A 57,671-nucleotide genomic window follows, 5' to 3' on the forward strand; every position below is an offset into this window, starting at 1 on the left:
TCTGTTGAGGTCTATTTGAATGCTTGCGGCTTTTGTTTTGACAATGCGCATCAATAAGTAATTTACTACAAAAAGGATATCGCTGCTAGTCGTGTTTAATAAACAAAAGCTTGTACTAAAATGTAAAAATGCGGCTAAAGCCAATAACAAATCTTCCAAAATCCGTCGGTTAAAACCGACGGCAATGAAACACCAGGATAAGACCAACGGCAAATAAAACAGCAATGAAAACTCCGCAGTTGGCTGAAATTATTCGCAATTTTTTGGGCAGCAACTAACCAGCGGCTTCAACTGCTAGGCCTTTTAGGCTATGTCCACAAAATTCATTGCCGTTGGCTTTAGCCAACGGAATAGAGAATAATTCAAAAGCGGCTTTAGCCAAAATTTAGGCTTTTAAGAGCGGGGGTTATTTGCAATTGCTTAAGTTTTCTAAACCCGATTGAACGGATAGCCCGGAACGAGTGCAACGAAGTGAGGACTAGAAGTAAAAGCGGGACTTACTTTAATTGGTTTCTGGAAATTGCTTTTCAAAAACAATAAAAAAACGAGATTAACATCCGTTAACCTCGCTCCCATTTTATTACACAATAAATACTACCAACCTCCGGCGGTATCATCTCCTCGCGGATCTGCGCCTGTTTGATAAGTTCCTTTTTTAGTTACCAAAATGGCATCTACCCTGCCAATTCCGTTACGTTTATAAAAAACATAGCCTTTTGCTTCCAATTTTTGTTGCACTTCTGGTTTTAATGCATCAGGCTCAATATCTACCCTATCTGGCAACCATTGGTGATGAAATTTCTTTGCGTTTACGGCTTCTTGCATATCCATTCCAAAATCTACCACGTTTAATATCGTTTGAAAAACTGATGTCATAATTGTAGAACCACCAGGCGTTCCCACTACCATTGAAAGTTTGCCGTCTTTCTCTAAAATTGTTGGTGTCATTGAACTTAACATACGCTTGTTTGGCGCAATGGCGTTTGCTTCGTAGCCTATTAAACCAAAGTAGTTAGCTACTCCTGGCTTCACCGAGAAATCGTCCATTTCATTATTTAACAAGAAACCAGCGCCTTTTACCACTACATAATTACCATAAGAAGTGTTAATAGTTGTGGTTAATGACACGGCATTGCCCGCGTTATCTACGATAGAAAAATGGGTAGTTTCTTCACTCTCTTTTTTGACAAATTCTCCCGCTTGTATCTCGGTACTTGGCGTAGCTTTGTCCCAATTTAGGTTGGCCATGCGGCTGTGGTTGTAAGCAGGTTCTAGCAATTCTTTCTGCGGTACTTTCCAAAAATCTGGGTCGCCTAAATGTTTCGCTCTATCTGCATATACTCTTCTTTCTGCTTCTACCATTACTTGTACTGTAGAATCTGCATTAAAGCCCCATTTAGATAGCGGGTAGGTTGATACAGATTGTAACATCTGCACCAAAGCAATACCACCGCTAGAGGTAGGCGGCATGGTAATTACTTTATAGCCTTTGTAATTTCCTACTATCGGTTTTCTCCAAGCAGCGTGATAGTTTTTCAAATCTTCTTTTGAAATCAATCCACCACCTCTTTTCATTTCTTCGGCAATGTAATTAGCTACTTCGCCTTCGTAAAAACCAGCACGGCCTTTATCTCTAATTAAGCGCATGGTGTTTGCCAATTCCGTTTGCACCAACAAATCGCCCTCTTCCCACTTACCTTCGGCTTTAATTAATGCGGTACCTAGCGGATTAAACTGCTCGAACTTGCTTTTCAAACGATTAAGCTCATTCACCTGTTGTTTGGTAAGTTTAAAGCCTTTCAATGCCAACTGATAAGCAGGCTCTACCAATTCGGCCCACTTTAATTTCCCGTATTTTTTGTGCAATTCTACCATTCCAGAAACAGTTCCTGGTACACCCGCAGCCAAATGACCTTCTTTGCTTTTTTCAGAAATTGGGTCGCCATTTACATCAAGATACATGTCTTTGCTAGCTAATGCTGGTGCTTTTTCACGGAAATCCATAGAAGCAATATCGCCTTTGGCCGAGCGATAGATTAAGAAACCACCGCCACCAATATTACCAGCATTTGGATAAACCACCGCAAGTGCAAACTTAACAGCCACGGTTGCATCTACCGCATTGCCACCTTTTTTAAGAATTTCAACTCCTACGGCCGTAGCTTCGGGATGTGCAGAAACTACTGCACCATTTTTAAATTCTTGTGCTTTTCTATCAAATCCTTTATTTGCTTTAGATAAAAACTCAAAAGCTTTTACATCTTTTTCCTTTTCTACCTGGGCATTTGCGTAACCAAAATTTAAAATTAGCGCTGCCGCAAACAATGTTTTTACCTTAAACTTGTTACTTAGTTTCTGGCTGATGGTTTTCTGCATCTTTATATATTTTTTCTATAACGTCTTTATTCTTTTCTAAAATTACCTTGCGCTTTAAGCTCAATTTAGGTGTTAATTCGCCCCCATCTATACTCCACTCTTTCGGCAATAACGCAAATTGCTTTATCTGCTCCCAATTGCCAAATTCTTTATTTGCTTCGTCAATTAGCCTACGAAACTTACCCTTAACTTCCTTATTTTCAATTACAGTTTCGTTACTACCGTACTCAATTCCTTTAATTTTACACCAACCTTTAAGTGCCTCAAAATTTGGCACCACCAAAGCTGAAGGGAATTTTCTGTTTTCGCCCACCACCATGATCTGTTCAATGAGCGGTGCTTCCTTAATCTTATTTTCAATCATCTGCGGTGCAACATATTTACCTCCCGCAGTTTTAAACATTTCTTTTTTCCTATCGGTGATTTTCAAGTAGCCATCCGTAAGTTCACCAATATCTCCCGTATGGAAAAAACCTTCGTTGTCTATTGCTTCATCTGTTAATTCGGGCTTGTTATAATAGCCTTTCATCACATTATGTCCTTTTACCAAAATCTCACCATCTTGGGCAATTTTCACCTCTACCCCTTCTATTGGTTTACCTACCGAACCAAATTTAATGGCATCAAAGTAGTTTACCGATATTACTGGTGAGGTTTCCGTTAAGCCGTAACCTTCGAAAACTGGCAACCCAGCAGCCCAAAACACTCTAGCCAAGCGTGGATTTAAAGCTGCACCACCAGAAATAATCACTTCTATATTTCCTCCTAAAGCCTCCTGCCATTTCGTAAATACCAATTTTCTGGCGATACCCAGCTTAAAAGTATACCACCAACCTTTATCGGTATCGTATTTCTCTGCCAAAGCTAACGACCAAAAGAAAATCATCTTTTTAATGCCAGTTAAAGCTTTTCCTTTCTCTACTATTTTATCATAGACTTTTTCTAGCAGCCTAGGGACCGTTGAAAATACAGTTGGTTTTACAGATTGGATATCTGCTACAATGGTATCCATACTTTCTGCGTAGTAAATTGAGATATTCAGATAGGCATAAAGGTAGGAAATCATCCTTTCGAAAATATGCGACAAAGGCAGAAAACTTAGCCCGTGAGCTACTCCTTTTGGCAACAGCACCGCAGATTTTTTAAAGTTCTGCACCAAATTATCGTGGGTAAGCATTACGCCTTTTGGTGTTCCGGTAGTACCCGATGTATATATCAATGTGAGGATATCATCTGGTGTAACTTGACTTCTGTACGTTTCCAAATCAACATCTGTATTTTTGCCAATTTCTACCAATTCTTGCCAATGGCTAGCACCAGAAACTTTATTGAAGGTATATACTTTTATATCGTGCTTAACTTCCGAGATTACTTTCTTTACTTTTTCATATAACTGTTCATCGCCAACAAAAACCACAGAAATTTCGGCATCTTCTATAATGAATTTAATATCGTGCTCTGCTAAAGTTGGATATAATGGAATTTGATAAGCACCCAATTGCATAATGGCGTAGTCGCCAATGTTCCATTCTGGTCTATTGGTAGACATAATTGCCACCCTAGAGCCTTTGCCAATACCTACTGTTGTAAGACCTTTACTTAAATAGTCGGTGTGTTCACAAAACTGTTGTGTACTATATTTTACCCACTCCCCATTTATTTTCCCACTAATAAATTCATCTTTTGAAAATTTCTCCAAATTGTGTTTTAGGAGATCGAAAACTCTGGTTACTGAAGCTGACATACGATTGATTTTATATTGGCTAAACACTGAAAAACAACCATTTCTGATTGTTAAACATCCTAATTTAAGATTTTTAAACGAAGTTTATACTATGCAAGCATAATTATTTTTAAGCTCGCCTATCTCCATTTGAAACAAAAAACCTACTCCATTGTTGTTTTAAATATACAAAAGGCACAAAAGTTGTTATGCCGTGTTCATTATACATAAACAATTTACATTTTATGAAACCATCTCAATTTATCGGGATAGCTTCTTTACCATTTAAAAACAAATTTTTATACTGATGAAAAAATTACTATTTACAATTATCGCAGGTGTAGCACTTTTCACTATGAACTTATCTAGTGCAAATGCTCAAGAGTACAAAAACGCAATTGGTGGTCGTTTTGGTAGCTACAATGGAGTTTCATTTAAAACTGGCTTAAACAAGGGCGCAATGCTAGAGTTAATTGGTAACTTTAGAAGTTCTAGCGGCGTAAACTATGCGCAATTAACTGGACTTTATGAGATCTACAATCCAATTGGTGGTGCGCCAGGATTAAACTGGTACTATGGTGTTGGTGGAAGTATTGGCTCGATGAAATGGAAACATCACAACAATGATAGCGACATTTACTTAGGTGTAAATGGTGTGCTAGGTTTAGATTATAAATTTAACGGTGCGCCTATCAATTTATCTTTAGACTGGATCCCTACATTAAGATTAACTCCTGACACTGATTTTTACAGTGGTGATATTGGTTTAGGTGTGCGTTTCACATTCTAATCAAAACAATAAAGCAAAAAAAGTCCCGAGGTGCGTCGGGACTTTTTTTTTATAATGTGGCTACAATTATTTTCCAGCCATCCATCTTTTTCTAACCGCCAATTGTTGTGGTGTTGCGTTCTCGTTATAGCTTGCTTTGATACGAATATTAGGACTTTCCTTCAAGGTTAACGAAATTTTCTTTTCCAGTCCATCTCTCTTCACGGTGATTTCTACTACATCACCAACTTGTTTTTTGGCAATGCTTGGTAAAGCTTCTAAAGTTAAACCAGGGTTTGGCAATCTTATGCTGCGCATTTCATCAGCTATGCTAGAACCATCTATTGCTAAGATATCATCGTTAACATTTAAGCCTTGTACCCAAGCTGGTGAATTTCTAGAAACGCCGCTGATAGCAACCGTTCTATCTACTTTCAAAGAAGCGCCTGTATATGGTTTATTTGGTGAAGCTGTTTCTCCAACGGCATCGATACCAGCATAAGCGAAATATTTCGTGAATTCGATATCGTCTGTGCCATCTACATATTTCGCCCAGAAGTTTGTGAAGCTCATTCCGCTGATTTTCTCAACCATTGCTTTAAATTCAGCATCGGTGTAACCACGTTTTTTCACCTTACCCTCTTCGTACATTGCCTTCATTACATCATCTAAGCTTTTTGCCCCTTTAGTAGCGTTTGCGATTTCCAAATCCATCAGTAAACCAATAATTTCGCCTTTGCTATAGTATGAAATTGCACTGTTTTTTGAATTCTCGTTAGGGCGGTAACCGATGATCCAAGCGTCGAAACTTGAAGAAGAAGCCGACTGCACTTTCGATCCAGGAGTGTTAATTACAGTACCCAAACCTCCGATGATATCATTTAAGAAGGTTGCTTCGTTGGTATGTCCAGCTCTAATTAGCAGCTTGTTTTCGTAGTACGAGGTAAAACCTTCTGCTGTCCACAAGTTGGTGGTATAGTTTTCGTTATCATAATCGAACGGACCTAAGGCCACCGGACGTAATCTCTTTACGTTCCACAAGTGGAAGTACTCGTGTGCAACTAAAGAAAGGAAACCTTTGTAACCTCTTTCGGTACCGTAGGCATTTCTTGTAGCACCCAAAACAGTAGAGTTTAAGTGCTCTAAACCACCACCACCATTAGCATAGTTATGTACAATAAAAGTATAATGCTTGTTCGGGTTGTCGCCAAAAATCTTGGTTCCTTCCTCTACAATTTTAGCCATATCCACTTTTAGGCGCTCCTTATCATAATTACCGCCGCCGTACATAGCTACAATGTGTTTTACGCCCGCAGCATCAAATTCGAAAACATCTTGGTTACCTACTTCAAGTGGGCTATCGAAAAGCACATCAAAATCTGAAGCGTAGTAAGTAAATTTCTGTCCGGCAACTGGCTCTAAGCCCGTGTTTACCTGATCCCATTTGCCAAAAGGCACAATCTTCACGGTACTTGGATTTTTGATCATCCCCTCTGGGTACATAAAAATACCTGCAGAAGAAAGGAAGGCATGCGACTCATCTATAAACGCCGTACGTACAGAAATTTCGTAGGCATAAACTCTGTAATTCACTTTAACAGCAGCCGCTTTAGCGTTAAAAACTCTCCAAGTGTTTTTGGTAACTTTCTGCACTTTAGCAGGTTTCCCATTCACTGTAGCTGTAAAGTTTTCTACGTTTTTAGCAAATTCGCGAACCAAGTACGAACCTGGTGTCCAAACTGGCATCTTTAAATCTACATAATCCTTTGCCGCAATGCCCGACATGTTCATTTCTACTTCTGCGTAATGTGCTTGAGGTTCTTTAAAAGAAATCTCGAAGCCAATTTTAACTTGCGATTTAGCTGCCATTGTTAACGTTAGCAATAATGCTATCCCTAATAGTTTTTTCATTTATATTGTTTTGTTTTAGACCACCAGAACACTTTGTGCCTTTGTGGTAATCCATAAGCTTTTGCACAAAAATAAAATTTAAAACTACTTTCCTCAATGTTTATGTTAACACAGCTGTAACATAGTTAGTACATCTTCATAACCGCTGTCTTTTTACCACAAAGACGTAAGGAACACCAAGTATTAAAGAAAATTATTTGAACTATATGCTATTAAGGCTAAAGCTTTGTGAACTTAGTGCCTTCGTGGTTAACTTTTGAACGCTTAACCATACGACATGCAAATAGCCAATATCAACCACCAAGACACAAAGAACACCAAGTTTAAAAAAGAATATTTGAACTATTGATTACAAAGCTAAATCTTTGTGAACTTAGTGCCTTCGTGGTTAACTTTTGAACGCTTAACCATACGACATGCAAATAGCCAATATCAACCACCAAGACACAAAGAACACCAAGTTTAAAAAAGAATATTTGAACTATTGATTACAAAGCTAAATCTTTGTGAACTTGGTGCCTTCGTGGTCAATTTATAAAAACCTGCTTCGTAGCTGTAACATAGTTAGTACATCTTTATAATGGCGAAACAAATAGATATTTTTGTTTGTATTGATTCCATTGTTTTTTGAAATCATATTTTAAGAACAAACCAAATTCACAGCTATTTAACTTCGATGAAAAAAAGATATATATTTTATCTGATCTTGGCATTAGGACTTGCCTATCTTGTTTACTATAGAATAACTGAAAATAAAAAAATTGAAGGTGGTGGCGCAGCAGGAGGCCCCGGTAAAGGCGGAAAAGGAAAAGGCGGCCCAGCTTTAAACGTAGATGGGATCGAAGTAAAAACTTCAGAATTTAGCAACAACTTAGAAATTACTGGCAGTATAGAAGCCAATGAAGCTGTGACCTTAAGAAGTGAAGTAGCTGGTTTGGTAACTGGAATTTATTTTAAGGAAGGCGGTAACGTAAGCAAGGGCGCCACTTTGGTGAAAATAAACGATCGAGATATACAAGCGCAACTGCGTGAAGCACTCACAAGACAAAATCTTTCTGCAAGCAACGAAAACAGGGCAAAACAACTTCTGGAAAAAGGAGCTATCAGTCAGGAAGAATATGATACTTCGCAAGCCGAGCTGCAAGCTTTACGATCGCAAGTGCAATTGATCAGGGCACAATTGGCAAAAACAACCATCATTGCTCCTTTTAGCGGTAAAGTCGGTTTACGCAATATTTCAGTTGGCGAGTACCTTACCCCTAACACAGTTATCGCAAATCTGTTAAGTACCAACCCTGTTAAAATAAGTTTTTCTATTCCAGAGAAATATGTTTCGCAGCTCAATACCAACAGTAATATTTCTTTTAATATCGATGGCAGAAACAAAACCTATACAGGCAAAGTGTTCGCCATTGAACCTGGTATAAACGAGCAAACCCGAACCCTACAAATTAAAGCCTTAGCTCCAAACGCCAACAACGAACTTTTGCCTGGTTCTTTTGCCAAAGTGAAATTGGCATTAACTTCTATTAAGGATGCTATACTAATTCCAACAGAAGCGGTAATTCCAGTGTTGAAAGGAAAAGTGGTTTACATATCTAAAAATGGAAAAGCACAACAAGTTCCTATTGAAACGGGCACCAGAACTGCCGATAAAATTTTAGTACTTTCTGGCTTAAATGTAGGCGATACTGTGTTGACTACTGGTGCAATGGCGCTTAAACCAGAGGTAGATGTTAAAGTTAAAATTCAAAAATCTAAATAAATAATCCATCTCCTCCCCTTTGGGGAGGTTGGGAGGGGCTTATGAGCATATCGACCACCAGTATTAAAAGACCAGTTCTTGCCATTGTAATGAACTTGGTAATTATCCTTTTCGGGGTAATTGGCTATAACTTTTTGGGCATACGGGAATACCCATCTATTGATCCTTCGGTTATTTCTGTAAGAACTTCGTACCCAGGTGCCAATTCAGATATTATCGAGTCTCAAATTACCGAACCTTTAGAAAAAGCTATCAATTCTATTGATGGAATTAGAAATATCACTTCCTCAAGTAATCAAGGTACAAGTAACATTACTGTAGAGTTTAATTTAGGGAAGGATATTGATGTTGCCGCAAACGATGTACGCGACAAGGTATCGCAAGCTGCCAGAAACCTACCAAAAGACATAGACGGTTTGCCTATTGTAAGCAAAGCTGATGCTAACTCGGATGCGATTATTTCAATGACCATCCAAAGTGATAAACGTGGTGTAACTGATCTAAGTGATTTTGCCGAAAACGTAATTGCCGACAGGATACAGACCATTCCGGGAGTGAGTAGCATGCAAATTCAGGGGCAGCGTAAATATGCCATGCGTATCCGTATAGACCCAACGAGATTGGCTTCTTACGGTTTAACTTCACAGGATATCGTAACTGCTCTTGATCGAGAAAATGTAGAACTTCCCTCTGGAAAACTGACTGGCGCAGCTACTGAATTAACGGTGAAAACACTTGGCAAACTCACCAATGCAGAGCAGTTTAACAACCTAATTATTAAGAACGACAGTACCAGCGTGGTACGTTTACAAGATGTTGCCGTTGCCGAAATTGGCTCGGAAAACGAAGAAACTGTACTTCGCGAATCTGGCAAACCGATGGTTGCCGTGGGTGTTATTCCGCAACCTGGAGCTAACTACCTAGATATCAGCAAGGAATTTTATGCCAGATTTGACAAGCTACAGGCAGATATGCCAGAAGACATCAAGCTTAAAGTTTCTTTAGATACCACCAGGTTTATCAAAAGTTCGGTAACTGAAGTAGCTGAAACCATTTTAATTGCCTTAGTACTGGTAATCTTGGTAATTTACCTATTCTTCAGAGATTGGGGAATTGCTTTCAGGCCGTTGATTGATATTCCTGTATCCTTAATTGCGACGTTTTTCATCATGTACATTTTTGGTTTCTCCATCAATGTACTTACACTATTGGCCATTGTTTTAGCAACTGGTTTAGTAGTGGATGACGGTATCGTGGTAACGGAAAATATCTTCAAAAAAGTGGAGGAGGGCTACTCTCCTATCGAAGCGGCTATTAAAGGTTCTAATGAAATTTTCTTCGCCGTAATTTCCATTTCAATTACCTTGGCGGCGGTGTTTTTGCCAGTAATTTTCTTACAAGGATTTGTTGGGCGGCTGTTTCGGGAGTTCGGGGTCACTATTGGTGCGGCGGTATTAATCTCCGCATTCGTATCATTGACTTTAACTCCTATGTTGAATGCTTATTTGATGAAGAAAGGTGGTCATAAACCTTCCAAATTTTATCGAATTACCGAACCTTACTTCGTAAAACTGAATGAAGCCTACAAAAGTAATCTTGAAAAATTCTTAAATCGCCGCTGGCTTTCTGCTCCAATCATTTTAGTTTGCGCAGGGCTGATTTTCCTTTTCTGGAAAGTTTTGCCCAAAGAGACTGCACCATACGATGACAGAAGTGCCATTAACATGAACGTAAGCACACCAGAGGGCTCTTCTTTTGCATTTACAGATCGTTTTGTGATGAAGATCAACCAGATGGTACTCGATTCAGTTCCTGAAAAAAATGTGAATATCACCATTACCTCTCCAGGTTTTGGCGGCGCTGGTGCTACCAACTCTGGTTTTGTAAGAATGGGTTTGGTTGATCCTGGCGATCGCGAACGTACGCAGAAAGAAATAGCAGATAACCTGACAAAGATCACCAGAAAATACACAGAAGGGAAAGTTACCGTGACGCAGCAACCTACTATTTCTGTGGGGCGTAGAGGTGGTTTACCCATCAGTTACATTATACAAGCTCAAAATTTCGAGAAGCTAAGAGACAAAGTTCCCGTATTTATGGAGGCTGTTTCGCAAGATCCAACTTTCACTACTTCTGATGTGAACTTGAAATTCAACAAACCAGAAATCAACCTCACTATTGATAGAGAAAAAGCGAAGAGCTTGGGCATTTCTATTGTTGATATTGCACAAACATTACAGCTTGGTTTAAGTGGTCAGCGTTTTTCTTACTTTTTTATGAACGGCAAGCAATACCAGGTGATTGGTCAGTTTGATGTCGCCAATAGAAAAGATCCCTTAGATTTAAGTTCTGTTTACGTACGTAACGATAAAGGTCAGCTTATTCAGTTAGACAACGTGGTTACTGCAAAAGAAGAAAGCAGTCCGCCGCAACTGTACCGCAACAACAGGTTTATTTCTGCTACAGTCTCGGCAGGTTTAGCACCTGGCAAAAGCATTGGTGAGGGCATTGATGCTATGGACAGAATTGCCGCCAAGGTGTTAGATGAAAGTTTCACTACCGATTTAAGTGGCGAGTCGCGAGATTTCAAGGAGAGTTCATCAAACACTATGTTCGCTTTCGGATTAGCCTTGCTATTAGTCTACCTAATTTTAGCGGCGCAGTTCGAAAGTTTTAAAGATCCAGTAATCATTATTTTAACCGTACCAATGGCGGTTGCAGGTGCATTCTTATCTTTATGGTTATGCGGGCAAAGCTGGAATATTTTCAGTCAGATTGGAACCATCATGCTAATTGGTTTGGTAACCAAAAACGGCATTTTGATTGTAGAATTTGCCAACCAACTTAAAGAGCAAGGAAAATCTGTACAAGAAGCCATTAGAGAGGCTGCTGTTTCTAGGTTACGTCCAATTTTGATGACTAGTTTGGCTATTGCGATTGGTGCGTTGCCCATTGCTATGGCATTGGGAGCGGCAGCAAAAAGCAGAATGAGTATGGGAACCGTAATTGTTGGCGGCACAATGTTTTCTCTCATTTTAACACTATTTGTAATCCCTGCCATTTACTCCCTTTGGTCTAAGGAACATAAAGAGAACAAAGACTTAAAACAATCTTTAGCAGCGGCAACAGCCGATGAAGAAACACCTAAAAACCAATAGCATAAGATGAAACAGTACAAATTTAGGATGCTTGGAGTGCTATCGATTTTTTTATCTAGCACCTTGGTTTACGGACAAGAAAAACTGACTTTGCAAGAAGCCATCCGTACCGCTTTGCAAAACAACTACGACATTAAACTCATTAAAAATGAAACGCAGATTGCCAAAAACAACGCAAATTTAGGTAATGCAGGTATGCTGCCCTTAGTTATCGGAGATTTCTCTACTGGCGGCAGCAGGCAAAACACTTTACAAACACAAGCCAGTGGAACTGAACGAAGAATTAATGGTGCGAGAAACAGCAACATGGGCTATGGTGTTGGTTTAGACTGGACGGTTTTTGATGGTTTTAGCATGTTCGCCAATTACGATCGCTTAAAGGCATTAGAGCAACAAGGAGAAAAAAATGCTACACAGCAAATTTTAACCACAATTACCGACGTACTTGCTGCCTATTACAATGTTGCCAAGCAGCAACAATTAGTTATTGCTGCAGACAGCACCATAGATATTTCTTCATTTCGTTTGCGCATAGCGGATAGCAAGCTGAAAATAGGCCGTGGTTCTAAGCTAGATGTACTTGCCGCTCAAGTAGATTATAATACTGACACTTCGAGTTATTTGCAGCAAAAAAATCTGCTAGACAATTACATGGTAACCCTAAACCAGCTTATGGCCCGCAATGTAAATATCAAATTTACGGTAGACAATGCTTTCGATATAGAAGAGAACTTGAATTACACCAATTTAGCAGCTCAGCTAGATCAATTAAACCCAGCTTTGCAGAGTGCTATCCTTAACAAGAAAATTGCCGAATTAAGTTTAAAGCAAGTGCAGGGTAACCGCTATCCTCAAATAAGTGTAAATAGTGGGTATGATTTTAACCGGAGCGAATCGCCTACAGGATTTAACACGCAATTTAGAGCTCGGGGTTTTAGCTATGGACTAACAGCAACAGTAAACATTTTTAACGGCTTTTTACAACGTCAGAACGAACGAAATGCAAAAATCAATATCAATACTGCCGAGTTACAACTTAACCAAACTAAGCAAAATCTTAATGCGCAGCTTACAAGCGCTTATCAGGATTATTCTACCTTCTTAGAGCTGGCGAAATTGGAGCGAGGCAATATAGAGATCGCTACCCAAAATCTAGACATCACTCTAGAAAAATATAGATTGGGCAATATTACCCCTTTAGAATTAAGGGAAGCACAACGAAATTTTATTGATGCGAACAACAGATATTTGGAAATAAAATACCAGGGTAAACTTGCCGAAATTTATTTAAAACAGATTAGCGGCACGTTAAATCTTCAATAACGTACGGGCGAAAAATCTTTCGCCCAACAAATCTTTCGCTCATACTTTTTAAAAAAATTTATTATCTTAGGAGGATGATTTTAGTTGCAGATAGCGGCTCGTCCAAGACAGATTGGATGGCATACAGCCCAGAAAAAATTTACTCTTTTAATACACAAGGTATTAACCCATATTTTGCAAATGCCCAAGATGTGTTTAGGATTCTTTCTAAGCATAAAGAAATGGCGGCAATTGCCGATCGGGTAAAAGAAGTTTATTTTTTTGGTGCCGGTTGCTTAAATCCTGATAAACACGAAATTGTATCTAACGGTTTATCGTCTTTTTTCACAAACGCTTTTATCAGTGTAGATCATGATTTGATGGGTTCTGCTTATGCTACCTGTGGAGATAAGAAAGGCCTAGCGTGTATTTTGGGTACAGGCTCTAACATTGCTTATTACGATGGCGAAACTGTGTATAGCGGAAACCATGGTTTAGGTTATATTCTAGGTGATGAAGGTTCTGGCACCTATTTTGGCAAGAAAATGCTGATTTCGTATCTGCATAAAACAATGCCTGCAGATTTAAGGGAAGCTTTTGACGAAGAATTTAAAATCACCAAAGATATTGTGGTAGAGAACATCTATCAAAAGCCCTTTCCAAACTCATACCTGGCTACTTTTAGCAGGTTTATGATCCACCATAAGCAACATCCTTTTATACAAAAAACATTAAAAGATGGCTTTCAAGAATTTATAGACACCAACGTAAAAGATTACAAGAACTACAAAACCTTAGAATGCAACTTTGTAGGTTCTATCAGCTACTACTATCAAGACGAGCTTCGTGCTGTTTTTTCAGAAAACAATTTGAAAATCGGGAAAACCCTTCAAAAACCAATTGAAGGAATATTCGAATATATCTTAAAAAGAGAAGGAATTTTAGAGAAAGCAGGGTAGCTAATTAAGCTACATCTGCCTCTTTATTTTGCTTTCGCTTATCGTACGCTTTCTTTAGTCCATAAGCTACGCCAGCAGCAATCAATATGCTAGCCCCACCATCAATAGGAACTGGATTATCTACACAATCACCATCGGGTGTAGGCATAGAACCATCTTCACAAGGAGGTAACCCTGGATCAAGTTGCGCAAATGTAAATATGTTACAAGCAAATAAAAAGAAGGCTAATGCGAGCGCCTTATAAAATGTTTTTCTAGTAATGTATCCAGCCATCCAAAAGTATCTTAAACACAAGCCGCTTAGCAGCTTACGAAAATCACTACAATAATAGATGTTTTTTGAATAAAAAAGAATTTTTTATTCAAAAAAAGAGTGTCTTACGTTCTATAAATCAATCAATTATTGCAAAATCAGTAAGCAGCTTCATAGTTTATTTGAATGTCTAATTTTGTTGAATTACCCGATTGTACCGTTATTGGGTTAATTTGTCCACGACCATTTGAAATATTGGCAAATAATTCCCCATTTTTCTCCAGCACGAATACAGAATACACCCCTGGGTCCAAATCACATTGATAGAAACCTTTTGCATTAGATTTTACAGATTTCACTAACTTTCCTTCAATTGCTTTGAATAATGGAGCATTACCTTGAACTTGATTGAAGGTTACTACCTTGTAAATATTAATTTGACGCTCTACCGGCCTACCTTCCATCGCTCTAGGCTCATCTGGAGACGGCATCATGTTTCCAGATAACCAAGTTACATTTCCGTAAACTCCCTGTTTAACACTCTTTCCATCCTGATTTTGTACTGTACATGCCATAAATAGAGGTGTTGCACATAAAATTAATATCTTTTTAATGTAAGTCATCTAATTATCCGTAAAATTGTCCTCAATTTAATCATTTATTTAGATTTATTAAATGCAAAGCTTAAAATACATATTCACGCTTTCTACCATTGTTCTCGTAAGTTTTACAACATCATCAGCTTTATTTGCTCAAGCTGATAAACAAAATAAAACCAATGTAGTTTTTCTACAACAAAATGCCATTGAACTCAACAGAGTAGAAAACGTTAAAAGAGCAAAAGCATTTTCTTTAGCTGCAGAAAAAGGCTGGGAAACTTTTGGTATCACAAAGGAAGGAAAAGTATTTACGCTTCATGGCATTGATGATTTTGGCATGCCGCTTTACAAAATAACTGAGAATAACTCTGTTTCTGCAGCCACTATCAATACTAGTAAATTATACACTGGCGGAGCGTTAGGATTAAATTTAAGCGGAAGTACTTTGCCAGCAGACAAAGTCGCCATTTGGGATGGCGGAGCTGTCTTAACGGGTCACATAGAATTCCAAACCAACAGAGTAGAAGTTAGAGACGGTGTTTCTTCTGTATCAGCCCATGCTACTCACGTTGCAGGAACTATAATGGCAGCAGGCAAATATCCGAACGCAAAAGGTATGGCTTTCGGACTTCCCAAATTATTATCGTTCGATTTTAATAATGACAATTCGGAAATGTCAAATTATGCAGCTTCTCTTCTCCTTTCCAATCACTCTTATGGATCCATTGCCGGATGGTTTGAGAACACCAGTGCTATTCCGAACAGATGGGAGTTTAGAGGACAAGCTGGTGCTAACGAAGATTACAAATTTGGCTACTACGACAGCGATGCCAAAGAGTGGGACAGAATCAGCTATAATGCACCTTATTATCTTGTAGTTAAATCTGGCGGAAATTACCGTAGCAGCAATGGGCCCGCCGTAGGGCAAACCTATTATCGTTTTAATGCTGCTGGAAGCTTAGTTAATGCTGGCCCTCGACCTGCTGGAATTTATAGTAACGATGGCTACGACATTTTGGGCACTTACGCTGTAGCGAAAAACATCATGACAGTTGCTGCCGTAAATCCACTTCCTTACGGCACTGTTACACCAAGTGATATTACCATTTCGTCGTTTAGCGCTTGGGGACCCACTGACGATGGCAGGATAAAGCCCGATATTGCTGCAGACGGAGTAAGCGTAACATCAACTAGTAGCACCAGCACCGAATCATACACCACTTATTCAGGAACCTCTATGGCTGCGCCGAGCGTAACAGGCTCATTAGCATTGTTGCAAGAACTGTACAACCAAAAAACCAACGCATTTATGCGTGCATCTACTTTAAAAGGCTTGGTAATTGGCACCGCTAGTGAAGCTGGCGCAAACCCAGGACCAGATTATATTTTTGGGTGGGGATTAATGAACACGGAAAATGCAGCTTTGGCGATTTTGAACAACGGGGGCAAGAGTATGATTAGCGAGAAAGCTTTAACACAAGGCGGCATCGAAACCTTTAGTGTAGTTGCTTCTGGCGATGGTCCACTAATCGCTACCATAAGCTGGACTGACCCAGAAATTGATGTGATACCGGTAGCAAACGCTTTGAATAACCCCACATTAAGATTGGTTAACGATTTAGATATGAGGGCAAGCAATGGCAGCAATACCTATTTCCCTTGGATTTTAAATCCCGCAAACCCATCTGCTGCTGCCACCAAAGGCGATAACTTTAGAGACAATGTTGAACAAATTTATATTGCTGATGCCGTACCAGGTAAGACTTATACCTTTACTATTTCACATAAGGGAACATTACAAAGAGGATCTCAGGCTTATTCAGTAATTGTAACGGGAGTTGGCGGAAAACCTTATTGCGCATCTGCGCCAAATACGTCTAACGATTCTAAGATCAACAGCTTTAATTTATCAAATGTTAGTTATACAGCTGGCGCTGGATGCACCTCATATAACGACTTCACTACACAAACGATAGAACTGGAAAAGGCAAGAACATACCCGCTAAGCATGTCGATTGGCACTTGCGGTGCTAATTTTGATAAAATTGCAAAGGTTTTTGTAGACTGGAATGCTGACGGAGATTTTGACGATGCCGAAGAATTAATTGCGACTAGTATGGTAATTAATGGTACTGGTTTATTTACAGCAAATGTTACGGTTCCTTCAAGTATCAAAATCAACAATTTTTCTATACTTAGAATTGTATTAACGGAAGCTGGTAATTCAGCCAATGTAACGGCGTGCGGTAGTTATGCCAAAGGCGAAACTATTGATTACAGAGTGAAGTTTATTAACTCCACAACTGATGTAGGCATCACAAAAATTAACGAGCCACTTACTAATTGTGCAAACCCACAGCAAAGTGTAAGTGTGGTTATTCGCAATTTTGGCACACAAAACCTATCAAATATACCAATAACAGTTACCGTTAAAGATGGCGCCAATATTATTGCCACACTGAACAGCGTTTTTACTGGCGAAATTAAACCATCGCAAGAGCGGGAATTTACCGTTGCCGGATTTTACAATGCCTTGGCTGGCAAAACCTACGAGATTGCGGCGAAGACAACATTGAGTACAGATGTTATACCAGCTAACAACGAGATCACAAAAATTGAACAAATTAGCTTACCAGCAGCGCTAGCTGCCCAAACGGCTTTTTATTGCAACGATACCAAGCAATATCAATTAACAGCCAATGGCGATGGAATTGTTTATTGGTATAAAGATGCTGCGGCAACTACACCTTTTGCTTACGGCAACAACATTAGCACGGCCGTTGAGCCAAGCGCCGAAGGCTATTATGCTGGCTTGAATGAATATATTGGCAATCTCGGACCAAAAAACAAGTATGAAGCTAGATTGGGTTCTGGCACTTATTTACAAACTAGCGGCGGAGTTAGCGTACGTACCTTTGCTCCCACCATTTTAGAAAGCGCTCGTTTGTATATTGGAAATTCGGGAACCATTAGGTTTTACGTTAAAAACAGCTTTGGTATCGAGGTTTCTAGCAGTACCGTAAAAGTAACAGCCACTAGAAGTACACCAACTGCCGGCAATGCTTCGGACGATTTAACAGATCAAGGTGCAGTGTATACGCTGAACTTAAAATTTCCAACAGCTGGCAATTATACTATTCATACCGACTATGAAGATGAGGCGACAATTTTTAGGAACAACACAGTTCCTCGTTCTATTTATCCGCTAAGTTCTGAGCTTGATATCTTTAACATTATTGGTAACGACGCCTCACAGCCGCAATCTTTCTACTACTACTTTTATGATATTAAGGTGAAAGCACTTGGATGCTTAGCTAGTGAAAGGGTGAAAGTTCCCTTATCAAACACCCAAATAACAAGAAATGGAGACCAGTTAGTATCAAATATAGCCACTGGCAACCAATGGTATTTAAATGGCGAAAAGATAGAAGGCGCTACGGGGCAACAATATAAACCTATTGCAGCCGGGAAATATCAGGTATGGGCTAACATCAATGGTGGATGCACATCTATATCTAACGAACTTTCTTTCTTGCCTACAAGCGAAAACGACAATGAGATTAAGCTGAAAGTATTCCCAATTCCAGCATCAGATGATTTAACAGTTGCTTTTGAATTGCTCGGGGCAAAAACCGTAAACATTAATATTGTTAATGTAATAGGTCAAAAGGTTTACGAACAAAATAAAGGGTCGCAATTGGGAATTATTATCGAAAACTTAGATGTTTCTAAGCTTGCTAAAGGCACTTATATTTTAAATATTAAAGCGGGAGATAAAACCTACGCAAAGAAAATAGTTGTTTATTAATAAGCGTTTAAATCGGGAAACCACTTCGCCAAGGTTTATTTTACAAAGGCTGTGGTTATTGGGCTTAACACCATCTGCGCATATTGACCCGTAGGACAATGTCGTTAGGTTAAGTGTGTAGCAGACGCCAACGGGGTCTAATATTTATAGAAAAGCATTATTTTATCCGTTCGACCCCGATGGGGTCGCATCATAAACACATTAACCTTATGCTATAGACATTAAAATCCTACGGATTTCCTTAAATAATGACATTGCGTGCTCGCTACAATAAGGTTTGTTTAACGATGCAAGTTGCACTTGGCAAAACAAGCCCAGCCTAAAGCTAAATGTCATTAAGTTAAGTGTGTAGCAGACCCCAACGGGGTCTAATATTTATAGAATAGCATTATTTATTTGTTCGACCCCGATGGGGTCGCATGATAAAACACATTAACCTTATGCTATAAACATTAAAATCCTACGGATTTCCTTAAATAATGACATTGCCCGGTAGGGGTAAACTATTGGTAGCCATAGGCGCTTGGTTTAAATTAAAGCTCCGTAGGAGCGGCCTTATTATTTTATGGATAACATTTTAAAGCTTTTAAAGGTCGCTCCTACGGAGCTTTTGACAGACTAGCTTAGCCCTAGTTACCAAATGGTCGCCCTACGGGGCTTGTAGGCAATGTTATTAACTTAACGTATCCTAAATTTAAGTTCCCATACGTTTCGCCATGTGTTAGGTAGTGGTAAAGCGATCTTTTAATAAATTGGTAGGTTTTTTTTGGAAACCAATTGTTTGGTTTTAGCCCCGACAGCAGCGAGCACGTAGTGGCAAACCTGTGTGTTTGCCTACGAAGTAAAGCGAATGGCGGGACTATCGGGAGTGCTTCGCAGAGGCTTTGCGCTTCTAAAATCAAAACCTGAGCATATTTTGGCACTACTACTCATAAAAAAGGGATACCAATAATGATATCCCTTTTCTGTTGTTTATTTATCCTTATTGTTTGATCAACTTCATTTGGCCCACACGTTGGGTTCCGCCTTCGTAAACCTCTACAATATATACTCCTGACGCAAAACTAGCAATATCGATATCTTGTCCAGACAATAACTGTGCTTTAGAGAAATCTTTAGTTAGCAAAACCTGACCAGTAGCGCTTACAATTTTCAAAGTTTGCTTGTTGGCTTTTAAAACGCCATTGAATTTCACAGTGAATTTTGAAACCACAGGGTTAGGGAATATGCTAACAAGTTCCGTTGCATTAGTTAAGCCACCTGTAAAATTCACCACTTGAGGATCTGTTGTTGTGTTTTTGCTGTCTTTATCGTACTGTACCAATCTGTAGTAGTTGTTACCAATTATTGGATTTCTATCGATATATGAATAAGCTGAGCCACTGCCTTTAGCAATAACAGTTTGCAGTTTTTCGAACACTTTATCGTCACCAGCTCTTTCCACTTCAAATCTATCATTATCAGTTTCGGTTGCAGTGCTCCATTTTACCTGTACCCCCTCATTTACTTTAGCAACAGTAAACGAATTGTAAGTTACCGGTAAGGTATTAGGCGCTTCGAAAGATACGCTGAAACGGCTATCTCCGAAACTTGCTGCTACAGTTCTGTCTACATTGAAGCTGTGTTCTGATCCGGATGAAACAAATTGAGAGGTGTGCAGGTAGTTGTCTGTAAGCTTAACCAAATAGCCCGAAGGAACGTTATTAAAATTAACCTCCAATTTGTAGTTGCCAGAGGCATTCATTGTATCAATATAAAGTTTCACACTTGTATTGGCTACAATTGCTGGCATATAATTTATTACCATTGGCTTATTATCGCTTGTTAAACTAGCCATATACACTTCACGTCCTCTCAAGTAAGGCGCATCTTCGCCTACTACAAAATCGGCCGATTTACCATCTTTAAAGACAACAACCGATTCTACTTTGTAAGGGGTATTTTCTTTCTTTAACCATGTTCTAAGTTCTGTTTTAAGTGTAGAAGCTACCTGATGATTATTTGCAGCTGCAATTTTACCGTTTGCGGTTAAGGCAACTTCTTCGGTACGCACTGGAGTTGTCATCAATAAAACAGGTGCCATGCTATTTGACTTATGGCTTTCTCTAAAAGTGAATGAACCTCCACCAGCTTTTGATCTAACAAAAAATCCTTGACCTGATGAAATAATGCTAGAACCTCCATTTGCCGGCGTATCTCCGTCGTAAGTGGTATATTGTCTTGCCTGAGGGTCCCAAATCTGTATAACATGGTTTTCCAAGTCTGACGTTGCACCTGAACTGATTACGTTATCCCAATTGATACTAGATGCATAAGGATTTCCTAGCAGATTAAAGCCAGATACAGTTGCCGAATATTCTAAAGGCACGGTAACATTTTGCTGGTTTAATGTACCAGAAAAGTCCATCACAACGTTTTCTGGATCAACATAAGGGCTAGCTACTTTAGCTGCCGCATTTGATGTATTACCACGATAAAGCACATAGACTCCCCTACCTGCTAGCACTGGAGTAGTTGCAGAAGGAAATACTTTAAAACCAGTAGATGTAGCATCATAAAACCAAGCACTTGTGCCGCTATTGCCCACTTCGTGGAAGCCATTGACAGATTTGCCTGTAATTAGTATATCATCTGTAAGCTGTGCTAAATTGTAGGTATTTGAACCTGTATGTATTGGCGATGAAAACATTCTATGCGTTCTGAAAGGATCTTTAGCACCCCCCCTTACAAAACGTTGCACCGTTACATTTCCAGAAATTGATGAACCGCTAGGAATTGTAGCTATGGTACCAGAATTTGAAACATCGGACAATACGGTTAAGTTGCCATTGGCATTTAGCGTAGTGCTTGATCCCATTGTTAAAACACCTGTAGTTGCCACAGCAAAACTACCGCTTGTTAGCGTTTTAGTACCACCACTAAAAGTAACATTGCCAAACTCTATAGCTGTCCCAGCGTTGCTTAAGCTTTGAGAATTTCCGTTATAAGTTACATTTACTGTTCCGCTTCCAAGTGCGAAGGTTCCGCCGTTAACAGCAAAATCTCCACCAAATGAGATATTTTGCGTACCACTGGTTTTATTTGCAAGTACATTACCTGCAGTTTGTAAGTAGTTACCTGTAATAACAGTTGTACCACCAACGGAGCCTAGATTAAGCGTGCCTGAGTTTGTTCTAGTTACTGTAAAGTTTCTGGCATTAAAACCACTTAATAGAGATGGTAGTCCTGCTGCAGTTTGTGGCGCATTCCACACAAAGTCAGAAAAATTTTGGTTACTACCTGCTACATCGCCTGCATAAGTAGTGTAGCCAACAATTTCGCAGATAGAGCCTGTAGCCCAATTTGCAGTAGGGATAGTTCCGCTTGTGGTGGTAAAAGCGTGTTGGTAAATACCGCCACTATTAACTTGTATCTGACTACCAGTGTTTCTTGTTATTGTACCAGCACTACGCAATGTACCCGTTACAACTAGGTCTTGAGCTGCAGCGCCATTACTAATAGTTAATGTTCTGCCAGACGCAATTGCTAACTGAGCACCACTTTCTATTAAAGTAACACCAGAACCACCTAAAGTAGCATTGGTACCAGTAATTGTAATTGTATTGCCATTTCCAATCACTATACCCCGCGATGAAGTTGTAGGAAATAATGTAGATGGTTGCCAGTTTGATTCGTTAGAAGAACTCTCCCAACTTGATGAGTTATTCCAATTTCCAGTTGCTACACTTCTAAAGAAATCATTAGTAGCGCTCTGTCCAATTACTACTATTCCCGCTGTAGTATAAGGTGTTACACCTGCAGAAGTAGCTGTAAGTGTGGTTGTAGCAGGATTATAACTAAATGCATTTAAAGTAACAGCAAAATCAGTTTTTATTCCATTAGTTAAACTTGCATTAGTAGTAAAACCTTCATTAGAAGCAAGGGTTACCGACGGACCAACAGTAGTGATGGTATTAAAAGCACTATCTGTTGCTCTTACTATAGCATTAAAAGTTACACCTTGTGCTTGATTTGCAGGAGTACCAGTTTTTCCATTAGGATGACCTGCCACATAAGTTTCGCCTGGTAAAATCACTAACAATTTCTGAAACGTTCCGATGTTAACTGTAAATGCTGGACTTTGTGAAGATCTACTAGCCACATCTTGATCTGTAGCCGTAAGCCTCCTATTTGCTCCCGGCAAACGGTAATTAGTTATCCCGTTTATATCTAATACACCATTTACTAAAGCTGTGTTTGGTGGTAGTTGTGCTTGTATATCATTTGTTGCAGTAAATCGAATAGTGCTATTTACTGGAACAATGTTTCCGTAGGCATCAATAGCTCTTACTTTGATATCAAAAGGTACACCTGCAATACGTGTTGTAGGGGAACCACTTTTTCCTGCTGCAATACCTTGTGTATAGGTCTCACCTGGCATAATTAAAACCAATCTAGCATAGGTTACTGCTACAACGGTGATTGGACCTGCAGTATCATTCTCAGCAGGATCTCCAGCTTTAGTTGCAGTTATGGTAAGGTTGGTACCTGCTGTTCTTAACCTAGCATTGGTAAAGCTTTTAACACCTGCAATTAGTGGCAAATTATTAAATTGAAATGTACCTAAAGCATCGTTTGTGCTAAGTTGAATATCATCAGTTCTGCTAACCACATTAAAATATTCGTCTACAGCCCTTACGGTAATTGTAAAATTTGTATTTACATTTATTGGATTAATAGAACCGGTGTTTCCTGCACCAGCAACAAAAGTTTGCCCTGGAAGCGAGATAAGTAACTTTTTGAAAGGTGCTGCATCGATTATAATGTTGGCACTATTCACTGTTCTTGAATTAAGAGCATCTGTTGCTGTAAAACGTCTGGTACCAGCCGTAACAAGGGCCACATTGCTAAAAGTGGCTACACCATTAGTAATCAAACCGTCTGGTATGGTTACATTTGGATCTGTAGTGGTAAGATTGATGGTTAACCCACTAACATCAACGGTATTACTGAATGCATCAACTGCTCTTACTTCAACATTAAAAGTTGATCCTGCTGCTCTTTGTGTAGGTGATCCGCTTTTTCCTACTGCTACCCCAGGAGTGTAAGTTTCGCCGGGTAAAATAACAAGTAATTTGGTGTAAGTACCGCCAGTTACCGTAAAAGGTAAAGTAGTATCATCTTTTGAAATATCACCAGTAGAAGCAGTTATTGTAGTATTAGTACCTGCCGTTCTTAACCTAGCGTTAGTGAAGCTTCTAAATCCATTGACTAATGGCAAATTGTTATTGGTAAATGTACCATAAGCATCTGTGGTGCTTAGCTGAACAGTTGGCTCGGTTGGCGACACCGTAACCACATTAAAATTTGCATCAACAGACCTTACTTGAATTGTAAAGTTTGTGTTTGAAGCTATCGGGGTCATGCTACCGGTATTGCCCACACCTGCTACGAAAGTTTGCCAAGGCATGGTAATCAGCAATTTACTGAACGCATCTGGGTTTACCGTTACATTTGAGCTAGTATTGGCCTTATTGAAATCGCCAACCAAGTTTACGGTAAAGCTTCTACTTCCTGCTGTTACTAAAGTTATAGTATTTGCCGCAAACGTAGCCACACCATTCGCCATTGTAGCATTTACAGGCATAGTCGCATTAGCGTCTGTACTTGTTAAATTAATGTCTCCTGAAATTCCTGTAACGGGATTCCACGCATCGTCAACTGCTAAAACGGTAATATCTCCAGTAAAATTATTTCCAGCAACTTGCGGCGTTGGGCTACCGCTCTTTCCTGTTGGAGAAGATGGATCATTACTTTCTCCAGGTAATAATACTTGTAACTTGGCAAAAGAACCAAGTACTACGGCTGGCAATATTTGATTGTGGCTAATGGTTGAGTTACCAGGTGTATTATTTACAGCGGTAACATTTGGCGTTTCTCCTAAGACCTTAAATAATAAATTAACAGTACGCGCACCAGCAGCCATATTACCATTTGCAACTGCTGTAAAATTGGTTACTCCAGTTACAGAAATACCAACGTTATTAGTTGAACTAACTCTGTTAAAAGAAACATCTGTACTATATATGCTGACAGGGTAATTAAAACCTGCAACCGGAGCGTCCGGAGTACCAGTCTTCCCCGTAGGTGAGCCTGGCTCTAGTACCTCTCCTGGGTATAATGCCAATAGCTTAGCAAACGCTCCTCTATTAACCCTTAAAGCAGTTGTAATACTAGCAGTAATGCTTCCATTAGTAGCGTTTGTTGCTGTAACCGTTTGAGAAGCAGGGGCCGGACTAATAACCGCTGTGTTTAATGTTACTGGAAAATCGGTACCATTGAGGGTATTCTCTAAATTACCATTAGGCGGTAATGCTGCGTAAGGATCGTTAGAAGTAAAACTAACTTGGTCTGTAGAAAGAACTGGGTAATAAGCATAATCTGTTGCATAAACCTTCACATTAAATGGTATACCCGCCGTAGGAACAGTTGGTGTACCAGATTTACCAGATGCACTACCCGAATTTAAAGTTTGATTAGGCAATAATGCCAAAAGGTGCGCTTTAGCACCTGGTATTTTTGACATTTGAGCAGCTGTGGCCCCCATATCAAAACCGATGATATCACCATTGCTTGTTGTACTTGCTCTTATAATATTAACCGTAGTTCCTAAAGTTCTCGTAGTAGAGCGAACTTTTAGTCCAATTATCCTAAGCGTATTTATATTGTCTGCAGTTGATGTGCCTGCAGTGTATCTAATTATCACTGCAGTTGTAGAAATAGACACTAGATTAGAAGCTGTTATTCTAGCTCCAGAATGCGACACAGTTACCCCGGAAGCTTCAAATTGCCATCCCGTTGGAGCATTTAGCCTTATTCTAACGTTAGTGCCTGTAACGAAATCTGTCGCATTAGTACTTTGCAGAACTATATCGCCAAGCGGAGTATAAGCGGTAGAAGGTCCTAGAGTAGATAAGTCATTAGAAATATTCAACCCACCGTTAGGCAAATTTGAAGTTACCTGTGCCAACACACCGGAACCACCAGCAATGACAAATAACGACAATAAAAGAAACTTAATTCTAGTAAAAATTTTCATAGGCTGCAATTTTAGCGCTCTTTTTCTGTTTATAAAACCCTATTATTCTGTAAATCAAATAATTTGGCTAAAGTCGAAAAAATTAAGTATTTAAACAATACCGGAATACCATTAATTGAAAAATTATTTTTTAACGCAAAAAAAGCCGCTAAAACTTCAAGTAAATCAAAGTTTTAGCGGCTTTTAGTATTTTTCAGCTTAAACTATTTTTTTATCAGCTTTGCTGCACCTATTTGCTTACCATTGTTTACATCTTGCAGGATTACCGCGTAAACACCACTAGCAACCGATGGAAAAACTGATGTATAGCCGTTAAATATTTCAGCTTCGGTAATTTTCTTTTGAAGCACCTCTCTTCCGTTCATATCCGAAATTTTAACCAATACTTCTTTTGCACTTAATGTACCGTTAAATTTCACAGTGAAATTGGTTTCAACAACTGTTGGATAAACAGAAAACTGGCTTGCTACATTTTCGTTCAATTGATTTTTAATTACAACTACTTTATCATGGGCAGCAGATTTCCCATCTTTATCTACCTGATACAATTTGTAGTAGTTATTTCCTGCCAAGGGCGAAACATCTAACAGTTGATATATGCCATTTGAATTAGGAACTACCGTACCGATTGTTGTGAATATTTGCTCTTCTCCAGCCCTTCTAATCTCAAAACGGCTATTATCTTGCTCAGAAGAGGTCTTCCATTTTAACAATACGCCTTGATTGGTTCTATTACCGTTAAATTCTGTAAAAACTACAGGTAAAGTCCTAGGAGGAGAAATCAGGATCTCGAACCTATCTCCCATTGTAGCAGCCTGTGCTCTATCGACAGTTAAGTTATAGATGGTGCCATCTGGGCTTAAATCTGTAAAGGTATTTAAAAATTTATCTCTTAATTTTAATTCATATCCTAAAGGTATATCAGCTAGATCTACCGTCATCTTATAGTTTCCATTGTTTGACATATTTACGTCTAAATTAACTATAGATAAAGTTGAGATATGGGGCATGTAGTTGATGGCCATTTTTTTACCTTCAGACGAAAGACTTGACAAGAATACTGCTTCGCCGCCGGTTCTTTCTACATCATAACCTGAAAATGAAGCCAATTCATTTTTTTGAAGCAACACCAAAGTTTCGTCTTGGTTCTCGAAACCATCTCTTTGTAGTTTCACTCTAATCTGTACTGGTTCTTCTTCAATTAAACTGCTACTGATAGAGAAAGCGCTTCCAATAGTATTATCCCTTACGCTCATCACCTTGTTATATAACGGTACTGATTGAGCTACGTTACTCACTTTGGAATTTTCGGTAAACGTTACATAAGGCGATGAATTATTTGTTGTTTGCACAAAGAAACCTTGACCCGGGCCTATATACCTAGCACCTCCGTTTATTCCATATTGGCCATTGTGGGTAGCATATTGTTTCCTTTCTGGGTTCCAAATTCTGATGGTTGCTTCTACATTACTGCTTTTTTGAACCAAAGTCCAATCTATAGTTGCTGCATAGGGGTTTCCCAAAAAGCTAAACGTTGTACTACCGTGTGTTAAAGGAACGTGTACAGTCTGTTGGTTTAACGTACCTTTAAAATCCATAATAATCGACTCTGGGTCTACATAAGGAACTGATACTTTTGCAACACCATTAGTTCTATCTCCACGATAAAGTATATAGGCTCCACGGCCCACATCTACTGCTGTATTAATGCTAGGAATTGCAACGAAACCATTGTTATAAGTCCAAGCGCCAGTTGCACTATTGTTTATTTGATCGAAACCTGCAGACTTACCTGTAATCAACATATTATCGATAAACTGCGTAAAGCTATAGGTTTTGTTAACACCATCATTATCATATATTGGCGAAGAAAACATTCTATAGCTACGCCACATATCTTTAGCACCTCCTTGTACATAACGTTCAACAGTAACCTTACCTTGCACAGCAGATGAGCTTGGAATTGCAGATACCGAAGCAGAACCTAATGCGCTAGCTTTAAGTGTGAGCTTGTCTGAGGTTTGCAAAATAGTGTTTGTTCCCAAAGTAAGAAAACGACCTACTGCTAATGCAAATTTACCACTGCCCGCCAATGCCTTCGTTCCGCCAGAGATAGAGATGTTTCCGAAAGTAATACCATTACCACTATCACTGCCCGCATCTGTAATAGTTTGGTTAGCGCCATTAAAGCTCACCGTTCCAGATGTTAGGTTAACTTTGCCTCCTGCTGAATTCCAGTTGCCGCTTACGTTCAAAGTTCCCGCACCAGTTTGTTTTGTACCAGCACCAGAAAATGAGATGTTTTTATATGATAATGTTGTATTGATAGTTTGATTTACCGCAGCACCGTAAACCACTGTACTGCCATTATCCAAGGTAATGGTATTGGTACTTGCCGCTAAACTTATTGGTGCCGCTCCGGTTAGAGTTAGTGTAGCACCAGTACCCAACGTGAAAGTAGCAGCATTGGCTCCTGAAGTCTGCAACGCATTTTTCACCAAAATATTAGCTCCTGTAGCGTTAAACGTTACAGCACGGGTTTCAGTGTTAAAAACTAAGTTGGTGGTATTTAAAGTAGCAACCTCTGATGTGGTAGTTTTTGCAGATGCCGTTGGCTTAGCGATGTATGACCCTAAAATATCCAAAACTCCTGCGCCTTTAATTGTTATGCCTTCAAGATTTTCAAACAGATTTTTAACCGTTAGCTTTCCTCCAGATGCAATATCTAAAACTGGAACAACAGAATTAGCTGTGCCCACCAGTACGTTACCTACCTTTCTGTCACCAGAAACCTGTGGCTGATGATTGAATGTTTGTGAAACGCCAATGCGAGCCACATCATTTTCTCCAGGCACACCTTGATTGTTAGGGCTCCAATTTGCCTGCTGATTCCAGTCTGTTGAATTTGTGCCCTTCCAATCGAAAACTTTGCCAGAGTTGGAGTTGCCAGTGGTTGTGTTAGATGTACTACCTGTAGATACATAGTTTATATTTGTATTAGCTCCCTGTATCGTGGTAGTTCCAGTAAATGCAAACGAATTGGTAGTGTTTGGAGTTGCACTCACATTAACCACCACAAAATAATATTTAGCGGCAGCTAAAGAACCATCGGCGTTACCCACTGAGTAGAACCTATCCATTGGGCTCGTATTACTATAACCGCCACCACTAGTTCTTTCCACTTTATCGTTATAGCAGTTTAAGGTAGCAATCTGCGAATCATCGACATTGCCATAATAGCTATCATCAGATTTGTAAAGTCTTGCCGAACTCGCATTTACTATGGATGTAATATTACCACTTAAGCCGACACTAAATTGATAAAAACTAAAAAGCCCCCTTGCCATTGCCCGCAAGCCGTATATAGCAGCATTTTGTTGACCAGCATACAATGGATTGCTGATACCATTTTCTGGATCATTAGCACCAGTAAACATCAGTTCCATGGTGTACATTTTCAATTCATCGAACATGAAACGATCAGCTTGAGTTGCGCAAACTTCCAACCCACTATAGCCATAAACATCAAAATCAGATCTGTTATTATTACCCCTAGCTGTTGAAGCTTCGGTTTGCGATGAATTATATTCATCTACAAACAAGGTAAATTTATTGCTACTTTTAGTCCGTTGTATTCTTACGGCATAAGTTGTATTTAAGGATGGCAGTGTATAAGATGCGATTTCCACATCATACCATTGGTCTTGACGATACATCAACTTTAGTGCTTGTCCCACTTGCGTGATGTAATACCCCTTTCCACTATAAAAATTTGGATTTTCAGCCATTAACCAAAAACGCCAAGCATTTGTACCGTTCGCTATTTGATTTCTTCCTGCATTATCGGCATTTGACGTACTACTTTTGTATAAAAAGGTCCATTCATAACCATAAGTAGACGAAGAAAGCTGAGTAGTTGGGCTTATATTACCGACTATCCTGTAACTTCCGACATTACCGTTAGCGGTTGAAGAGATGCTAAAACCATTTCCCAAAGCCAAATTGGTAGAACTTAGTGTCATTGATGCAGCACCAAAAGAGGTAAATCTAGAACCTATGGTTTCGTCATCAAAATTATTGTAGTAGTAATTGTTAGTAGTAGCATATTCTTGTGCTCTGGCAACCAATGTTACAGAACACAAAAATGTAAGTATAATATATAGAAGCGTGTTTAGTCTTTTCATGATATTTCAGAAAAGTCAAAACACAAGCCATAAAACGTAAATATTAACTTACAACTTTAAAACCACTGTTTGTAAACATTTTAGGAGTAAACACACTAACATCATACTGGAAAATATTCCCTAAAACGGGAATTAATTTCCCCGTAACCTTCCATCACATTCATTGTGAAATGGGTGTGAATTTAGATACATTAGTAGTTAATGCAACTTTAAAACTTTTTCCTCTACAACAGTTTTCCCCGTGCCAAGCTCTATTAATCGAACTACGAACACACCTGAGTTTACTCCTAAAACATTTACTTTTAATCCGCTCAATAATGCCGATTTTGATGCCATAATATTTTTAACTCTTTTACCGAGCGTATCATACAAATTCAGCTCATACACTTCTTCTTCTAAGTCATCAATCTTTATCGTAAAATTGTCGATTACAGGGTTTGGATAAATTACAACAGAACGATGCTCGCCAATCACAAAGTTAACCGTAATTGGTTTTGCTTCGGTTTCAAGGCCATCAAAATCTACCTGAACTAGCTTATAGTAATTACGGCCAGGCAAAGGGGAACGATCTATATATGAATATGTTCCTACATCATTGGATGAAACATTGGTCAAAAATTGATATATCCCATCTTGGGCTGCACGAAACAATTTAAACCTTTTGTTGCCGATCCCTTCAGGCGTTCCCCAAGTAAGCAGCACACCTTCATTTTGCTTTTTACCACTGAAATACAACAAGCCAACTGGCAACACAGTAGGTGGCGTTACAACAATGCTAAACCGTGCAACACCAAATGTTAAGGCATTTGCCCTATCAATGTTAAAGCTATAAACCGAACCAGCAATAATTGGCACAGTACGATTTAAATAATTATCCTTCAATTCTAACGTATGACCTTGATGATATTCACTTAGATTAAAGTTCATCAAATAATTTCCAGTAGCATTTGCAGAAACACTAATAGGTATTTCCATGACGCGAGCAGAAGGAGGCAAAAAATTAATCGCTAGGCGTTGGTTATCGGCAATGCTTGAGATGGTTACCACTTCCCCCTCAAATTGCGCAGCATCCTCTCCTGTAAATGCCAAACTGCTATTTTCATCAAAAACAACGACCATTTCACTCTCGCCAAACGAAGCTACAGGTTTCATTCCTATACGCAACAAGCTACGTGAAGAATAGGCCATCCGATTTTCTATTTTCGAAAAATCTTCTGTTTTTTTACCAGCCATCATTAATAGTGCTGGTGGCTGTTCTGCTGCTGAGGCCTTGATGCTTTCTTTAAATTTAATTGCTGTAGCAGCTAAAGCCTGTACAAAGAAACCTTGCCCAGAAGAGATATACCTGCTTCCATTTAAGGTACCCACACTGTCTATATAAGTGGCATAACTACGTGCCACAGGATTCCATATCCAAATTGCATTGTTCACACTACCTTTATCAGCCCCCCAATTAGCTGAAGACCAATCGATAGTTGCCGCATAAGGATTACCCAAAAGATGAAACCCAGAGGTACTCAGACCTACCGTAATATCCTGCTGGTTTAATATACCTTCAAAATCTAACAGTACATTTTCTACATCTACATAAGGAGAAACGGTTTTACCAGATAAATTATCTCTATTCCCCCTAAAAAGAAAATACATACCTCTACCAGCATTTACAGATGTATTTATATTGGGGATAGGAATATAACCTGCATTATAAGTCCATGCACCTGCGCCATTGTTATGACTGTTGTCGAAACCATTCACAGCTCCGTCTTTGCCAGTAATGATTACATCATCTATTAATTGACTAAAAGCAGCAGTTCTATTTCCTTGCACATCGGTATTCCTAAACTCTGTAGTATTATCATAAACTGGCGAAGAGAGCATACGATAACCTCTATAAGGATTTTTTGGTCCACCTTGCATGTATCGTTCTACAAAAACTTTCCCCCTAACAGAAGCACCAGAAGATATCGGTGCTACCTGGGCAGTTTGAGATGAGCTAGATGCAAGCGTAAGATTTCCATTGGAATTAAATATCCCGCTTGTTGCGGTGAGCACACCAGTTAACCTTAGAGCTCCGTTTAAACTTACGCCAGCGGTGTTATTGATTGTTAAATCTTTAATTAAATTGCCCGCAAATAAGTTAGCTGGAATAGTTTGGGCAGCAGTGCCATTAAAAACCATTCTGCCATTGCTTACAGTAAGTGTTCCATTATTGGATATTACTCCCGCTACCGAGAGTGAGTTAGTTATCGATAAGCTGGTACCGGTCTGTATAGTTAAATTATTTACAGCCTGATCAGTACTTACCGTTGGATAATTGGTACGTCCTGAAGGAATTGTAACATTTATTGAAGCAGTAGGCACCACTCCATTGCACCAATTTGCTGCATTTGCCCAGTTGGTATTGTTACCGCCTACCCAGCTACCCGCCACTGTAGACGATACCACGTTTGTTCTTGCAACATCAGTACAACCTCCAACATTTACAGTTACGCTGTATGTACCCGCAGCATCCAATGAATATGTTAAAGTGGGGTTTTGAAGCGACGAGGTGAAACCGCCCGGCCCTGTCCAACTGTATTGTGCACCTGCAACAGTTGGTGCGGTTAATTGTAGCGCTGTACCCACACAAACCGGCCCGCCATTTTGTACGCCATAGGGCGAACTATATAATGCTCCTATTTCTGTGGAAGACAAAGCTCTATGGAATATAAAAATGTCATCCATAGCTCCAGAAAAATAACCACTTGCTGGAGAATTAGTCCACGCAACAACACGATCGAAACCAATGCGCCATCTTCCAGTATAACTCTCTCCAGTGGTAACAGAATTATCTATAGCCACTTGAACTCCATCTATGTACAACACCATGCCCGATGGAGATAGTGTTGCAGCCGCATGATGCCACTGTCCGTCTATTAAACTAGTAGGCGAAGCTAAAGTTCGTACCGCTCCAGGGAAAACACCGAAATACACCCTGCCATCTGTACCGATATAAAGGTGGCGATCGTGCGAAGTACTTTCTCCAGTGGTTTGTGAACCAAAGCTAATTAGCTTTCCCTGTGCATTAGTTGTTCTAAACCACGTAGCTATAGTGAAAACATTTGGACTGGCATAAGAATTAGCTGTAGAAATATACTGACTAGTTCCATTAAAATTGTAAGCTGCCCCTGCAACGCCAAAGCGGTCAGCGGTTGTTGTTGGACTGCCCTGCAAAGTACCGTTATTAATATTGTAAAAGTCGGATGCGTTCCCATTTAATCGATAATTTGCGACGATGTTGGTGGTGGGAACTTGCAATATGTTAAACGTGTTACAGTTTGACAGCGTTGATTGCGATCCCTGAGCGGCAGCACTCAGGTTTTCCCTAATGGCATGAACTCTATAGAAATACGTAGTGTTTGCAGTGAGATTAGTTACTTGATAAGTTGTAACATCTGGCTCGGTTCTACCTAAATATGTAAATGGACCCGCTGCAGAGGTAGCCCTGTACACAGCAAAACCTAGCTCGTCGGTAGAATTATCTGCCCAATTTAACGTTGTACCAGTAGTACCTACGCTAGCGAAAGTTAGGCCTGTTGGCGCAGTTGTCTCTATCGGATTAAATACATAGGCTTGATTATTTGCTGGCCGTACATTGATACCATTATTAACCACAGAAGAACTTGCAGTAGCAGCTGCGCTAAGATTATTTAAAGATAAATATCGAATATTCGGATTTGCACCATCAGTAGTGATACCTACAGACGCTGATGCGGTACTGCCAACGGCACTGGAAGCAGAAGTATTGTTTTGTCCATAATTGAACATGATATTCCCTGTATTCTCGTAAAGTTTTACTTGAAAAGATAGCACAAAGTTCGATACTACCGGATCCAGAAATCCGCCAGTACCACTAGTAGAAGTTTTATCCCATTTAGCTCGATACCATTGGATGGTTAGTACCCGACCTGTTCCTGCAATATTCTCTAATTTGTATGACATTGATCCATAGCCACCGAGCAGTTCCCCTTCATAAATGGCCAAATCGTCCCAAAGCGGCGCTATAATTGGTGGCCTTGCTGTTGGCGAAGAAGCAAGATTATTAGCAGGCAAACTCGATACCGAGACATTGCCCAATGCCACAAAACCATTAGAACTAACCGTGAAACTGGTATATCGCTGTCCCATATACCAAAACTCGAAATTTACTGGTTCGATAAAATAAGTTTGATCATCTAGTCCGCTACCACTTGAAAACAATGTCGTAACCCCAGTACCAACACCATTTAGTGTAAACTGTGAACTTTCTGCAGTAAATGCATAGTTACCGATAGTTTGCGCACAGAGAGTTAAACCAGAAAACAATAGACATAGGGTTAAAAACCACCGGTTTAAAAGTAGAGAAGTTGCCATAACATGTTGTTTAAGTCACAGCACTTGCAAATAATAGAAGAGGGCGAAAAAGCGTTAACAAAAATAGATAGTCATACGTTCCAACAACACTTCAACTAAATGCAAATGCATTAAATTAAAATTTTGCGGCATTTGTGCTTAAAACAAACTAATATGAGAGAAGCGTTATAAAATAAAAATGAGCGCTAGACGGCAAATTTGTTATAAAACTCAAATGCGTCACAATTTAATTTTTATAACAAAACAAAACTAGCCTACCTACCCGAAATAGGTATTAGTTCTAGCAAAATAGGGTTTTATACGCTTAAAAGATATTTATACCTGCGGCCCACCCAAGCCAACCGCTATTTCCATTAACTGTTCTACTATTCGCTGGAGCTATTTGCGATTTATATCCGTTGGCAGCGATATAGTTAAGTGGAGCCCCGCTAATATAATAATTAAGCACAGGTGCACCGTAAATAGCAAAGCCTTTAAAAATTCTTACTTGTAAATTGACCTGTAGTTTATGGAGTATATTTGGGTAATCCCATCGGCCTAGATGCAGATGTTGCACCGTAAGCTCGGTAGATACCGACAACCTCTTCCCTGCAAAAAAATCATGTCCAAAACCAAAGCCGAAAGTTTCTATTTTTTCGTTCTCAACAAAGTTTTTTCCCAATAAAAATATAGTATAAAGATTTGCATTGCCACTTTTAAATGAAGCGTTGGCATTGATTAAATCATTAGAAGACAAACTAATCTTGTGATAACCATGTCTTACAACATTTATTAGCCCCAAACTAACACCTGAAGAAGTATCGGCAATATTAATTAAGCCCAATTGAAAACCTTTATTACGTTTAGCATAATTTATTATGCCTGATATTTGCACCCCCTTCATGTTACCTAAAGCAGTATTTCCAAATGCAGAAAGCTGAAAACCCTTAGTTTCTTTTCCTACAATATTTAGTAAGCCCGTAATTTGGAGGCCTCTTAAATCGTTTTTTGCCAAGTTACCCAAGGCAGAAATTTGCATTCCTTCTACCAAACCTCTAGAATAATTTGCTGTAGAAATTTGGATACCATTCGTCTTTCCACGTACATGGTTATAAACTCCAGAAACCTGAACGCCGTTGGCATTTTGCCCTACCATATTTACTACGCCAGCAATCTGTGCACCTTCAGTATTACCTCCATTAATGTTTAAAACACCAGCAACCTGAACGTACCTCACATCAGCTTTGTTCATATTAAATATGCCGGCTATTTCGGCTCCATCTACTCCAGCGGTATATCCGCCCATCAAGTTAAGCGAAAATTTGTTCACCACGCTTCCACTCATACTACCATGCGAACTTAAGCCCGGTGTAATAGATGCCTGTACGGGCATATTAGCAAGGAAGTTAGGAATATTCATGTTCTGGATACGCTGCTTAGAAGAAGTTAACCAACGGCTAATTCCAAAACTTTCTAGCATATTAGATACAAAAGTTCCTTTCTCCTTGTCGGGATCATCGTAGCCCTGCGGTTTTACATCAATACTTGAAAGAAAAATAATAGAGGTATCACGATAGGTTTCCTTACTTGCCGTTAACACAATTGCATTATGGTTTCCCTTAAATTTTAGGCTGAAATAGCCTTCATCATCAGTAATTGCAGACTCTAACAATCGCTTCTCATAAACACTTGCGTTTCTTACTTTCTTGCCCGTTTGCGTATCTACCACTCTGCCAGAAATAGCATATAAGTTCTCGGCAGTTACAATGCTTTCTGCTTCGATAGCGAAATGATTGACCGCATAACGCAAAATAATATACTCATTATTTTCTTTGTAAGCTACTTTTCCATCAAAAAGCTGATCTAAGACATCTCTAACCGGTTTGTTGCGCACACTAAGATTCACAATACTATCCTGCCCAAACAATGCTCCGTTATATGCAAAATAAAATCCGCCAGCATTACCAATTTTTTGGAGTACAGTACTAATCTTCAGCGATTTTACATCAAGCGTTACCAGCTTGGCCAAATTACTCTGGTTATAATTTACAGATGTTTGTGCAGCGCAAAAAAAACTAATAAAAAAGAGGGCGACAAGTAGTTTGGTTTTCATTTCTACTTTTTAGACAGCAAAATCTCATCTTGGTTACGCTGCATTTTCAAATCGAGGGTTAAACATACCTCTTGTAAGTTCTTTTGTAATGAATATTTCAATGGCAAAGTGATAAAAATCTTCTCCCTTTTTATATTTTCAGCAACCGATATTTTCGTTCCATAGGCATCGCTTAATGTTTCGGCTAGTTTAGATAAAGGCGTATTGCTTGCCACAAAAATCCCTGTGCGATAGTAATTATAGAGTTCGTCTTCGGTTTGCATTTTTACCAGTTCTTTTTCATCTGACAACAGTATACGCTCTCCCTTAGTAAGCTTTAGTTCTCTACTAGCCCTACTTATCTTCACAATCCCACTTTCTACAATTACTTCTACACTATTTTTATTTTTTTTGATGTTGAAGGATGTACCTACTACCTCTACCTTCACATCGTTAATATCGATGACAAAAGGATGCGAACGGTCATGCGCTACATCAAAGAAAACCTCGCCGCTTTTAATTTCTACCTTACGATTGGTTTTAAAATCTGTAGCATAGCTGATGTTTGTATTTTTGTTGAGCACCAATTGGCTACCATCGGGCAATGCCTGGTTTAGCACCAAATCGTTACTGGCTAGATCTGTATATCCGCCACCAAATTGTTGATAGACCAGCCAGGCACCAAAGCAAAGTACAAAAACCGCAGCCACTCGTAACCAAATAGCAATTGGTTTTATTTTTCTGACTATCGGCTCTGCAGTCTGTTTTTCATCAACACGTTGTTTAAACTTCTGCCAAGCCAACTCTTCATCTACCTCGTGATTTTCGGTTAGGGCAGCACTCTCATTCCAAATACGCTCAAATTGCTTGTAATATTTTTCGTTATCAGCACTAGCAACAATCCACTCTTGTACTTGTGCCTTTTCTTCTGCTGTGGTTTCGTTAAGCAGAAACTTTATCAATAACTCGTCATTCATATCGCTTTGCTTAATTTAAATATTCGTTATGGTTTGCCAATCCTAAGAGGATTAAGATTAGAAAATCTACTAGTTTTAAACGGAGGATTTTTAAAGCCTTGCCCATTTGGTTTTCTACTGTTTTAACCGATATGCCTAATCGTTCTGCAATCTCCTTATACTTCAACTCTTCGAAACGGCTCATCTGAAAAATGATGCGACATTGTTCTGGCAAAGCATTTAATGCAAACTGAAGTTCTTTTTGTAATTCGGAAAGTTCAACTTTGTTAGAAGCCTCCTCATGATGCGTGTTCATGGTATGCACCGTAAAATCTTGGTACTTTGTCTTAACTTGCTCGTGTTTCAACAAGTTCAGGCTATCGTTATAAATACACTTGTACAAATATGCCTTTACCGAAGTCTGCACATCTAGCAAATCTCTTTTTTCCCAAAGTTTTAAAAACATAGACTGCACTACTTCTTCGGCAGTGTCCACATCTTTCAAAAGCATATTGGCATAGGCATGCAAGGCCTTGTAATGCGCCTTAAAAAGTTGCTCAAAGGCAACATCAGTATATGTTTGCACGGCTGTATTCACGTTAATATTGCTCAAATATATTGGTTTGTTTTTTAACCACATAGGCACACAGATATTAGGAACTATTTAAAATCACATTTTTGAATGATGGCTGTTGACATTCCAAAAAATTTATTTCTTATCAATCTAATTCTATGTTTCTATGTGTTTTCATTTTCATACAACTAACCGCTTGTCAACAAATTAATTCTCTTCAAAATTTCTGCTCCGTTTTCAGTATCAATGGTAAACAAATCAATGTAATGTACTTTCGGGAACCAGAAACTACCACCTTCTACCTTTACGAAAACCCGTTTCAGCAACAAATCCTTTCCTTCATCTTTGATATAAAGACGATATTGTTGGTCTATAGGCGATTTTTGCAAATACATGGGCAACTTTTTGTAAGAAACTAATCGAACTTCGAATACATCATTTTCCACCTGCCTGCACTCTACACCATAAGCAAACTTTTTTTCGATGGCTGACAACTCTTTTATTTTTCCGTTTTCTTCGTACCTAATCCATAAAGCTTTAACGGGAGATTTCTCATTCAACACCCCATCTTTATCTAGGTTCAATTGATAAACCACGGTATTGGCATCGGGCGTTCGCTGCAAAAAGAAAAGCAGGTTTTTTATTTTTGGCTCTGGTAATGGTGGCTGTGCAGCTAACAATTGTCCAAGCATCACTAAAAATAAACCTAAAATTGTAGCTTTTAAAAACCACGCTACACTAGTCTTTTTGGTTTTAACAGGTTGATGAGCTGCTTTGTAACGATAAACCCTGGTTGGACTAGCAAACATAAAAAACAGCATTTCTTTCAAACCATCGCTTTGTCGTATATCCTTAATAATGTCCCTATACTCGTGAAAATTTAGCACAAAGGGGTTTTCTTTGTTAGCCAAAGGCGATGTTAAACCATACTTAGGCTTTTCTTCCTCATACTGAAAAGTACCAAAAAGATGGTCCCAAATCATCAGCGTTGCACCAAAGTTTTTATCGATATACTTTTCTTGACTGCCATGATGTACCCGATGATTGGAAGGCGTACCGAAGTACTTTTCAATGAAAGGATGTAACTTGCCAATGGCCTCGGTATGCACCCAAAATTGGTAAAGTGTACTCATTTGGCTGGCTACCATAAAAATCACCGGATGAAAACCGCACAAAGCCACTGGAATAAAAAAAACAATCTTGACGTGCTGCACCCAACTTTGCCTAAAAGCCACAGTTAAATTGTAATGTTCTGCCGAATGATGCACTACATGCGAGGCCCAAAAGAAGCGGTTAAAATGTGAAATTCGATGCGACCAATAACTGCAAAAGTCGTAGATAAAAAAGCAAGGGATTAAGCTCCACCAGCTAAACTGCATACGCCAAGGCAGCAAATTATACAACCAAACAGCCGCCAGCAAAAGGCTCGATTTTAGTACAAGATTAACCAACAAGTTGCCTAAACCAACCCAAAGCGAACCTTTCAATTCTGCATGGGTGTAATCTTCATGTTTAAAAATTTTGCCTAATGTAAATTCCAGTACTGTAAATACCGCAACTACAGGCAAAGCATAGGCAATAAGATTGGGCGTATTGTTTTGCATCAGATATAGCTCTTCCAGGGCAAGCTTTTCGGCACCAAAATTGGCACCGAAAGCTTGCCAAAAAGTTTGACCAGCCATAAGTTTAATGGTTAATGATTAAAATATTCTTCAAATCCTCCCCCTACCCCCTCCATGAGGGGGACACAAAGGAGCATAGACTAGATTAGATTATAACTTGATAAGTTTTCCAGAACCGCTAATATCTTGCTGTATTGTTGGATTGCCTTTATAGTAAACCTTACCGCTACCGCTGATTTTGGCTTTCAAATTATCTGAAACCTGAAACTTTACGCTACCGCTACCAGATACATTTGCTTCAGCTTGCTTTGCTCCAACTTCTTCTAAATCGGCTTCTCCAGAACCAGAAATCTCTACTTTCACTTGCTCTACCAGCATTGGGCTTTCAACTTCAACTTCTGCCGAGCCACTTATAGCTACCGACAAGCTTTGTTGTGCCGGAAAGCTACCTTTGATGTCTATTTCTCCACTCCCGCTAACATCAATCTTTGTAATGCTTGGCATCGTTATTTCCACTTCAATATCGTCGTCTTTTACATTTGCATTTTCATAGCCCAAATACAGGACATTATTGGTTACTCTCGTTTTAAAATAAGGAATTAAATTGCTAGAACCCTTGACCACCACCTTAAATGTGGTGCCGTAAGTGATTTTTACATCGGTTGCTCCGCTAGAGTTTACACCCGTAAATTGTGCTATATCTCTAGTTTCTGAAATGATATTTCCGTTTCCAGTTAAACGGTCTTTTTTACAAGCTGAAAAATTGATGATGGCGATTAAGCCTAAAATAATAATGATAAAATGTTTCATCTTAAGATTTGGTTTTTAATTGTGATGAAGCTATCATGATTTACTTATTGAATATTACAGTTGGTAAATCATGATGGTTTCATGATGAGTTAATTATGATTTGTGTGTTAACCCCTCTCTGTCCTTTGGGCATCTCTCCCCTCTTGGGAGAGAACGTTCTTGGGAAAGTAATCGGGAATTTTAATTGTTTATATTCTTTATTGTTTTTACGTTAATTTAAAAAACGATTTGTAAACCAGCTTGGTAACCAATGTGTAGCGATTGCCTAAAATCTGACCAGTCATTTTGCCAAGTATGGATAACCAGCTTCTCATTTTCTGGGTGCAATGCCAAGCCTTCTACCGTATTCGTGGTAACAAAGTTGAACGATGGTCCTCCAAAAATCTCTAACCAAGGTGCAACCTTAACGGCTGGCAACATCCTCAAAGTACTTTTAAAATATTCGCCATATTTAAAGCTTTCTAAAGTAGTTTGCGTTAGCTCTAGGTTTAGCCTAAAGTGCTTCGATTGGAAAAAATGTGCTCCAAATCCCGCCTCGAAAGCATAAACCTCATCCTTATTTTTGAAGTTATAACCTGCCCCAATAATACCGTACAAATGTTTTCCTCCAGACCTGAACGTTAACATAGACGTCTGACTTTCATCAATGGTTGCAGCAATACTTTTTTCTCCGTTTTTAATGATGTTGATGAGACCAATAGGACAGTCGCTTGTTTCTGCAATATTGATAAAGCCCGAGATTTGCGCTCCTTTTACTTTCTTTGCTACGTTAATAAAACCAGCAAACTGACCACCGTTTACATCTTTGGCAACGTTGATAAAACCTGCAAATTGAGACTGAGTTACGTTTTTAGCTGTGTTGGTAAAACCCGCAAACTGGCTTCCCTTTACATTACGGGCAACATTAGAGAAACCTGCAAACTGAACACCATTCACATCGCCTCCGGCCGTATTTAAGAAACCAGAAAATTGTGCACCTTTAACTTCGCCCTGCACTAAATTTGCGAAGCCAGCAAACTGCGGCCCTTTCACCGAGCGTGAAGTATTTAAAAACCCCGCGAACATCGCACCACGAGCTTCTTTACCTACATGGTTAGAGAAACCTGCGAAAAGTGCTCCCTTCGCTTCGTTACGCACCACGTTAGACAAACCTGCAAATGCACTACCTCTTTCTACCGAAGAAACACCTGCCAATAGATGAACAGACAAATCGTTGGTATCTAAAGGAGCATTGGTACCATTAGTGCTTAGCGGATAAATTAACCCGAAGTTGGCTTTTACGGTTTTATGTTCTTGAGCATTTGCCTGAAAAGCGAAACCCAATGAAGCAAGCCCTAAGCAGGCTAGCTTTTTAAAGTTATTGATTTGATTTTTGTAGTATGAATGTTTCATTTGTGTCTTATTTAAAAATGAGACAACAAGAATTTAATACACCCCTACGCTAGAGATAAAAAAAATTGAAAATTATTTAAAATATTGATTTACAAAAACATTCTTTGTCCGTTGGCTGAAGCCAACGGCAATGAGATAGCTCAGACATCCACAAATTCATTGTCTATTCATTGCCGTCTGCTTTAGCTGACGGCAAGAAAAATTATAATACTCCACCCATATAAGGGTCTGTAACACTTTCTTTTCCATTTTCTACATGGCCTGAGTAATGCTTTTTATAATCATCAAATCCCTTTACAGTAATGATGAAATTATACCAATGGTAGTATTTTTGAAGGTTTAATGAAACTATTTTTTTGGTGCGAGCATCGACTTTAATCACTTTGTTATTAGCTTTATAAGCATCATCACTAATGACAACCTCCAACGACTGAGCTCCAGTATTTTCAAAATGCAATTGCAAATTCCCCGAATTCTTACGCAGCAATCCTTGATGTTCGCCAGCACAACTTACCAACAAATCTGGGTCGGCCTTACTGCCCAAAAACCTGCGATAAAAACCATTCGGTCCATGTACCGACAAATCATATTTACCTTGGGCAAAAGCATCAATTTCCCAGTTATCTTCTAGCTCATCGTTTGCTTTTACTGCGATATACCAATTTCTGCCTTGTTCGCCGCTATAGGTATTTAATGCAGAAACGTTGAATGGCGCACCCACACTATGTTTCTCCGTCTTAAAATTAAGTACAACACTACTTTTCGCTTCGTTCAAACGGGCATCAACAGCCAAATGATATGGCAAAGCACAAGCTGGCTTTGTTCCAATTTCTTGTTTAGCCATCAAGGCTGATGAATTTTCTTCTACAGCATTGTATGCATTGATTTTAACAATGCCTTCTTCCTTCAACGGATGTGGTCTTTCTTGTTTAGGTTTGTGTTTTACATTCTGTATGTGCTTAATCACTTCATGTCTCACCAAAGCATTTGGCTTAGTCAATTTTTCTCCATTGTAAGGTCTAAACACCGAAGTCATATCTCCACAAACTGCCCTGCGCCAAGTACTTATTTGTTCACTTTTCAGTTTCTTTCCTACCTTACGATGCAGGAAATTTTCTAAAAACATCAAAGTACTGGTATGGTCAAAAATTTGTGAATTTACATAACCGCCTCTACTCCAAGGAGAAGCTACAATCATAGGCACACGATAACCTAAACCAATTGGACTACCTTCTTCCGCCTCATAATCCGATGCAGTATCAATACCCTCAGAAACCATTCCTCTAGCTCTAGTATTTGGTTTCGGTGCAACAAAAGGAGGTATGTGGTCATAATAACCATCGTTCTCATCGTAATTTACAATGAATATAGTTTTCTTCCAGACCTCTGGATTTTTAGTAAGAATATCTAAAGCTTCAGAAACATACCAAGTACCATACAGCGGCGAACTCGTATGGTCCGAAAACCGTTGAGGTGCTACTAACCAAGAAACAGTAGGTAGTTTTCCTTCATCAACGTCTTTTCTAAACTGATGGAAAATATCACCCTTTGGTATATTCAGCACATCAACAGTACCATCTTCTGCAATTGGAACAGTAGTGGGCTGCAACTCTAAATAATCTTCAGCATTAATATTTGTGGTAAAAGCTTTGTCAATCAAGTTTTTTTCTCGCTCACTTAATGCATTGTATTTCTTCAACACTTCTTCGGCAGAAAGATTTGGCGTAACCGTTTTATCACCATTCTTTCTAAAGTAAGCTGATAGTTTCACCTGATGTCGCTTCACGTATTCAAGTGCATTATCACCATAATTACCTAGCCAATCATCAGTTTCTGATGGTAGTTTGGCAGTCCAAATTTCATTCTGGTAAACCCGCCAATCCACACCGTTATCTTCTAACAGCTCAGGAAATGTTGGCCAATCTACAAACTTATTGGTGTGCGACTCAGCCTGGTAGTTACTTACCACTGGCCGCAAAGATTTATCATTAGGGTTAGGACGAACATTGCCAGTCCAGTAGAACAATCGGTTTGGTGTAGTACCAGTTAAAGACGAGCAAAAATGATGGTCGCAAACGGTAAAGGCATCCGCCAATGCGTAATAAAAAGGCAAATCTTCCCGCTTGTAATAAGCCAACGACATTACCGACTTAACGGGAACCCATTTGTCGTATTTACCTTCGTTACGGGCCGCAATTTGGTCGGGCCACGAATGCGCCAAGCCACCCTGCCAAGTCACTTTTGTTTTATTAAGGTCGATATGAAAAGGCGTATAAGCATTACCCTTCGCATCACGCTGTAACCAAACTTTATCTTGGTTTGGCAAAATATGCGGATGCGGGTCGTTGAAACCTCTCACACCTTTCAAAGTACCAAACATGTGGTCAAAAGAACGGTTTTCCTGCATTAAGAAAACTACGTGTTCAGCATCGTAAAAGGTAGTGCCTGGGTTCGGATTAATGGCCAATGCCCTTTGGATAGCCTCTGGAAATACATTTGGCAACACCGCTGCACTCGATAAAAGGCTGGCTTTTTTTAGGAAATCTCTTCTGGTATTCAAATGTTACGGGCTAAAAGTATTATTGATTGTAACCACATAGAAACATAGTTTTTATTTATTATAATTTCTACAGTCTTAATATCCTATGTGGTTTATATATTTTTTCTAAAAGCAGCAAACTTCCCAGCTACGTTCCCAAGTTTCGCCTGTTGCTAGTTTTTCCATCCCTTCTTTTTCTTCTAGTTTTTGGTTGTGGTTAATCCCATCGGCTATACCACACCAAGGCTCTAAACAAACAAAATCTGCATCTATGGCGGCCCAAATCCCAAAAAATGGAAAATCTTCAAAATGGAAATTAATTCCGTTATAGTTCTTGGTATTCAACAAACGAATTTGGTTACTTTTTAAGTTTTTAAACACTAGCGCATCACCGTAGAAAAGCTCATGCGTTAAAGGCAGCATTTTATCTTTCAGTTGCACTGTAGTGGTGTTATCCGAAATCAAGTTATCTTCAATGTGATGAAAAGTGAGTTCATCATCTTCATTAAATTGAAGGTAATAATCAGTATATGTACCTTCATTATTTAATGGTGCCGCAAAAGCGGGATGTGCACCAATAGAAAATAAAATATCGGTATTGCCTGGATTAAAAACCTGATAAGTACATTTTAAACTTGCGCCTTGTAAATGATACTTCAAGCTAAGTTCAAATTCGAATGGATAGCTCTTTAAGGTTTCTTCGGTATGTTTTAACCTAAACGCTATTTCTGTTTCGCTAAGTTTCTCATGGCTAAACTCCATGTCACGAGCAAAACCATGACGAGGAAGGCTATATTTTTGCCCCTGATATTCGTAAGCATTCTCTTTAAGTGCGCCCACTATCGGAAACAACACTGGGCTAAACTTGCCCCAAAACTTTGTATCGCCGTTCCACATATAGTTAATTCTACTATCTGTGCCAACAATGCGCTGTAGCTCGGCACCTTTAGTGGAAAAATCAATGGCTAGATGTTCGTTCGTTATAGAAACTATCATGAAATAAAAATAGAATTTTTATAGATAGCTTTTCAAAATTTTAACAAACGCTAACAGTTTAAACCCTCTCTGCCCCTTGGGCATCTCTCCCTGAAAGGGAGAGAAATTAGCGAAATGTCTATGCAACTTTGTTATTCTCTCCCTTTTAGGGAGAGATGGCGAAGCCAGAGAGGGATTTACACACTCCCTTACCCCTCATAAACCTCAGGATTAATTACCTGTGGCATTCTTTCGCCTTTTAAAGCAGCCACGATATTTTCGGCAGCCATCATCGCCATTTTTTCACGGGTTTCTTTGGTAGCAGAGCCGATGTGAGGTAGGACGCAAACATTCTCCATATTTAGAAGAGGATTATCTTTTTGCATTGGCTCGGGATTGGTAACATCTAAACCCGCTCCCCAAATGGTTTTATTTTGTAGTGCGTCAATTAAATCTTCTTCATTATGGATTGCACCCCTAGCGGTATTGATGAAGATTGCATTAGGTTTCATTTTACTAAAAGCAGTTTTATTGAAAATACCTTTGGTTTCGTCCGTTAGATTTACATGTACGGTCAGCACATCGCTCTGCATTAACAACTCGTCAAAAGAAAGGTACCTAGCCGCCACTTCCTTTTCTGCTTGTTCATTTCTGTTTCTGTTATGATAGATGATATCCATCCCATAAGCCGCTTTGGCTTTTTTTGCCATCTCTAAACCAATCCTCCCTAAGCCTAAAATACCTAAGGTTTTACCATACAATTCTTGCCCCAAATTCTGCATGGGGTCAAAGAAATTCCACTCTCCTCTTTCAATACTTTTGTTCATATAAAAAGCATTGCGGGCAACAGCTAACATCAATAAAAAAGCAGTATCCGCGGTAGTTTCGCTCAACACATCGGGTGTGTTAGAAATAGGTATTCGATGTTTGTTAGCAGCTTCCAAATCAACCTTATCGTAGCCTACACTCATTAAAGCAATACCTTTTAACTGTGGGCAAGCGCTTAAAAAGCGTTCATCAATTTTATTTGGACCAACACTTAACAATGCCACATAACCTTGGCACATTTTTATCAAGTCTTCTTGCGAGATGTTCGTAAGCTCGGTATAAACCGTAGGCTCGTAACCAGAGTTTTTGATAAATGCCAAAGCATTTTCGCTTATACGACGGGTAACTAAAACTTTCTCCATAATTTGAAATACAATCACATCAACTCCCAAAAAGTGCTTTTAGCCACAGATACACAGATTAAACTCTGCGAATTTCAAAAAAAATCAACTGCCTAAAAAATAATACATCGTCACCTTCAATATCTGTGCATCTGTGGCTTTATAGTAAACCTATAAATGTAACGCTTTTTTACCTGGTATTGTTTATGCAAAAAGTGCTTTATTAATGTCATTTCGGCTTTTTTAAGGATAATTAATTGAGGCTTTAAACTTTATCAGAAAAATAAACTCTATGAGGATATGCAAACGAACCACACTTTAAAAATCAAACTATGGACATTGTTGATGTTCATCTCCTTTGGAACAACTTTAGCGCAAGAACTGCCAAAAACCGTAGAATGGAATATAAATGGTCAGACGAGAAAAGCATTAGTTTATGTTCCAGCAACGGCTAAAACTAAACCCACGCCTATCATCTTTGCGTTTCATGGACATGGCGGTACCATGCAAAATATGTACAGAACAAGAAGTTTTGAGAAGCTTTGGCCAGAGGCGATTTTTATTTGTCCGCAGGGCTTAAACACCAAAGGTGTACTCACCGACCCAGAAGGCAAAAAAAGCGGCTGGATAATGACCAACCAAACTGATAGCAATAGAGATTTAGCTTTTTTTGATGCGATGCTAAAAACGCTCAGAGCTGATTACAAAATAGATAACAGTAGAATTTACGCAACAGGGCATTCTAACGGAGGTGGTTTTACCTACTTGCTTTGGGTTACCAGACCGAACGAGTTCGCAGCTTTTGCGCCTACTGCTACCGCTGGTGGTAAAATGCTACCAAATTTAAAAACACCAAAACCCGGCTTTCATTTAATGGGCGAAAATGACCCTTTGGTAAAACCCGAGTGGCAAAAAATCACCTACAACAAAATGTTAAGGGTTAACGGTTGTAATATAGCAGAAGGCACAAAAATAGACGACAACATTACTTTCTACAAAGGTAAAGATGGCAACGATTTCGAGCTATTCATCCACAATGGCGGTCACGAATATCCCAAAAATGCCAACCAACCAATTATCTATTTCTTTAAAAAATACACCAAGAAGTAAAATAATTTTCGGCTAAAGCCTTTTGTTGTTCCCCTAAATATCCGCCCCACAAATGATATGTTAATGAGCCAATCGAGCTGAAATTCATTACCGTTCGGCTTTAGCCAACGGTTTATAAAAAACAAATCCATTTGGCTATATTTAGCTATGGAACAAATAGAGCTCTTGAAACATGCCTTGGCCGCTTTTGCAGGTATAGATGAAGAAAATTTCAACTTATCTCGCGAATATTGGCAACCAAAAACCTATCAAAAAGGCGAGTTTTACAACGAATACAAAAACGTTTGCAAAAACTTAGGCTTCATCATTGATGGTATTTTTAGAACCTATTACGTAAATACCGAAAGTGGCGAAGAGAAGAACATCTTTTTCTTTTCGCCCCAGCAGATTATTGTTTCATACAAGAGTTTTGTAAACCAAGCACCTTGTAATTACCACACCGAGTCGATGACAGATGCAAATGTGCTTTACATTACCTACAGTCAACTTGAGAAGTTATACCAACAATCGCATCAATGGGAGCACTTTGGTAGGCTTATCGCCGAAAAAGCTTTCAACATGGCCATGACCCGAACTGAAGATTTCATTTTCAACACCCCCGAACAGCGATATAAAGATTTGACAGATGCCCATCCTCAATTGGCAAATGCTATTCCTTTATATCATATTGCCTCTTATTTAGGCATTCAAGGTCCATCTTTAAGCCGAATTAGAAAAAGAATGGTAAGCAAATAACGATTTTAACCTGGGTTAAAATTATTGAGCGTTTTTGTGCGGAACTTTGACTTGTTCAATTAAAAACAAAATCAAAAAAGGATGAAAACTATCAACTCTAAAACCGTACTATTTGTAACAGGTAATTTCGTAAGTAACTTAGGATGGGCTACTTGGCAAAAATATTTTGAAGAACAAGGCTACAAAACCTTGGCTCCAGCTTGGCCTTTTAAAGATGGCAGCCCTGCCGATTTGAGAGCAGCACACCCAAACAAAGACATCGCTTCTTTAAGATTAAATCAAGTGGTAGATTACTTTGAAAACGTCATTAAATCGCTACCAGAAAAACCAATTATTGTTGGTCACTCTATGGGCGGATTAATTACCCAATTGCTATTACAACGTGGCCTAGCCGAAGCGGCTGTAGCCATCCACTCTGTGCCACCACAAGGTGTAATTACCACTAAATTTTCGTTCTTTAAAGCTACTTGGGGTCCCTTAGGTTTATTTACCTCAGCCAACAAACCTTTCTTAATGTCGTTTCCTCAATGGCAATATGCGTTTACCAATGGGATGTCTTTAGCCGAGCAACAAAAAGCTTATGATGAAAATGTAATCCCAGAATCTAAAAGGATGTCAAGAGATGGATTAACCAGTGCCGCAAAAATCGATTTCAAAAAAGCGCATGCACCGCTATTATTTGTAGCTGGCTCTACCGATAATATTATGCCTGCGTCTTTAAATCATAGCAATTATAAAAAATACAAAAACAGTCAATCTGTAACTGATTTTAAAGAATTTGAAGGTAATAATCACTTTGTGTTGGGCTTGCCAAATTGGAAACAAACTGCAGATTATATCTTGAATTGGTTGAGAAACTGAAACAAAATAACCACATAGGCACATAGTTTTGAATTAACAAGTTAATCTATGTTTCTATGTGGTTTTATCAAACAGAAAAACAAACTAAATCTTAACTTTAGGGTTTAGTTATTATGGCAAAAAACATTCTTATTGCGGGTGCCACGGGTGTAGTTGGCGAACAACTTATTTCAAAACTACTCACTGATGGATATCAAGTTTCTATCTTGGCAAGAAAGCCTACTTCCAAAGCAAATGTAAAAGTTTTCCAATGGGATGTTTATCAACAAACCATAGATAATAATGCCTTAGAAGGAATTGATACCATCATCAATTTAACTGGAGAAGGCATAGCCGATAAACCTTGGACAGCAGAACGTAAACAACAAATTATCGATAGCCGTGTAAAATCTGCCGAGTTAATTTTTAAAGCAATAAAACAAACTAATACTAACATTGAAAGCTATATCTCAGCTTCGGCAGTAGGTATTTATGGCGATAGAGCAGATGAGGTTTTGGATGAAGAAAGTTTATATGGAACAGGGTTTATGGCCGATTGTTGCATTGCCTGGGAAAAAGCAGCCGAACAAGCAATTGCTTTAGGCATTAGAGTGGTAAAAGTTAGAATTGGAATTGTGCTGAGCGAAAAAGGTGGTGCTTTGGCCTCAATGGAAAAACCCATCAGCTATTTTGCTGGCGCCCCTTTGGGTTCCGGTAAACAATGGATGCCCTGGATACACCTAGATGATTTAGTGAATATTTTTGTGCATGCACTAAAGAATAAGGATATGTTCGACGCTTACAATGCTGCAGCACCATCGCCAGTCACCAATAAAACATTTACCAAAACCTTGGGCAAGGTATTGCACCGACCTATTTGGCCGTTTAATGTGCCTAAGTTTTTGCTAAAAGCTATTTTGGGAGAAATGAGTATCTTACCATTGGTTAGTACTAATACTTCTGCGCAAAAAATCTTAAATACAGGTTTTCAATTCAGGTATTTGAACCTTGAAGATGCATTAAAAGCCATTTATGAGCGAAAAAAATAATAAACCCACTATCAATATTTGTTGGTTAAGGAGAGATTTAAGATTAGACGATAATGCTGCACTTTACCATGCGTTAAAAGCAGAAAATCCAGTTTTATTGGTTTTTATTTTTGATAGGAACATTTTAGAAAAACTAGAAAATAAAGCTGATGCCCGAGTGGACTTCATTCATCAACAGCTATCTAAAATCAATGACAAATTAATTAACATCGGGTCTTCTTTACTGGTAAAATACGATACACCAGAAAATGCTTGGCAGGAAATCATTAACGAGTTTAAAGTAGATGCTGTTTACACCAATCATGATTATGAGCCTTACGCCAGAAAAAGAGATAAAGCCATTGCCGAGTTCTTGAACCAAAATAACATTGCATTTCATACTTTTAAAGACCAGGTAATATTTGAAAAAAAAGAAGTGCAAAAAGCTGATGGCACTCCTTACACCGTTTTCACACCTTATTACAAACAATGGCTATTAAAGCTGAATGAGTTTTATTTAAAATCTTATCCAACAGAGAAATACTTTAAAAATCTACATCAAGTAGCAGCTTTCGATTTTCCCTCGTTAAAACAATTTGGCTTCTCGCAAAGCGATGTCAAATTCCCCTCTATCAATTACCAAGATAAATTAGATGGTTACGAAAAAGACAGAGATTTCCCCTCCAAAAATGCTACTACCCATTTAGGTCTTCATTTACGATTTGGCACCGTTAGCATTAGAAAAGTAGCTAGAGAAGCCATTGCACAAAAAGCAGACAAATGGTTATCTGAATTGGCATGGAGAGAGTTTTACATGATGATTTTGTGGCACTTTCCACATACTACAAACAAAGCTTTTAAACCAGATTACGACCGCATTCAATGGCGCAACAACGAAAAGGAATTTGAACTTTGGTGTAAAGGCGAGACAGGTTATCCTTTGGTAGACGCAGGCATGAGGCAACTCAACGAAACAGGATTTATGCACAACCGTGTACGCATGGTAGTAGCTAGTTTTTTATGTAAGCACTTACTGATAGATTGGCGTTGGGGCGAAGCTTATTTTTCCGAAAAGCTTTTGGATTACGAACAAGCCAGTAATGTTGGTGGCTGGCAATGGGCTTGCGGAAGCGGCAACGATGCAGCGCCTTACTTTAGAGTATTTAACCCGGAACTTCAGTTAAAGAAATTCGACCCAAAGATGGAATACGTTTTTAAATGGGCGCCAGAGTATAAAAGTGCCTTATTGCCAATTCCTATCGTTGAGCACGATTTCGCTAGAAAAAGAATATTGGAAGTTTACAAGAAAGCTTTAAACTAAAAAGTCCCGAATTAATCGGGACTTTTTAGTTAGTCGTTTGTTACACTAGTGATATCAATACTGAAGTCAAGTACAGAATTGGCTGGAATTCCTCCATTTCCACTAGAACCGTAACCCAATTCTGATGGTATAAATATTCTAACCTTTGCCCCACTTTTGAATAACGGAATTACTTCGCCCCAGCCTCTAATTACTGCTGATAGTGTAGTCGAAAATGCATCTCCACTATCAAACTGCGTCCCATCCAAAAGTCTTCCAGAATATTTTACCACTAATTTAGAATGTTCATCTATTATATCTGTTCCGGTTCCTTGGGTTAAAACTTGATAATATACACCAGAAGAATGCTTAGTAGCCGTAATGTTATTTGCAGTTAAAAATGTATTGATACGTTCCTCATCTATTTCTGCTTGAGTTTTATAATTAATTGTTGTAACAACCAACTCAATAATTTCATTCGAAGGAATATTGCCTGCACCATTTTTTCCGAAGGCTAAATAGGATGGAACAAATATTCTTACCTTACCTCCAGGTTTTAAAGCTAAAACCGCTGTTCTAATAGCAGGTATATTGTATGAATTTGAAGAAAGCGAACCATTATAAAATGAATTTAAGTAACCAACAAAGTTACTCAAATTGGAGTATGTAGGGGATTGTAAATATTGTGTTCCGTTTAACAGCGATTTAACTGTGACATAATAAAAAACCATATCGCTATTTTTGAAAAAGTCTCCAGTTCCCTCCTCAACAACTTGATAATAAAACCCAGTTTCATCAGATTCTACATTTTGTAAATTATTCTTCGATATGTAGTCTTTTATTTTCGCATCATCAATACTCTCTATGCTTTCATACTCCTTTTTACAAGAGCTGAAAACAATTAAAACACTAAAAAGTGCAACGATATATGTAGTTATTTTACGCATTAAATTTTTATTGAACATTTATCAATTTGATATTAAAATCTAAAGGAGAATTTGCTGGAATTTCACCTGCGGATCTATCTCCATAACCCAAGCTAGGAGGTATAAGTAATCTGATCTCACCACCTTTTTGAATTTTAGGCAATCCGATCTGCCATCCGCTTATCAGCTGACCAAGCACAAAAGTCTGTTCCTTCCCTTCTCCATTATCAAACACCTTACCATTTAGCAACTTTCCTTCGTATTTAATGGTAACTCTCGAGTTTGGTGTAATGGTAACATTTCCAACTCCCGGGTTAATAATCTCGTAATAAAGACCTGTTTCGTCTTTTGTTGCATTAATATTGTTTTCTTTGATAAACTTCTCAATTTCTTTTACTCCATCGTCATCCTTTTTACAAGACATAACCGCAACCAAGCAAAAAACAACTAATAATATCCCACTATATTTTTTCATCAAACGCAAAAATAAACTTTTAAACCCGTTGCTACAATTTTTAACCAAATTTAACAGTTGAAAAAAGACTATAGACCAAAGCTGAAAGACTAAAGACAATTAGTTTAGTTAAAAACTAAAAAGACCAAAGCTAGCTTGCAAATTGCAATTTTCGCTTTGGTCTTTAAGCTTTAGTCTATCAGCTCACTAAAATATATATTTATTCGCTTCGATAATTTGCACCGCTACGTCCTGACGAGCTTGTTTTACGTTAAATGGTTCTAACTTGGTAAACCTACGCAAACCAACCAACATCATACGTAATTCATCACCTTCGCCGAAAGCCCAAAGTGCCTCTTTACCTGCTTTAGCTACACCATCAACTGCTTCTACAAAGTAGATACGCATTAAATCTAACTGACCTTTAGCTGCTTCTTCACCTTTTAAGTTCACTAACTTTTCTGTACGTAGCATAGCTGATTCAGCTACATACACATAGCTTGCCATATCGGCGATGTTCATTAAAATCTCTTGCTCTTTGCTTAGGCTCATCATCAGTTTTTGTACCGCAGCACCAGCCACCATTAAAGTTGCTTTCTTTAAGTTCTGCAATGTTTTTTTCTCTGCTGCAAATAAAGTATCATCTTCCTCACCAAAATCTGGGATAGACATTAATTCATTTGCTACAGCCGTCGCAGGTCCCATCAAGTCCAATTCGCCTTTCATCGCACGCTTCAACATCATATCTACGGTCAACAAGCGGTTAATCTCGTTTGTGCCTTCAAAAATCCTGTTGATACGGGCATCACGGTAAGCTCTGTCCATCGGTGCATCGGCGCTGTAACCCATACCACCGTAAATCTGTACACCTTCGTCTACCACGTAATCCAAGGCTTCCGAACCCCATACTTTCAAAATCGCACATTCAACCGCAAATTGCTCTACCGATTTCAGCTTTGCTTTTCCTGGCTCCATTCCATCGGCCACTAAAGCATCGTAAGTATCGTCAATATTTTGTCCAGCACGGTAGTTTGCCGCATCAACAGCATAAACTTTTGCTGCCATCTCGGCGATTTTATAGCGAATAGCACCGTATTTAGAAATCGACCTACCAAACTGTTGACGTTCGTTAGCATAATTTACCGCAGTGCTAATGGTAGCTTTTGAAGCGCCAATTGCAGCAGCCGAAAGTTTTATACGACCAATGTTTAAGATGTTCACTGCAATCTTGAAACCATTCTGACGGTCACTCAGCATATTTTCTACCGGCACAGGACAATCGTTAAAAAATACCTGACGGGTGGAAGAACCTTTGATACCCATTTTGTGTTCTTCTGGGTTCATGGTAATACCACCAAAATCACGTTCTACAATAAAAGCGGTTAAGTTTTCATCATCATCTATTTTAGCAAAGACGATAAAAATATCTGCAAATCCACCATTGGTAATCCACATTTTTTGCCCATTGATGATATAGTGCTTGCCATCATCGCTCAGCTTTGCTTTTGTTTTGCCTGAGTTGGCATCAGACCCTGAGTTTGGCTCTGTTAAGCAGTAAGCAGCTTTCCATTCTCCAGTTCCCAATTTGGGAATGTATTTAGCTTTCTGCTCTTCGTTACCGTAATACAAAATCGGCAAGGTTCCAATTCCGGTATGTGCCGATAAAGCTACCGCAAACGAATGTCCAGCGCCAACTACATCAGCCACCAACATTGAAGTATTGAAGTTCTTTCCAAAACCTCCATATTCCTCAGGTACCGACACGCCCAAAATTCCCAGTTCGCCTGCTTTGGTTAAAAGCGTTGGCATTAACTCTGGGTCTGCATGACTGTCTAATTTTTCGAGGTTTGGATATACTTCGGCAGTTAAAAAATCGCGACAGGTTTGCGCAATCATTTGCTGCTCTTCATCAAACTCTTCTGGAATAAATACATCGTGATAAGAAGTTTCCTTAATTAAGAATTCTCCGCCTTTGATTGTTGCTTTCATTTTTAGTATTGTGTAATGAGTATTGCGTATTGAGACAATTTGCAATACATAGATTATCTAATAGTGATGTGCAGTAGTGTTTCTAACAACAAGTCCTACTGCAAAGCATTTTGTAATTTATAGTTCATTTTTTGTAATTCATCGATGCTATCTATCACATCGGTAAAAGCCGCTTCATCTAGGAAACCGAGTTTTTCTGCAATTACCATTTGGGTTTGCAATTCGTAAGACGAGCCGTTAGCTATGCCAAGGAACTGTTTAAACTCTCCTTTTGTATTCCTTCCAGCTCCCTCAGAAATATTAGATGGAACTGAAACGGCGCAACGTCTAGATTGTGAGATTAATCCAAACCTTTCATCAGCAGGAAAATTAGCTGTAATTTGATAAACCTTCACAGCCAAATCAATGGCCTTATTCCAAATCTTTAATTCTTTAATATTATGCATTTCGTTGATAATGTTAACTTTTCAATTCTGCTCCATGTCACAATACGCTATTCGCAATACTCAATACGATTAAAACACCTCAAATATCCCCGCAGCACCCTGCCCTGTTCCCACACACATCGTTACCATACCGTATTTAGCGTTTCTTCGTTTAGCTTCGTTAAATAACTGCACCGAAAGTTTAGCTCCAGTACATCCTAGTGGATGACCCAAGGCAATTGCACCACCGTTAACGTTAATTTTGCTTTGGTCTAAGCCTAAGGTTCTGATAATGGCCAAAGATTGTGAGGCAAAAGCTTCATTCAGTTCAATCAAGCCAATTTCGTCTTGTTGTACACCTGCCATTTTCAAAGCTTTTGGAATGGCCTCAATTGGGCCAATACCCATAATTCTTGGAGGAACACCAGCTACACCATAGCTTACCAAACGAGCAATTGGTTCTGCACCTAGTTCTTTCATTTTCTTTTCAGAAACCACTAACACAAAGGCTGCTCCATCAGAAGTTTGTGAAGAATTACCCGCCGTAATTACACCATTAGCTGCAAAAACGGGTTTCAGCTTTGCTAAACGTTCAATCGTAGTATCAGCTCTCGGCCCTTCATCTGTATCTACCACATAAGATTTAGTTTTCCTTTTCAGTTGGTCATCCAAGTAGGTTTCGTTAACATTAATTGGCGCTACACCCGCTTTTAAGTGACCATTTTTAATGGCTTCTATAGCTTTCATGTGCGATTGAAATGCAAACTCATCTTGGTCTTCCCTGCTTACATTGTACTCTTTAGCTACAGCTTCTGCAGTTAAACCCATTCCCCAGTACCAATCTGGGTTAGTTTTGGCCACATCTGGATTTGGCACTAATTTCCAACCACCAAATGGCATTCCCGACATTACTTCTACACCACCAGCAATGATGCAATCGGCCATGCCAGCTTTAATTTTTGCGACTGCCGTTGCAATAGTTTCTAATCCCGAAGCACAATATCTGTTCACGGTTACGCCAGGCACTTTGTCGGTATCCAAGCCCATCAAGCTAATCATACGACCAATGTTTAGCCCCTGTTCCGCTTCTGGAGTGGCATTACCCACAATCACATCATCAATTTGTTCCTTATCTAAATTCGGCACCGATGCTACCAATTGTTTAATCACATCAGCCGCTAAATCATCAGCTCTGGTAAAACGAAATACACCTCGTGGAGCCTTGCCCACTGCCGTTCTAAGTCCTGCTATTATGTATGCTTCCATTTTTTTAGTATTGAGTAGAGCGTATTGAGTATTGAGACACTCTACAACACGCATAATTCCTTATTTATTTGACAACTCTCAACATATTACATTTTGCAACTTTATGTCTCAATACGCAATACGCAAATCTCACATCTAGTTCCTCAACGGCTTACCTTTGGTAACTATCGACTGTATTCTTTCCAAGGTTTTCCGTTCTCCACAAAGCGACAAAAATGCTTCCCTTTCTAGGTCTAACAAATATTGCTCAGTTACTTCTGTTGGAGAAGATAAATCGCCGCCGCACATTACCCAACCTAATTTTTCAGAGATTTTCTTATCGTGTTCCGAGATGTAATTACCCGAGTACATGGTATTTGCCCCAGCATAAACAATCCCTAAGCCTTGCTTACCTAACACCTTAATGTTTTTACGTTGAACTGGTTTGGTATATCCCGCATCTGCTAGCTCGATTGCTTTAGCTTTAGCATCGGCAATTAATCGACTGCGGTTCATGCTAATCGAATATTTATCTTTTTGCAAATAGCCCAATTCAAATGCCTCCACTGCAGAGGTAGACACTTTAGCCATCCCAATAGTTAAGAAGCGGTTTTTCAACGCATTTTGTACAATCTGGTCATCCGCAAATTCATCAGATGCTCTTAAAGCAAACTCTTTAGAGCCGCCACCACCTGGAATTACACCTACACCAAATTCCACCAAACCCATATAAGTTTCTGCACTTAGCTGTACGTGGTCGGCATGTAAACTGAATTCGCAACCACCACCTAAAGTTAAATTATGAGGAGCAACAACAACTGGAATTGAAGAATAACGAATACGCATGGATGTATTTTGGAACATTTTCACTGCCATATTCAATTCGTCCCACTCCTGCTCTACCGCCATCATGAAAATCATACCTACGTTAGCTCCAGCTGAAAAATTAGCACCATCATTACCAATCACCACGCCACGGTAATCCTTTTCGGCCATGTCAATCGCTTTGTTGATAGCAGTTAAAGTATCGCCACCAATTGTGTTCATTTTCGAGTGGAACTCTACATTCAAAATACCATCGCCCAAATCAATAATAGAAGCGCCAGCATTTTTGTAAAGCACCTTATTGTTGGCTTTTAAGTTTTCAAGGATGATAAAATCGGCGGTGCCCGGAATAGCTTTATAACTTTTCGAAGGAATGTCGTAATATTTCTTCACGCCATCTTCTAATTTG

34 protein-coding genes (1 of these 34 running past the window's edge) are annotated in these 57,671 nt (G+C 39.0%); 11 read left to right on the plus strand and 23 right to left on the minus strand.

Going from position 1 to position 57,671, the window contains the following annotated elements; all coding sequences use genetic code 11:
• Nucleotides 1–594: 594 nt before the first annotated feature.
• On the minus strand, nucleotides 595–2,376 hold the full coding sequence (gene ggt / locus REI64_RS02265; RefSeq protein WP_308848465.1) for a gamma-glutamyltransferase: 1,782 nt from the start codon (nucleotides 2,374–2,376) through the stop codon (nucleotides 595–597).
• Nucleotides 2,345–4,120 (minus strand): long-chain fatty acid--CoA ligase, encoded by a 1,776-nt coding sequence (locus REI64_RS02270; RefSeq protein WP_308848466.1) that lies wholly within the window; start codon nucleotides 4,118–4,120, stop codon nucleotides 2,345–2,347. Before REI64_RS02270 ends, ggt begins: the two co-directional genes overlap by 32 nt.
• Nucleotides 4,121–4,406: 286 nt before the next feature.
• Here REI64_RS02270 and REI64_RS02275 point away from each other — a divergent pair, with 286 nt between their 5' ends.
• Nucleotides 4,407–4,889, plus strand: a complete 483-nt coding sequence (locus REI64_RS02275) for a hypothetical protein (protein ID WP_308848467.1) — start codon at nucleotides 4,407–4,409, stop codon at nucleotides 4,887–4,889.
• Nucleotides 4,890–4,955: 66 nt separating this feature from the next.
• Here REI64_RS02275 and REI64_RS02280 read toward each other — a convergent pair whose 3' ends face one another.
• On the minus strand, nucleotides 4,956–6,779 hold the full coding sequence (locus tag REI64_RS02280; RefSeq protein WP_308848468.1) for a PDZ domain-containing protein: 1,824 nt from the start codon (nucleotides 6,777–6,779) through the stop codon (nucleotides 4,956–4,958).
• Nucleotides 6,780–7,455: 676 nt separating this feature from the next.
• On the opposite strand from REI64_RS02280, the gene REI64_RS02285 reads away from it, so the two are divergent.
• From REI64_RS02285 to REI64_RS02300, 4 genes are all read left to right on the plus strand, one after another.
• Nucleotides 7,456–8,544, plus strand: coding sequence for an efflux RND transporter periplasmic adaptor subunit (locus REI64_RS02285; protein WP_308848469.1), 1,089 nt, complete (start codon nucleotides 7,456–7,458; stop codon nucleotides 8,542–8,544).
• Between the two features lie 41 nt (nucleotides 8,545–8,585).
• Complete coding sequence (locus tag REI64_RS02290) at nucleotides 8,586–11,702, plus strand: efflux RND transporter permease subunit (RefSeq protein WP_308848470.1); 3,117 nt, start codon at nucleotides 8,586–8,588, stop codon at nucleotides 11,700–11,702.
• A 6-nt stretch (nucleotides 11,703–11,708) separates the two neighbouring features.
• Entirely contained in the window at nucleotides 11,709–13,025 is a 1,317-nt protein-coding gene (locus REI64_RS02295; protein ID WP_308848471.1) for a TolC family protein, read from the plus strand.
• A 74-nt stretch (nucleotides 13,026–13,099) separates the two neighbouring features.
• Nucleotides 13,100–13,963, plus strand: a complete 864-nt coding sequence (locus REI64_RS02300; RefSeq protein ID WP_308848472.1) for an N-acetylglucosamine kinase — start codon at nucleotides 13,100–13,102, stop codon at nucleotides 13,961–13,963.
• 4 nt (nucleotides 13,964–13,967) lie between these two features.
• Here REI64_RS02300 and REI64_RS02305 read toward each other — a convergent pair whose 3' ends face one another.
• Both REI64_RS02305 and REI64_RS02310 read right to left on the minus strand, forming a co-directional pair.
• The gene (locus REI64_RS02305; protein WP_308848473.1) at nucleotides 13,968–14,237 is read right to left on the minus strand and encodes a PID-CTERM protein-sorting domain-containing protein; all 270 of its coding nucleotides are present in this window, start codon (nucleotides 14,235–14,237) and stop codon (nucleotides 13,968–13,970) included.
• A 137-nt stretch (nucleotides 14,238–14,374) separates the two neighbouring features.
• Nucleotides 14,375–14,791 carry a hypothetical protein gene (locus tag REI64_RS02310; RefSeq protein ID WP_308848474.1) on the minus strand — a complete coding sequence of 139 codons (417 nt, stop codon included), beginning with the start codon at nucleotides 14,789–14,791 and terminating at the stop codon, nucleotides 14,375–14,377.
• A 100-nt stretch (nucleotides 14,792–14,891) separates the two neighbouring features.
• Between REI64_RS02310 and REI64_RS02315 the strand changes: the two genes are divergently transcribed.
• The gene (locus tag REI64_RS02315; RefSeq protein ID WP_308848475.1) at nucleotides 14,892–18,623 is read left to right on the plus strand and encodes a S8/S53 family peptidase; all 3,732 of its coding nucleotides are present in this window, start codon (nucleotides 14,892–14,894) and stop codon (nucleotides 18,621–18,623) included.
• Nucleotides 18,624–19,605: 982 nt separating this feature from the next.
• Here REI64_RS02315 and REI64_RS02320 read toward each other — a convergent pair.
• From REI64_RS02320 to REI64_RS02375, 12 genes are all read right to left on the minus strand, one after another.
• Entirely contained in the window at nucleotides 19,606–25,701 is a 6,096-nt protein-coding gene (locus REI64_RS02320) for a T9SS type A sorting domain-containing protein (RefSeq protein ID WP_308848476.1), read from the minus strand.
• Between the two features lie 203 nt (nucleotides 25,702–25,904).
• Nucleotides 25,905–29,885, minus strand: a complete 3,981-nt coding sequence (locus REI64_RS02325; protein WP_308848477.1) for a hypothetical protein — start codon at nucleotides 29,883–29,885, stop codon at nucleotides 25,905–25,907.
• 198 nt (nucleotides 29,886–30,083) lie between these two features.
• A complete protein-coding gene (locus tag REI64_RS02330; RefSeq protein ID WP_308848478.1) occupies nucleotides 30,084–34,277 on the minus strand; it encodes a LamG-like jellyroll fold domain-containing protein in 4,194 nt (1,397 codons plus the stop codon).
• A gap of 304 nt (nucleotides 34,278–34,581) precedes the next feature.
• Nucleotides 34,582–36,369, minus strand: a complete 1,788-nt coding sequence (locus tag REI64_RS02335) for an STN and carboxypeptidase regulatory-like domain-containing protein (protein ID WP_308848479.1) — start codon at nucleotides 36,367–36,369, stop codon at nucleotides 34,582–34,584.
• Nucleotides 36,370–36,371: 2 nt separating this feature from the next.
• Nucleotides 36,372–37,325, minus strand: a complete 954-nt coding sequence (locus tag REI64_RS02340) for a FecR domain-containing protein (protein WP_308848480.1) — start codon at nucleotides 37,323–37,325, stop codon at nucleotides 36,372–36,374.
• A gap of 10 nt (nucleotides 37,326–37,335) precedes the next feature.
• On the minus strand, nucleotides 37,336–37,944 hold the full coding sequence (locus REI64_RS02345) for an RNA polymerase sigma-70 factor (RefSeq protein ID WP_308848481.1): 609 nt from the start codon (nucleotides 37,942–37,944) through the stop codon (nucleotides 37,336–37,338).
• Nucleotides 37,945–38,066: 122 nt separating this feature from the next.
• On the minus strand, nucleotides 38,067–39,560 hold the full coding sequence (locus REI64_RS02350; protein WP_308848482.1) for a DUF4833 domain-containing protein: 1,494 nt from the start codon (nucleotides 39,558–39,560) through the stop codon (nucleotides 38,067–38,069).
• 90 nt (nucleotides 39,561–39,650) lie between these two features.
• On the minus strand, nucleotides 39,651–40,310 hold the full coding sequence (locus REI64_RS02355) for a head GIN domain-containing protein (protein WP_308848483.1): 660 nt from the start codon (nucleotides 40,308–40,310) through the stop codon (nucleotides 39,651–39,653).
• Between the two features lie 216 nt (nucleotides 40,311–40,526).
• Nucleotides 40,527–41,702, minus strand: a complete 1,176-nt coding sequence (locus REI64_RS02360) for a hypothetical protein (protein WP_308848484.1) — start codon at nucleotides 41,700–41,702, stop codon at nucleotides 40,527–40,529.
• A 202-nt stretch (nucleotides 41,703–41,904) separates the two neighbouring features.
• Entirely contained in the window at nucleotides 41,905–44,262 is a 2,358-nt protein-coding gene (locus REI64_RS02365) for a phosphocholine-specific phospholipase C (protein WP_308848485.1), read from the minus strand.
• 105 nt (nucleotides 44,263–44,367) lie between these two features.
• Nucleotides 44,368–45,237 (minus strand): aldose 1-epimerase family protein, encoded by an 870-nt coding sequence (locus REI64_RS02370; RefSeq protein WP_308848486.1) that lies wholly within the window; start codon nucleotides 45,235–45,237, stop codon nucleotides 44,368–44,370.
• Between the two features lie 188 nt (nucleotides 45,238–45,425).
• A complete protein-coding gene (locus REI64_RS02375; RefSeq protein ID WP_308848487.1) occupies nucleotides 45,426–46,406 on the minus strand; it encodes a D-glycerate dehydrogenase in 981 nt (326 codons plus the stop codon).
• A gap of 279 nt (nucleotides 46,407–46,685) precedes the next feature.
• On the opposite strand from REI64_RS02375, the gene REI64_RS02380 reads away from it, so the two are divergent.
• From REI64_RS02380 to REI64_RS02400, 5 genes are all read left to right on the plus strand, one after another.
• On the plus strand, nucleotides 46,686–47,495 hold the full coding sequence (locus tag REI64_RS02380; RefSeq protein WP_308848488.1) for an esterase: 810 nt from the start codon (nucleotides 46,686–46,688) through the stop codon (nucleotides 47,493–47,495).
• 147 nt (nucleotides 47,496–47,642) lie between these two features.
• Complete coding sequence (locus tag REI64_RS02385) at nucleotides 47,643–48,230, plus strand: Crp/Fnr family transcriptional regulator (protein WP_308848489.1); 588 nt, start codon at nucleotides 47,643–47,645, stop codon at nucleotides 48,228–48,230.
• Nucleotides 48,231–48,311: 81 nt separating this feature from the next.
• The gene (locus tag REI64_RS02390) at nucleotides 48,312–49,091 is read left to right on the plus strand and encodes an alpha/beta hydrolase (protein ID WP_308848490.1); all 780 of its coding nucleotides are present in this window, start codon (nucleotides 48,312–48,314) and stop codon (nucleotides 49,089–49,091) included.
• Between the two features lie 113 nt (nucleotides 49,092–49,204).
• Entirely contained in the window at nucleotides 49,205–50,119 is a 915-nt protein-coding gene (locus tag REI64_RS02395) for a TIGR01777 family oxidoreductase (RefSeq protein ID WP_308848491.1), read from the plus strand.
• Nucleotides 50,103–51,419 carry a deoxyribodipyrimidine photo-lyase gene (locus tag REI64_RS02400; protein ID WP_308848492.1) on the plus strand — a complete coding sequence of 439 codons (1,317 nt, stop codon included), beginning with the start codon at nucleotides 50,103–50,105 and terminating at the stop codon, nucleotides 51,417–51,419. Before REI64_RS02395 ends, REI64_RS02400 begins: the two co-directional genes overlap by 17 nt.
• A 29-nt stretch (nucleotides 51,420–51,448) precedes the next feature.
• Here the strand turns inward: REI64_RS02400 and REI64_RS02405 are convergent, their stop codons facing one another.
• The 6 genes from REI64_RS02405 to REI64_RS02430 all read right to left on the minus strand — a co-directional run.
• Entirely contained in the window at nucleotides 51,449–52,345 is an 897-nt protein-coding gene (locus REI64_RS02405; protein WP_308848493.1) for an FKBP-type peptidyl-prolyl cis-trans isomerase, read from the minus strand.
• Nucleotides 52,346–52,352: 7 nt separating this feature from the next.
• Complete coding sequence (locus tag REI64_RS02410) at nucleotides 52,353–52,799, minus strand: FKBP-type peptidyl-prolyl cis-trans isomerase (RefSeq protein ID WP_308848494.1); 447 nt, start codon at nucleotides 52,797–52,799, stop codon at nucleotides 52,353–52,355.
• Between the two features lie 186 nt (nucleotides 52,800–52,985).
• On the minus strand, nucleotides 52,986–54,767 hold the full coding sequence (locus REI64_RS02415; RefSeq protein ID WP_308848495.1) for an acyl-CoA dehydrogenase family protein: 1,782 nt from the start codon (nucleotides 54,765–54,767) through the stop codon (nucleotides 52,986–52,988).
• Nucleotides 54,768–54,862: 95 nt separating this feature from the next.
• The gene (locus REI64_RS02420; protein WP_308848496.1) at nucleotides 54,863–55,213 is read right to left on the minus strand and encodes a four helix bundle protein; all 351 of its coding nucleotides are present in this window, start codon (nucleotides 55,211–55,213) and stop codon (nucleotides 54,863–54,865) included.
• 69 nt (nucleotides 55,214–55,282) lie between these two features.
• Nucleotides 55,283–56,458, minus strand: coding sequence for an acetyl-CoA C-acyltransferase (locus REI64_RS02425; RefSeq protein ID WP_308848497.1), 1,176 nt, complete (start codon nucleotides 56,456–56,458; stop codon nucleotides 55,283–55,285).
• Nucleotides 56,459–56,593: 135 nt separating this feature from the next.
• A protein-coding gene (locus tag REI64_RS02430; RefSeq protein WP_308848498.1) for a 3-hydroxyacyl-CoA dehydrogenase NAD-binding domain-containing protein crosses the window boundary here: on the minus strand, nucleotides 56,594–57,671 show its final stretch. The gene runs 1,310 nt beyond the window's last position; 1,078 of the gene's 2,388 nt are visible here — the last part of the coding sequence; its start codon lies off the right edge, out of view; it ends in the stop codon at nucleotides 56,594–56,596.

It is taken from the genome of Pedobacter sp., from assembly GCF_031119335.1.
GTDB lineage: Bacteria > Bacteroidota > Bacteroidia > Sphingobacteriales > Sphingobacteriaceae > Pedobacter.

Excerpts from the sequence above, each read along its gene's own strand:
- ggt (WP_308848465.1), bottom strand. The coding sequence starts at position 2,376 with ATGCAGAAAACCATCAGCCAGAAACTAAGTAACAAGTTTAAGGTAAAA.
- REI64_RS02270 (WP_308848466.1), bottom strand. The coding sequence starts at position 4,120 with ATGTCAGCTTCAGTAACCAGAGTTTTCGATCTCCTAAAACACAATTTG.
- REI64_RS02275 (WP_308848467.1), top strand. The coding sequence starts at position 4,407 with ATGAAAAAATTACTATTTACAATTATCGCAGGTGTAGCACTTTTCACT.
- REI64_RS02280 (WP_308848468.1), bottom strand. The coding sequence starts at position 6,779 with ATGAAAAAACTATTAGGGATAGCATTATTGCTAACGTTAACAATGGCA.
- REI64_RS02285 (WP_308848469.1), top strand. The coding sequence starts at position 7,456 with ATGAAAAAAAGATATATATTTTATCTGATCTTGGCATTAGGACTTGCC.
- REI64_RS02290 (WP_308848470.1), top strand. The coding sequence starts at position 8,586 with ATGAGCATATCGACCACCAGTATTAAAAGACCAGTTCTTGCCATTGTA.
- REI64_RS02295 (WP_308848471.1), top strand. The coding sequence starts at position 11,709 with ATGAAACAGTACAAATTTAGGATGCTTGGAGTGCTATCGATTTTTTTA.
- REI64_RS02300 (WP_308848472.1), top strand. The coding sequence starts at position 13,100 with ATGATTTTAGTTGCAGATAGCGGCTCGTCCAAGACAGATTGGATGGCA.
- REI64_RS02305 (WP_308848473.1), bottom strand. The coding sequence starts at position 14,237 with ATGGCTGGATACATTACTAGAAAAACATTTTATAAGGCGCTCGCATTA.
- REI64_RS02310 (WP_308848474.1), bottom strand. The coding sequence starts at position 14,791 with ATGGCATGTACAGTACAAAATCAGGATGGAAAGAGTGTTAAACAGGGA.
- REI64_RS02315 (WP_308848475.1), top strand. The coding sequence starts at position 14,892 with ATGCAAAGCTTAAAATACATATTCACGCTTTCTACCATTGTTCTCGTA.
- REI64_RS02320 (WP_308848476.1), bottom strand. The coding sequence starts at position 25,701 with ATGAAAATTTTTACTAGAATTAAGTTTCTTTTATTGTCGTTATTTGTC.
- REI64_RS02325 (WP_308848477.1), bottom strand. The coding sequence starts at position 29,885 with ATGAAAAGACTAAACACGCTTCTATATATTATACTTACATTTTTGTGT.
- REI64_RS02330 (WP_308848478.1), bottom strand. The coding sequence starts at position 34,277 with ATGGCAACTTCTCTACTTTTAAACCGGTGGTTTTTAACCCTATGTCTA.
- REI64_RS02335 (WP_308848479.1), bottom strand. The coding sequence starts at position 36,369 with ATGAAAACCAAACTACTTGTCGCCCTCTTTTTTATTAGTTTTTTTTGC.
- REI64_RS02340 (WP_308848480.1), bottom strand. The coding sequence starts at position 37,325 with ATGAATGACGAGTTATTGATAAAGTTTCTGCTTAACGAAACCACAGCA.
- REI64_RS02345 (WP_308848481.1), bottom strand. The coding sequence starts at position 37,944 with ATGTGGTTAAAAAACAAACCAATATATTTGAGCAATATTAACGTGAAT.
- REI64_RS02350 (WP_308848482.1), bottom strand. The coding sequence starts at position 39,560 with ATGGCTGGTCAAACTTTTTGGCAAGCTTTCGGTGCCAATTTTGGTGCC.
- REI64_RS02355 (WP_308848483.1), bottom strand. The coding sequence starts at position 40,310 with ATGAAACATTTTATCATTATTATTTTAGGCTTAATCGCCATCATCAAT.
- REI64_RS02360 (WP_308848484.1), bottom strand. The coding sequence starts at position 41,702 with ATGAAACATTCATACTACAAAAATCAAATCAATAACTTTAAAAAGCTA.
- REI64_RS02370 (WP_308848486.1), bottom strand. The coding sequence starts at position 45,237 with ATGATAGTTTCTATAACGAACGAACATCTAGCCATTGATTTTTCCACT.
- REI64_RS02375 (WP_308848487.1), bottom strand. The coding sequence starts at position 46,406 with ATGGAGAAAGTTTTAGTTACCCGTCGTATAAGCGAAAATGCTTTGGCA.
- REI64_RS02380 (WP_308848488.1), top strand. The coding sequence starts at position 46,686 with ATGCAAACGAACCACACTTTAAAAATCAAACTATGGACATTGTTGATG.
- REI64_RS02385 (WP_308848489.1), top strand. The coding sequence starts at position 47,643 with ATGGAACAAATAGAGCTCTTGAAACATGCCTTGGCCGCTTTTGCAGGT.
- REI64_RS02390 (WP_308848490.1), top strand. The coding sequence starts at position 48,312 with ATGAAAACTATCAACTCTAAAACCGTACTATTTGTAACAGGTAATTTC.
- REI64_RS02395 (WP_308848491.1), top strand. The coding sequence starts at position 49,205 with ATGGCAAAAAACATTCTTATTGCGGGTGCCACGGGTGTAGTTGGCGAA.
- REI64_RS02400 (WP_308848492.1), top strand. The coding sequence starts at position 50,103 with ATGAGCGAAAAAAATAATAAACCCACTATCAATATTTGTTGGTTAAGG.
- REI64_RS02405 (WP_308848493.1), bottom strand. The coding sequence starts at position 52,345 with ATGCGTAAAATAACTACATATATCGTTGCACTTTTTAGTGTTTTAATT.
- REI64_RS02410 (WP_308848494.1), bottom strand. The coding sequence starts at position 52,799 with ATGAAAAAATATAGTGGGATATTATTAGTTGTTTTTTGCTTGGTTGCG.
- REI64_RS02415 (WP_308848495.1), bottom strand. The coding sequence starts at position 54,767 with ATGAAAGCAACAATCAAAGGCGGAGAATTCTTAATTAAGGAAACTTCT.
- REI64_RS02420 (WP_308848496.1), bottom strand. The coding sequence starts at position 55,213 with ATGCATAATATTAAAGAATTAAAGATTTGGAATAAGGCCATTGATTTG.
- REI64_RS02425 (WP_308848497.1), bottom strand. The coding sequence starts at position 56,458 with ATGGAAGCATACATAATAGCAGGACTTAGAACGGCAGTGGGCAAGGCT.